Origin of the sequence: Leptolyngbya sp. PL-A3 (assembly GCF_039962325.1) — a bacterium.
Lineage (GTDB): Bacteria > Cyanobacteriota > Cyanobacteriia > Elainellales > Elainellaceae > Vacuolonema.
Window position 1 is genome coordinate 1 of the sequence record NZ_JAMPLB010000037.1, and the last position, 57,671, is coordinate 57,671.

The window sequence follows — 57,671 nt, forward strand, 5'->3', positions numbered from 1 at the left end:
AAACTCCTGACCTCGGAACTCGACAAGATTTCCCCTGAAAGGGTTGCGTCATTGACGTCCTACGATTTCATTCTCGAAGCCCTATTTGGCGCAGCTTCATATTAAAACGGTATTAACAGCCTAAACATCTATGGTGTGAACAGGTCATCTCCAGCAGACTAAAAGCATGGTCAAGGAGCGGAACACAACCGGCCAAAGCCAATTATCCTAAACATTTAACCAGGAGTTTTCCTATAAATCTGTCTTACAACGGTAAGTCTTGCGAAATTATCATCATGCTTCGCACCCCACCCACAACACAAATACACTACGGATAGTGGACTTGCGTAAGCCCTGCCTTTATGTAGCAATACCCAATTTCTAAAGTCTCGTGAAGAGGCGGCTACCCTGTTACATCCGATGAATAGATCGGAATACTAAGGCTATTCCTCACTGTGTGATCGATCATGTTGTCGCTTCTCTATACGATCGCGCCCCTACTGCTCATCCTTGCCCTGCCCTATCTCATCGCAACCTGGAAAATTCGCCATACCACCATGCGGTGTATGTGTGTAAAACCCGCCCAGGCTGAGGACATACCAGAAGCTGCCTGGGGGATTTTTAAGGAGGCGATCGCCGAATTGAATATCCAGGGGTTCAAAATGGTGAGCTGTCATCAAATTGAACAGGGGTCTGAGAGCGATGGCAACCAGTGGGGAATTTTGCTTCAGCATGGCTCGGGTCATACCTACGCAGGGCTCATGACCGCTCAGTTAGTCAGCAGTAACACCCCTCTCATTCGGAGCTGTATCGCCTTTTTTGACGATGGAACTCAGCTAACCACACTCAATACGGCTTACTTTGGCATCTATAGCTCCAATCCTCGAGAAATTGCGCTCCATGTTGGAACCGTTTCCGCGGAGGAACAATGGCAGAGCCACCAACAAAAACTGGCCGAACTGAGCCAAGAGAAGCAACCCCAAATCCTATCTCATGAAGCCTTCCTGCAAACGTTAGAAGCATCTAACCAATGGGGAGCTGAGCGCCTCGTCACCACAGGAGAAGTTCAATGGGTCACACCGGGGGAAAGCTACCGCATGACCTGGAAAACGGCTATCCGAGCGGTCTATCAGGTTGCCCGCAAGGGAAAGCAAAAACCTATTGGGCAAACCAATGCAGAGGCAGACCATACCGATTCCAATCCTGCTACGCCCATTGTTGAACTGGAAATTGCAGAGTTTCATCGATTGCAGCAGAAACAAAACAAAGGCCTTTCCCAACGGGGCAAAAACTGGCTGCTCTTGGGCACACTGGCCCTCTTCATTGCCTCCTACTCTTCTATATTTGACCCACAGAGGCTCATGATTTTTGTGGCCGTCCTGCTCTTCCATGAGGGGGGTCACATTCTGGCTATGAAAATTTTTGGGTATCGCAACACGGTGATGCTGTTCATCCCGTTTTTGGGCGCGCTAGCAACGGCCCGCAAAGACAACGCGTCCCTCACCGAGAAAGTATGGATTTCCCTGGCAGGGCCACTACCAGGATTAATTCTGGGCATTGGATTGGCGATCGCCTTTGGCCTGACACGTACCCCCGACGTCGCGGCTAGCACCTGGCTGGAAGACACCAACTGGTTTCGCGAAACCAGTTGGATGCTCATCATGCTTAACCTGTTTAACCTGTTGCCCATTTACCCACTCGACGGTGGGCAGGTGGCTGACCTGCTGCTATTTTCGCGAAATCCTTACTTGGGCGTCATCTTTAAAGGAATGGGGGCGGCATTGTTAGCGCTGGTCGGGTTAACCAGCCCCTTGATGTTTGTCTTTGCCCTGCTGATTGCGTTCAGTATCCCCAGCAGTTTCCGGTTAGCCAAACTCAATGCCCGCTTTCGCAGGGATCTACGGGAGTTGCCTCCGGGCGATCGCGATGAAGCTCTCCGATATCTCTTCACCCAGCTCCAGAAGCCTCCCTACCAAGCCTTACCCTTCGCCAAAAAATACAGTCTGGTGGTGGGTCTACTCGACACCCGGCAGGAAGATTCCGCTAGATGGTCTGTACGAGCGGGTTTAACTGGCGTTTATCTAGTCAGCTTATTGGGAGGCTTTGCCGGGGGCCTCTATGCCCTGATGCCTGGCTGGAACAGTTGGAATCTGATGCGGTCAAACTGGGCTGACCCGAAAGCCGCATACTCTGAGCGAGCTCAGCAGGAAGTAGACGCCGCAGAACAAGCCTTGCAGACCAATCCGCAGGACATGCAAGCCTACTTGAGGCGAGGTCGCGCCCGGTTAGCTCTGGATAACTATGACGGAGCGATCGCCGACGCTGAACGGGTTTTACAACTCGATCCTGACGCAGGCGAGGCCTATCAGTTGCGAGGCACAGCCCGCGAACGCAAAGGCGACAGCACAGGTGGAATAGCCGATCAAGAAAGAGGCATGAAGCTGCTCCTGCAACAGGAGATGCACGACATCAATCAAAAATTGAGCCAGAACTCACAGGATGTTAGAGCCTACCTGCATCGGGCGAACCTGTTTTATGGCCTGCAACGCTACCCCGAAGCGATCGCAGACTGCAATCGAGCCTTACTGATTGATTCGCAAAATATTGATGCTGTGTTATTACGGGGTGAGGCATACCTGGCATTGGGCCAGTACCCTGAAGCGACGGGAAATGCCAACCATGCCCTGAGGTTAGATCCTGATTCCGCCAACGCCTATACATTGCGAAGCCGAGCACGGCAGGAAATGGGAGATGAGAATGGGGCGATCGCCGATCAGCAAAAGGCCACCGAACTTTTAGAAGCCTATGATGACGAGCTGTAATAGAACGACATCGCACAGCTAAGCAGATGGTGGAGGGGGTTATGCGAAGCATACCCCCTCCACCATCTGCTTCTAACTGAAATGGCTGTAGCTATAGCGCTGTGCAAATGCGTTAAGTACAGTAGCGGTGGTGTGGGGCACTTCGTGCCCCGCACCACCTTACTTAATCAACGTGCACAGCGCTATATAGCTTTAATTTGATAGAAAAAAGGTCGCATTCCTGAGAAACGCGACCTAGTTGATTGGGATTCAGGCTGTCAAACCATTACGCCGTTACCAGAGTGCGGCTGGGGAAAAACATCGCATTTTGCTCAGCGCGTAATTTATCACACAGGCGACCTGCAGGTAATTCCACATCGTCGTAGGTGAGAACTTGATCCTTTGCCACATCGCGCTTCAGAACGCAACCTTCCGCTAAACCGATGGGTAGCAAGTTTTGCTCCAGGGTGATCTGAGCCGTTTCGCAGAGGCCATAGGTCATGTAACCGCCCAACTCATCAATGGTTTCGCCCGCCTTCAGGTCAGTCTTCGCAGCCGTGATGACATCCACACGGGGGCCATAGGTGGGAGCTAATACCACGTCGTTGAACAGTACCACACGAGCCACGGACATGGGCACCTCGAGATGGCACAGGTGGTAGGGGTGGTAGAAGCTGTAGAGCGGGCCTTCACCAAGCTTATAGAGGTTCAGGTAATGGCGTTGTTTGGGATCGTCGTGGGTGGCGAATACGTACACACCAGGACCCGGTTTAACGGCAACTACATAATCCACAATACCGCCCAGCTCTTTGAGTTGATCGATGTCATAGAGCTTGGTCAGGTCGTCAATATGGCCGTTGAAGTTAAGATTGTATTCCTTAATCAATTCCTCTTTGTGGCGCATAAAGTCGTGGCCCATCATGCCACGCTTGGCGATGGTCATGCCAGTACCGTTGGCAACGATCGCCTGCTCAAAGGAAATCTTTGTCCCATCAGCAAAGCTAGTTACCATGTGGACGTTTTGGCCCCACTGCTCCGCAAAGCCTTTTTGAGTGGTGGGGTTACGGTAGGCGTCGTGCAGACCCTTGATATTGCCGCACACCATTGGGGTCAAGCCCAGGCTCTTGACGTAGCGGTAGAGGTTCATTTCCACACCGGGTTGATCGCCTTCGCAGGCCGTAATAATAACCCCGGCTTTATCGGCGTAGGTTTTGAGAATGGGGCCGATAGTGCCGTCCAGCTCGGCGTTCATCAGGATGATGTGCTTTTTGTGGGCGATCGCCTCCATCACCACATGGGCACCAAACTCGATCGCACCCGTTACTTCAATCAGTGCATCGATGCCTTCGGCGCGGCAGAGGAGCATCGCGTCATCAGTGACCGCGTATTGGTTGTGGGCGATCGCGTCTTCTAATTCAGCAACGGTTTTGACTTCTCGAATATCTTCAACACCGGCCTGCTGGTAAGCGTATTTCGCTTTCTCCACCGTCCGGTTAAAAATTGCCACCAGTTCCATTCCGGGCACTGAGTTGACAATTTGATTGGCAATCCCTTTTCCCATAAAGCCAGAGCCAATCATCCCAACTCGCACGGGATTCCCAGCTTCTTGGCGAGCCTGCAATGCGGTATCAACGATGAAGTACATAAAAATCCTCTCCTACGGACACATGATTGGAACAAACTCAAAGCGCTGGAATACTCAAATGACTCAACTTTGATACCTATTAGTCAGACCTTACGTATGGCTACGATTAACAGCAGAACGGGAACCGGGAGAGACGATCCCGATTCCCTAACACCTGTTACACCGGTACGGGTTCGAAAAGCGGCCAGGCTGAATCCTTTTCAGAAATAACCGTTACTTCCATCGGCCACTCAATGCCAAAGGTTGGGTCATTGTACCGCAGACCTCGCTCATAGCCAGGGGTATAGAACTCACCGACCTGATAAATAACCTCTGCACCGTCCGTCAGAGCCTGATAGCCATGGGCAAACATTTCGGGAATGTAGAGAGTACGGCGGTTCTCTGCTGTCAACTCCACGCCGATGTGCTGCATGTACGTGGGGGAATCTGGACGCATATCAATAATGACGTCATAAATTGCACCCTTGGTACAACGCACGAGTTTGGTTTCCGCTGCCGGAGGAAGCTGATAGTGCATTCCTCGCAGAGTTCCGGCCTTGTGGTTGAAGGACATATTGCACTGGGCCACAGTGGCTTTCAGGCCATGTTCTTCAAACTCTTTGGCACAGAAGGTCCGGGCGAATCCACCTCGATGATCTTCCCGAATGTCTAGATCAAGGATGAATGCGCCTTTTAACTTCGTCTCCGTAAAGATCATTACACGCTCCAGAAGAAATCTTTGTCAATTTGCTGAGTATGCAGCAGATATTCGAGTTGCTTCAACCGAGTGAAGGCCCGGTACTCAAATACCTCCTTGGTCATGTCAATTTGAGTGAATACTTGCAGCAATTGCTGTGCACCGCGCAGAGCATCCCAGTCACACTTAAAACCGGGTACCTGGGTGTTGATTTTCTCAAACGACACTTTGTAGCTGCGGTTATCTGATCCTTGATCCCCAAAGCTCAACTGGCAACCCGGGAAGACACTCGCCACAATTTCAGCAATCTGCTTGACCTGATAGTTGTTAGCAGAGTCACCCACGTTAAAGACCTGGTTATGAACGATATCGCGGGGAGCTTCCAATACACACAGCAGAGCCTTAGCAATGTCCAGGGCATGCACCAGAGGCCGCCAAGGTGTACCATCACTGACCATCTTGATTTGCTTCGTGGTCCAGGCCAGACCGGATAGGTTATTTAACACAATGTCAAAACGCATCCGAGGAGAAGCACCAAACGCGGTCGCATTGCGCATAAAGGTGGGAGAAAAGTCGTCACTCGCCATCTTCGATACATCGCGCTCCACCAGTGCCTTGCATTCCGCATAGGCAGTTTGAGGATTAACGGGCGAGGTTTCATCCACAACTTCAGTGGCAGCAACGCCGTACACACTGCAGGATGACATGTAGACAAACCGCTTAATTCCCGCTTGCTTGGCTAGTTCTGCCAGACGCACAGACCCTTTATGGTTAATATCGTAGGTAATGTTGGGCGACAACTGGCCCGTTGGGTCGTTAGAAAGCTCGGCCATATGAACAATCGCATCAACCCCTCTTAGATCTTCCAGGGAAATATGACGAAGATCTTTAGTAAGGGTCTGGGCGGTCATCTCGGTGCCGTTGTAAAGCCAACCCGATTTATAAAAGCCTGTATCAACAGCAAGAACTTCGTGACCGTGCTTGAGGAGCAATGGCGCAAACAAGCACCCGAGGTAACCCTCTGTACCGGTTACTAAAACTTTCATGGATTTTCCTATCTGCTAAGTTGGACTTGCTTGGTGCGGGGAGCCGGAGCCTGCTCAGCTACAGCTTTTCCAATTTCGATGGAAGAGGTAGCAGCAGGAGACGGGGCATTACAAACGTGAATGGAATTTTCACCCCGAACAATCAGGAAATCATCAACGAGCTGGCCATTATCCATCAGGGCTTGGGCTCTTACCCCCGCGTGAGTAGGAACCACATCCTCCATTTGCACCTCGGGAATGAGGCGCTGGAGACTTTGTACGAAAACCGCCTTACTAAAGGAGCGCACCATTTCTTTGATGCCTTCGTCGGCATACTTGGAAGCCAGTTTCCAGAAAGCCGGATAGGTCATCACTTCGGCAAAATCGCGGAGGTCAAAATCGGTCTTCTTGTAACCCTCGCGCTTCAAGCTGAGAACTGCATTCGGCCCCGCATGAACGCTGCCATCGATCATCTTGGTGAAATGAACGCCCAAGAACGGAAACGCTGGATTCGGAACTGGATAAATCAACGTGTTGACTAGATAGCGCTTTTCGGGCACTAACTCGTAATATTCACCGCGAAATGGCACGATTTTGGACTGAGGGTCAACACCCCCTAATTTAGCGATGCGATCGCTATACAACCCCGCGCAGTTAATCACCGTCTGGGCCTCAAACGTGCCCTGGGTCGTCTCTAAAACCTTACCTTCAGGAACGTCAACAATTTTCAGAACTTTGGTGTTGAGCCGTAGTTCACCGCCTTGCTGCTGAATCAGTTCGGCGTACTTCAGGCAAACCTGCTTGTAGTCGGCAATTCCTGTAGAAAAGACCCGAATCCCAGCCAAACAGTTGACATGGGGTTCAATCTCCTTAACCTCCTCAGCGGTGATACGGGCAACTTTAATGCCGTTCTCTAAACCCCGCTGGTAGAGGTTTTCCAAGAGAGGCAGTTCCTTTTCTTCGGTCGCAACAATAACCTTGCCACACACCTCATAGGGCAGGCCATGCTCCTGGCAAAAGTTCACCATGGACTCAGCACCATCTCGGCAAAATTTTGCCTTAAAGCTACCCGGCTTATAGTAAACGCCTGAGTGAATGACGCCGCTATTATTACCCGTCTGATGGAAGGCCCACTGGCTCTCCTTTTCTAGAACCAGAATCGTGGCATCTGGATAGCGTTTGCCCAACGCCATTCCTGTTGAGAGGCCGACAATTCCTCCCCCGATAATTGCGTAATCGTACATGCCGTCTTCCCTATCAATTGGTTTGTATAAATGGATGGATGGCGTCGTCAGCTCAAGCGTTTACCAAACCTTCCATGGGGCCTTGCCAGATTCCCACAGACCCTCAAGGTAATTTTTATCTCGTAGCGTATCCATGGGTTGCCAAAAACCATTGTGCTTATATGCAGATAGCTGTTCCATATGGGCAAGTTTTTCCAGCGGGGCCTGTTCCCAAACCGTGCTGTCTCCATCGATGTAATCAATCACTTCCGGTTCAACGACAAAGTAGCCACCGTTGATCCAGGCCCCATCTCCCTCTGGCTTTTCGTGGAATGAGGTAATTTTGGTTTGCTCAGAGCCCAACATAATGGCTCCAAAACGCCCGGGGGGTTGCACGGCAGTGAGGGTTGCCAGCGTACCCTGAGCTTTATGAAAAGCAATGAGCTCACCAATATTGACGTTGCTCACACCATCGCCATAGGTGAAACAGAAGGTTTCTGAGCCAATGTGTTCTCGAACGCGCTTGAGACGTCCACCGGTCATCGTCTCAGCTCCGGTATCCACCAGAGTGACACGCCAGGGCTCTGCATAGCCCGTGTGAATATTTACCTGGTTGAAGCGCATATCAATGGTGACATCTGACATGCGAAGAAAGTAGTTGGCGAAGTACTCCTTGATGACATGCCCTTTGTAGCCACAGCAAACAATGAAGTCGTTTATCCCGTAAGCCGAGTAAATCTTCATGATGTGCCAGAGAATGGGTTGACCCCCAATTTCGACCATAGGCTTAGGTCGTATGCTGGTCTCTTCACTAATGCGTGTACCCAGCCCACCTGCAAGGATGACGGCTTTCATTGAACAACCTCCCTCGAAGTTCGGAATTGGCAAACGTAACTTCTTAAACTCGAATCAAAAGCAGAAGCTTTTGCTCTAGGGGTCTGGTAGGAGAATAGCAAGACCTCTATAAATTCCCGATGAAGAAGACGTAAGTATACGTAGACTTTCTGCAAAGAGAGCATCAAGACGCCCCTTAGATACGTTGTTTTCTCAACGTCACCCTCCTTACGAGAGAGAAATAGCTCACTCCTCCGTAAAATTGCTGAAAGGAGATGAATAGTTTTTATGAAAGGAAAGCCCAACAATTAGGCAAACTTTAACATACTCATTTCTGAAGCGCTGCCTCGCTCTAAATGCTCACGAATGGCGGTGTAGGGTATTTTTCACCCCATACCGCCGTTCTTACCAAACGATACGTTTTAAAGCTTGCGGGAAGGGTTATTTTTTCGTATGCTTCGCATACAAAAAACAACCCTTAAAACAGGTACTACGCCTTTAGAAACAGGACGACGACCGTTTGATAAGCCGTGCTCGGTTCATCAAACGGTCGTTGAGTTAGGGGCTAACAAACGCCATCAAGACTGCTACAGAGCGAGGTTGAACCGTGTAGCGATCGCCCGAAAATACCGGAGCCGTTTCCAGAGGACAAAAATCCTCAGGAGGCGACAGGTAAGTATCGACGATGCGGTGCCAGCATTCGCTGCCATCGAGGGGAGGCAATTCGAACGAAAGCGACTCCCAATAGGCATTGAGCATGATGTGAATATGCTCCTGCTTCTTAGGATGCTGAAGGGTAAGAGCAAGGGTATGGGAATTGGGATTCAAATCTGGTTGGCCCAGATGAACCCCGTGCCACACTACAAAGGGGTCATCCTGGAAGGAAAACCCAGTGAGCACCCGGTCCAACTGAAACAGTTGAACGGCTTGCACAAACCGGATAAATTCACGGGTGAAGCGGAGGAGCCCGCTCCGTTTTTCCACGTCATCCCAGTTAAACCAGCTCACCTCACTGTCCTGGCAGTAACCGTTATTGTTGCCCTGCTGAGTTCGACGGACTTCGTCCCCCATGAGCATCATTGGTGTGCCCTGAGAAAGAAACAGAAGGCTAATCAGGTTTTTGATTTGGCGATCGCGCAAGCGTTCAATTCTGGGGTCTTTACTAGGCCCCTCGACGCCACAGTTCCAACTGTGGTTGTCATTAGAGCCATCACGACTATCCTCCAGGTTGGCGGCATTGTGTTTCTCGTTGTAGGACACCACATCGTTGATGGTAAAACCATCGTGGCAGGTGACGAAGTTGATGCTGCGGGTGGTGTCGTAGTCCATTCGGGGGTAAATGTCAGGGCTACCCAACAGCCGATGGGCAACGCGTTTGGCAACCCCTTCATCCCCTTTCACAAAGCGGCGCATATCATCCCGGAAGGGGCCATTCCATTCAGCAAAGCGATCGCCCGTTCCCACAAACTTGCCCACCTGATACAAACCCGCCGCATCCCAGGCTTCCGCAATAATTTTGGTGCGAGCCAACACCGGGTCCATCTCAATGGTCCAGAGAATGGGCGATCGCTCAATGGGCAACCCCACATCATCGCGCCACAGTACCGAGGCCAGGTCAAAGCGAAAGCCATCCACATGCATTTCTGACACCCAGTAGCGCAGAGAGTCGAGAATGAGTTGGCTGACAATGGGGTGATTGGCGCGCAGCGCATTACCGCAGCCGCTGTAGTTGGAGTAGAACTGGCGATCCTTCTCCAAAATGTAGTAGGCGGAATTTTCTAATCCTCGAAATGACAGTGTAGGGCCGTTCTCATTCCCTTCAGCACTGTGATTAAATACCACATCCAGAATGACTTCGATACCGGCTCGGTGCAACGCTTTCACCATGTCCCGAAATTCATCCACCGGCCCCAGATAGCTGCGATCGGCACTATAAGCGCGGTGAGGAGCAAAAAAGCTAATGGTGCTATATCCCCAGTAGTTCTTCAGACCATCCTGGGCATCCTGAGCATCAAAGAAGTGCACAGGCAACAGCTCTACGGCTGTCACCCCAAGGGATTGCAGATAGGGGATTTTCTCAATTAACCCGGCATAGGTGCCCCGTTTATCATCCGGCAAGCCGGAGTTTGGATGGCGAGTAAATCCTCCCACATGCATTTCGTAGATGATGCTGCGGGTGTAGGGGGTACGGAGAAGGCGATCGCCCTCCCAATCATAGGTGCTGGTATCGACCACTACCCCTTTCAACGCCTGGGCGCAGTTGTCGTAACCGGGGCGAGATGCGGCGCGGCGATCGTAATACTCCTCGTTCACAATCGCTTTGGCATAGGGATCAAGCAAGACTTTGCTGGGGTCAAAGCGGTAGCCCTGGGCCGGGTCAAAGGGACCATGAACGCGATACCCATAAATTTGCCCCGCTTTCAGGCCGGGTACAAACCCATGCCAGTAGTGGAAGCTTTTATTGTGGCGAGAATCCAGTGAAATGATGTGCGAGGGTTTTGCTTGATCAGGGCGATCGAACAACAGCAGCTCAATAGCTTGAGCGCTTTTAGAAAAAATGCAGAAATTGACGCCATCTGGCATAACAGTTGCCCCTAAGGGGAAACTTTGGCCAGGTAATGCCTTGAGTGTCAAGCTTCAACCTCCCTGAACTGGAATGGAGATGCACCGGCAGAGAAGGCGCTGCTAACCAACAAAGGTCAAGGGGTGGGAAGAGCAGATCCTAATCGGCAGGTGATTTTGAAATGCGTTTAGAAACAGAATTAAAGTCTGGGTTTGAAGCGGATTTCAAATTAAAAACGTTAATGTAAGCCTACATTGAAGCGGAACACTGCTTACGATTTTATCCCAATTCAACAAACAATACTCTGAATAGTTCCCCTAAAACCGTTGATTTTACAGGCTCCTCACATTCAAAAAAGCAACATAAAATAAATTACTCTGTTTCAGTCCTGTAGATGGGATGTGGAGGAAGGAGCACTTCATGCTCCTTCCTCCACATCCCATCTACAGGACTGAAACATGAACCAGACGGGTTAGCCACAAAACCACTGTATTCCAACTACCATCTGACAGAAGCTAAATTGTGAGAGATAAGCCTCGCAGAAACTTCCAACCCTTATTCTGGAAAGAGCATTGAATCACTTGTAATTTTTTTGCACCACCTGCGATCGCCACTTCAGAAGCATTCCACCAACCCATACAGCAACTCCTTTACTTCCATTTCAAGAACGGTTTACCTCCAGATGATTCTACGTTTTTGAAAGAGCATATGAAATACTATGAGCGATCGCCACATCAGATAAACTGACAGCAGATTAGTTGAAAGCGGGAACGCTTCTACACCGAGATTTATTACAAATTTAGAGACAAGAAAAGATAGATATTAAAACAAAGCTGAAATAAATTAGAAAGATATAAATTACAGCACATTCAATTTATCTATCAATATTTCTTAACTCATCAATAACTACTATTTGAACAAAATTTTTATTAAAAGAAGAATGATAACTGACAAAAGTCAACCTATCAGTGATACATGAAAAATTAGATTCTAATAAACTTCTCGTTTTAAGGGATTGGTAATATAACCACTAATCTCTCAAAACACGCAGGTTGTTCTATGTGCACACCCCCTTAGGGGATAGTGTTCTAGACATGTGGATGGGGTGTGGTGAAAGGAGCACTTTGTTTCCCTTTCATTACAACCCTCCATCCACACGCTTGAAACAGGACTCCTAGCGATTCTCGCGGATGTATTGCAGGATGCCTCGGGCGATCGCCCGTGCCAGTAACTCACGATACTCATCCGTTGCCAGGCGAGGTGAATCCTCTGCGCCCGTCACAAAACCCATCTCGACCAGAGCTGAGGGCATGGATGTGTTGCGAATAACGTAGAACCGAGCTGTCTTCACACCCCGACTGGGAGAACCTGTCGCTTCCAAAAGACTGTTTAATAGGTCAGTCGCCAAAACGCCCCCCTGAGCAGATGTATGAAAGGTTTCAATCCCGTTCACGTCAGGACGACTCATACTGATGGAATTCGAGTGAATGCTGACGAACAAATTAGCCCGAGCCCGTTCTGCCGCCTGAACTCGCTGTTCCAGCTCCAGGGTACGGTTGTCAGTGCGGGTCATGACCACTCGCACCCCCGCCTGTTGCAAGAGATCCCGGACACGCGAAGCAACTACGTTGTTAATGTCTACCTCTCGCAGACCACGAATACCCACGGCACCGGGGTCTTGTCCCCCATGGCCAGGGTCGAGCACGACCGTGGTTTGGCGATCGCCGATACCTGGCATCGACACCGGAGGTAACTCTCGATTCGGTTGCCAGAAGGGGCGAACCAGGGGAACCGTGATCTGATTGCTACCACGTTGTCGGAATCCAGTGCGCTCTTCCACAGGTAGCCCGACCTGAATATCTGAGGCTACCGCCAGATCCAGTACAGCATCTTCACCATCCTGCTCCCACGCCACCTGCAGAAGACGGCTACTGGCGGCCAGGTCAACGGGAGGCAGACTTCCGATCCGCGTGTTGGGAAAGCGGATGCGGTAGCGATCGCCATCCTGCTCCACGTCATACGTAAGGGGCCCACCTGCCCGAATTTGTAGAGCCGAGCGTTCTGGGGCAAAGGTAATGGCCTGAATTTGATTTTCTGTAACCGGCGTTGATTCGGGCGACGGTTCTGGAGAAGGGCTGGAGGAGGGAGAAGGCGTGGGTTCTGGAGCTTGCGCCCTCGCTCGGCCCGGTTGTAGTATGCCGTCTCCTGCGGCCGTTTCATTAAACTGCCACTCTGCCGCCTCACTCAGATTTAACGTCAGTCGGACGAGCGGGGGATCACTCTCCTCCTCTAGCTCCAGTTCTTCAATACCAAACTGCTCCAGTTCTTCGGGAGGCTGCTCCAGGTTATCAGCCAACACCGTGTTGGGCAGTTCGAGAACATAGCGCCGGCCTCGTCGCTCTCGCCGCAACTCTGCGGGTACCGATCGCGACAGGCGAAGGTAGAAGCCGTAATTATTTACCTGTAAGGCTTCCAGCTCCGAAACAGCTGTTGAGCTTGCTTCTGAAGGAGCGGGTTGAGTTTCAATAGGCTGAGACTCCCTGCTTTCGCTCTGTACGAGTTCTGGCTCGGGAATCTGAACAACCCATTCTGTGGAGGATTGCCCCTCCACCCGAACTTGCTCAAGATTCAAGGTATACCCTGGCTCCAGTTCAACCACCAGGCGAGCCGTGTTGGGATCCAACTGGCCCCAGCGAATCTCACGAATCGAGCCAGAGCCTTCCTGTTGGAGACGCGCCCCATGCAACTGCACCCCAGGCAAATCAACGACCAGGCGTGTCGGGTTAAAAATCAGTTGAGCGCGGGGACGCACGGCGGCGTCCGTCACAAACGTAATGGCATTATCACGTGCGTTGAACCGCCAGGATTCCAGCTCCGTTGCCGTCGCCGGAGTCGCCAGCAACAGCGCACCAAAACAACCCGCTAAACGTATCAACCGAACCATTTGCTTCATTTTTATGGGAGGAGGGTGTTGAGAAGTGTGAGCCTAACAAACGCTCTAAGCTGGCCAGACCCATGTTCTCTGTCCCTGCCATGATTGAGAGGCCATTCCAGGGTCTGTAGAAGTTGTTTCGTGTGCGTGCATGCAAAAACAATTCGCCCAACGGACCTTAAAGCAGGCCCTGGACATATGACTGGTCGTTGAGGGCGTGCAAAGCCCTCCTTCCCCGACAAGCAGACACGTTGGAAACACAAGCTAAACTAGCGGCACAAAATCCAGCACAGAAAAGAGCGGAATGATTAGGATTGAGATGGCTCAGGTGTTTAATGACTGCTGATTGTTGAACCAGTTTTTACCTCGGGCGGAGGAATATACCACGGCAACGACGTTCAACAGAGACAGAATATCAGAGGTTGGGATCGCTTCTGCGATCCACCCATCATCCGGAATGATGTTTAAGATCCGCGGATTTTGTCGTTAGGTGTGATTGGATCAGGCTGAAGGCCAAGATTGGCAAGGAAGTTTCGCAGGGTTGGAGTCGTATCCCGGAGAACCATTCATTACAGACTTCTGCTGGATTTGTTCCAGAACACACCACAGGGTTGATCCCCTTTTCGCTTGCATGTATTCGTTTGGGAGAAAACTATGGCTCAAAGTTTGTTAGACCAATTGCGCGAGGTTACCGTAGTCGTGGCGGATACAGGAGACATCCTGGCCATCGAAAAATTTACTCCCCGTGACGCCACCACCAACCCCTCCTTGATCACGGCTGCCGCCCAAATGCCCGAATATCAGGCCATTGTGGATGACACGCTGAAACAGGCTAAGCAAGATCTAGGCCCTGGCGCAACAGAGTCCGATATTCTCGCGACCGCCTTCGATCGTCTGGCAGTTTCCTTCGGGAAAAAAATCCTGGCCATCATCCCCGGTCGCGTTTCGACCGAAGTGGATGCCCGTCTGTCTTATGACACTGAGGCAACCGTAGAAAAGGCCCACTACCTGATCTCAGAGTATGAAGCAGCAGGGATCACACGCGATCGCATTCTCATCAAAATCGCCGCGACTTGGGAAGGTATCCGTGCTGCCGAAATTCTCGAAAAAGAAGGGATTCACTGCAATCTGACGTTACTGTTTGGGCTGCACCAGGCGATCGCCTGTGCCGAAGCCGGGGTGACGCTGATCTCTCCCTTCGTCGGTCGCATTCTCGACTGGTACAAGGCCAATACGGGTATAGAACACTACGAGCCCCACGAAGATCCCGGTGTCCAGTCTGTCACCAAAATCTATTACTACTACAAAAAATTTGGCTACACCACCGAAGTGATGGGAGCCAGCTTCCGTAACGTAGACGAAATCATTGAACTAACCGGATGCGACCTGCTGACCATTTCCCCCAAACTATTGGAGCAACTCCAGGGCACCGAAGCTTCCTTACCCCGTAAGCTTGATCCCGCCAAAGCCGCTGATTATCCTATCGAAAAAATCTCGATGGACAAGGCGACCTTCGACCGCATGCACGCCGAAGATAGAATGGCGAACGAAAAGTTGGACGAAGGGATCACCGGATTCACGAAGGCGCTGGAAGCCCTGGAAAAACTTCTGGCCGATCGCCTCGCCCGATTGGAAGGGGAAGAGGTGATCAACCACGCCGCTGAGGATGTCTTCAAAGCCTACGACCTGGATGGCGATGGCTTCATCACTCGCGAAGAGTGGATGGGAGCCGATGCCGTGTTTGATGCGATCGACATTAACCACGACGGCAAAATCACCTCTGAGGAATTAATTGCGGGCCTGGGTGCAGCATTCTTAGCCCAAGCCTAACGAGCTTTTTTTGACATAGTCGAGGCAAAGACACCCGGTGTTTTAGAAACACCGGGTGTCTGATTTTGAGGCCAGTACCCAACAGGGGGTATTGACACTTCTCTAAAGACCCTGTTAGCGTTGGAACAGAAATGAAGAGCCAGACAGCGGCACCACAACTATGTTGTCTTACAGCAACTATTTTTATTTTTGGTATATGGGGGTTCACCTGGGGTGAATAGGATTCCGTTTGGAACCTCCAGGTGAACCGCAGAGCGACCTCTGCGGTTTTTGTTTTAAGGGGGTTCCCGTTTCTCTTCCATGTTCAACACCATTTAACTAACGCACGACAAACCATGGCTTCTCCAATTTCCTTTGACTATTACGTTTACTTTTTTTGGCCCAGACGATACTCCGGGTAACGTAGCCATGCGTTATTACAGCCCGGAGCCTACATGGGTTCCGGGCTTTTTTCATGCCGTTTGCCTTTCACGTTCACCTTACACATCCACAACCACCAGGAAACCGACTGATGAAGAAAGCTAAACTCGCCCTCAAAACCGATGCTGCTCACAAGACCACCATTCAAATTGGTTCGGCGACTGTAGGAGGCAAAGACCTGTTCGTCGTGGGTGGTCCCTGCGCGGTAGAAAGCCGGGAGCAAATGGAGGCTGTTGCCAGTCAGATTGTGACTGCACCGGTACAAGCTCTGCGCGGTGGCGTTTACAAGCCTCGTACTTCTCCCTACGATTTCCAGGGTTTGGGGTTAGAAGGGTTAGAAATTTTGGCAGCCGTGCGCGATCGCTACGGCCTGCCTGTCATCACGGAAGTTATGGCCATCTCCCAAATCGACGACATCGTGGCCCATGCCGATGTGCTTCAGGTGGGCAGCCGCAACATGCAAAACTTCGACCTACTCAAAGCTCTGGGTGAAATTGACAAACCCATCCTATTAAAGCGCGGCTTGGCGGCTACCCTGGAAGAATTCGTGATGGCCGCCGAATACATCCTCAGCCACGGTAACCCCAACGTGATGCTATGCGAACGTGGCATTCGCAGCTTCGACACCTACACGCGTAACGTGCTGGATCTGGGCGCTGTTGTTGCTCTGAAGCAGATCACCCATTTACCCGTACTGGTTGATCCAAGCCATGCGGCTGGTAAGAATGAATTGGTAGCCGGTCTTGCCCGTGCCGCCGTTGCCGCCGGGGCTGATGGGTTGCTGGTAGAGTGCCACCCTGAGCCCGAAAAGTCTGTATCTGATGCTCGTCAGGCTTTGTCTTTAAATGAAATGGTGGATCTGGTTCAAAGTATTCGTCCCATTGCCACTGCCGTTAATCGTTGTGTTCCAGCCGGGGTTGCCACTGTGCCCCGGCTGTCTCTCGTTTAAAGGGGATTTAAAGAGAGCATTGCATCTATAGCCTTCGTCAACCGGTTTAAGTCATGATGGCAGGGGGCTTTGGCCTCTGCCATCATGACTGGTGATATCGAAGACGGAGCGTTCATGGCAATTTCACGGCGACAATTTCTGGCATTGAGTGGGCTGAGTGCAATGGGGGCGATCGCTCATCCCCTCTACTCCTGCTCTGCTACGCCCTCCACTGGGTTTGGTGCGCTTCAGCGTGATCCAGAGACCTTACTCGAATTACCGTCTGGCTTTCGTTATCGGGTCATTTCAACGGAAGGGCAAACCATGAACGATGGCTATCGGGTGCCCGGAGCATTTGATGGCATGGCAGCCTTTCCTGGCCCCGATGGCAGCACAATTTTGGTACGAAACCATGAGTTAATGCCTGGGGCGCTGAATGGCGTGCAGGGAACCACCCCTCAGAAATATGATGAGCGGGGTGCAGGTGGGACAACAACGCTGGTTGTGTCAGGCGATCGCCAACTTCTCCGTCAATACACATCCCTGGCTGGTACCGTACGAAATTGCGCTGGCGGTCCCACTCCCTGGAATTCCTGGCTGAGCTGCGAGGAGACAGTGTATGTCCCCGAAGTGGTGCGGGATGGGGTGCGGGTGTCGAAGCGTCACGGGTATGTGTTTGAAGTTCCTGCGGCAGCTACTGGGCCTGTCAATCCAGAACCGATTGTGGCGTTAGGGCGATTTAACCATGAGGCGATCGCCGTCGATCCACGCACGGGCATTTTGTACCAGACCGAAGATCGAGGTGATGGATTGTTCTATCGCTTTATTCCGAATGAACGGGGGAATTTGCAGGCAGGTGGTGTGCTGGAAGCGTTGATGGTGAGCGATCGCCCCCAGCTCCGCACCCATCAAAAATTCCCAGTACAAGAACCTGTTGCAGTCAGCTGGGTTCCAATTGATGAGGTAGACCCAGCCGACGATACGGTTCGGGTCGAAGGATTTCGCAAAGGCGCAGCCCAATTCTCCCGAGGTGAGGGCATTTGCTATCACGACGGACATTTTTACATCACCTGTACCAGCGGCGGCGACATTCCCAACGGTCAGGTGTGGCGTTATACGCCGGGTGCATCACACCAGGATGGCGGCACGCTGGAACTATTCGTGCAACCCAACAATCCGCAAAAACTGGACTACCCCGATAACTTAACCATGTCTCCCTGGGGCGACCTGATTGTTTGCGAAGATGGCCGGGGCGAACAGCGGTTGATTGGCATTACACCCACTGGAGACCTCTACCCCTTGGCCCGCAACGTGCGGAATCAATCGGAGTTCGCCGGGATTTGTTTTGCACCTGATGGACAAACAATGTTTGTCAACATCTACGCACCGGGGATTACCTTCGCCATCTGGCGAGAGGGTGGAATGGGGTAGCGATCGCCTCCATCATCGCTTTCAAATCCGCCTACAATCCCATGCACATCAGGACTTGCGCAAACCCACCCTATTTAACCTCAGTTCGGGATGAGCTGAAGTGCTCATTTTGGCGTGCACTATGTGCACTCCAAAATGAGCCTTTTCGAGTGCCGCGCGTTGCGCGGCACTCGAAAAGGTCCTTAACCCGAACTCAGGTTATTTAGAGCATTCATGTTGTGTGCTGTGCTGCGCACAGCACACAACATGAATGCGTAAGTCCTGGCATAAATAAACGTGCGGTGTGAAGCACCGCACGTACTCTATCTAATTCATACCAAGCTAGGCAGGATTGGAATAAACCCCAGGATTAACGACCAGCAGGGGGTAGAACCTGAGCAAATGCTCGATCTGATGCACTTAACGAACTAGATGCATCCACCGTAACCGTACCCGTGTTGCGGTAGAGACGACAATAATCAAGATGCGTGATCGCCCCATCCCCTCGGAATGTCACTTCTACCGCAGCCACTAAATCATTGCAGATCTTCACTTCCTGGAAGCTATTGTTACCCAAGCGTGCCATGTTGTAACAACCCAGGCGTTTTCCATCCTCATCAAAAGTTGTAATTGTTCCACCCCGTCTGTCGATATCTAACAAACCGACACCGCTTAAACCGACTAATTCATCAAATTCAAATCGGATGGTTCCTCCGTTGCGGTCATCATTGGGTCTCCGGCAGTTGCCATCCTGCGAAACAATCAGCACATTGCCTCGATCGTAGCGATTCTCTCCGGGACGCCCACGGCGGCCACCGACGCCGACGCCCGGCCCACCAAAATCTCGATTGGAGGTACCCAGATCCCGGTCACATCGGCTTGGATTGCTGCTGTCAAAAATCATGGCATCACAATCCCCTGCGTTGGGAGTGGAAATCTGAATGCCTAAGTTGCTGTATTCAGTATCAATAATCGTCCCAGCTGCTAAAGAGCGGCCTCGGCCATCTGTGTCAAAGTTAATCCGGTTAACAGGGGTTTGTTGTAGTGCACCACTGGCTCGATAAACCCAAGTTTCATCGGGGCTGAGAATCCCATCTCTGCCGCGATCGCTACTCACATCCAAAGTGGGCACAAACCGCTGATCACTATCAGTAACCCGCACCTGTCTTTGCAGGAAGGAAACGTTACCAGTATTCTTTACAGCATACTCAAATACCGCTGGAGCCCCTTCTCGCACTCGGACAGCATCCTTATCGGTGTCCGCTTCATGGCCATTTAAGCTTTTCTCGATCGCAACACCGAGGGTCATATTGTTCGTATCACGTATGGCCACCAGGTCATTGTTGCACTCGGGCGACCAGGATAACGTGAAGGCTCCAGATGGTAAGCAAGAGCGAGGAATTGCAATGCCAAATGTATTGCTGCCAGCCCCCTGGGTCGTGATGCCTCGGCTTTGTAGGTTGGCGGCATTCCGAACCTGCACGTCAGATACATGGTTACCTGATTGAATTACGTTAGGAACATGGCTACCGGCACTGAAATAGGTGTCTCCTGCACTTAATTCACCGGCAGATGGAGTACCGCCATGGTTCGAAATGTATTGGTTATAAGCTCCATAATTCGACAAGAATTGTGTATTTTGAGACGCAACACTCACAGCGGAGACATTGGAATACAACCCCAGTTGAGATACACCGGAATCATTATTGCCCGCAAATCGCACGCCGTAGAGGCTACCATTAGCACCCTGCAAGTTGGAATTGCCGAAATTAAAGAGCAAGTCCCCGGCTGCAATTTCACCTACCCCACTCAAAGGGAAATTTGTATTGATGACAACGATGAGGTTATCCTCATCTTGCACAGTGGAAATAGAGTAAATCTCGTAAGCCGTTCCGCCTACATTATTCCCTTGCATGCTGTCATTCGAAGAGTCTAAAACAGTCTTTTGGATGGCCATACAAGTATCCTTGGAGTGGGAGATGAGTAAGACCAACCTCTGGTGGGAACAGAGCAATCTGTTGTTATATCAGAGGGTGGTAAATCAGTAATGTTTCTGATGTGTTTCAGAATAGAGAAGCTATTACCGTAATTCCACCCACAAAACAGTAACAGAGAAAATTTCATACAGAATAATTTTGTATGTAGTTTCGTAGGTTGCGCTTCAAAAAGCTAATCTAGACAAAGAGCAGAAATCGTCCGTGCAGCCCACTGCTGCCTCATTAAACGGACGACTTCCATATAGTTTTTCTAACAAGTACGTAAGGGTGCATCGGTTGATGGAAGTATCTCAAGAGCTATTTGCAGCTGCTTCAGAAACTTGGAATTTACAGCGTTTATGTGATGATCTGGCGATCGCCAAAGGTTCTCAGCTAACACCGAGAGAACGGGTATACCTGAAAGGTTTGTTATTGGGATATCGACCCAATGACATTGCAAATCTGCTGCACGTGCAATCAATAAGTGCCCGGAAGTATTGCAGTAATTTGTATGCCTACATTGAGGATTTGTTATTAACGAACCGGGCTCAGCAGGCAAGCGCTGCCGAAGTTCAAACGATGGGTGTACGAGCCAATCGAGTAGCCGCATTATTAGATCAGGCTGGTTATCGATTGCCAGGGGTGCGGGTAGAGGAACTTCTACCGCTTTCCGCACCCCCGGCAACGGATTATCAAGCTGTATCCAGAACGGTTGAACAACTGACCAGTTCTTCCATGTTGGATGAAGTACCTGTTTTATCTGTGTGCTACGGACGGCATACAGAATTGGCAACACTGACCCAGTTCAAGCAGCAGGGAAGCCGTTTAATCACGGTGTATGGGGACTATGGAATTGGTAAAACGACGTTGCTCAAGCAATGGGTTCACCAGGTCAAGACAGACTTCAACCGCGTCATTTGGCGATCGCTCCGGGGTCTACCCTCCTGCGCATCGCTGCTGGCAGATTTGCTAAATGTATTAGTCCCAGAACGCTACACACCCAGTGAGGAAGAGCGGCATCTATCCTTACTGGTTAACCAGCTTCAGCAGCAACGGATACTCCTGGTCTTGGAAGACGTCGATCGGGTTTTAGAAGAAGAATCTCGATTGCGGCGATATCGGGCTGGCTATGAATCCTACGAGCTGTTCTTTCACGGCATAGCTGCTCACAACCATCAAAGTTTAATCATGCTGGAAGCCTGGGAACCGCTAGCGGATCTGGAGTTACTGGAGAAGTCAACAGAAACGGTGCAAGGACTCAAGCTTAAAAAATTAGATCAAGAAACAGCAATTAAATTACTTCAAGATTATGAATTAAAGGACTTGGACTGCTGGAGTGATCTGATTGATACCTACCGAGGTAATCCCTATGCCTTACGCGTTGTCGCTGCCCATATTGCAGAAGTGTTTGACGGCCATGTGGGGGAATTTTGCCAGGATCACACCACCTATTTAGGAAACATCAGTAATCTGCTGCACTATCAATTCAAGCGCTTATCAGGCTTAGAAAAAGACATTTTATTCTACTTGACACAGCAAGACGGGAACCCTATCAGCCGTCCGGATCTACGCCAGCAATTTCAATCCAGCGAGTCGAAATCCAGTTTAAATGAAGCACTGGAAGCTTTGAGCTGGCGATCGCTCATCGAACGGAGCCGTCATCACGAAACGACAACTTACATGGCTTCGCCTGTTGTCATGAAATACATTAAAAGCTGCATTTCAGTAAGCCGATAGTTCTCGTTAGATTTCACCATGGCCTTTGTCTCACCATGATTTCGCCGGGCACCTTACTCCATCAGCGCTACTCTATCATCCGTCTATTGGGTTCAGGCGGTATGAGTGAAGTATTTGAAGTTTGTGATCAACAGGCTAAAGATCATCCTATTAAAGTTCTCAAACTATTAAAGGAAGATTCTCCTGATCTAATTAAACGCTTACAACAAGAAGCAGAAGTTTTGCAACGCCTCCCTCATCCCGGTATCCCCTGGGTTAGCCCGGAAGATGGGTATTTTTGTGAGCAGGTGCCGGGATTCCCAGAGCCGCTGCATTATTTGGTGATGGAGAAAGTGCCGGGCGAAACTTTGCAGGAATGGCTGAAAACAACTCATCCATTATCGGAAGCGGAAGCGATCGCCTATCTCAAACAGTTGGTTGAAATTCTCGATCACATTCATCATGCTAATTTTTTGCATCGCGATATCAAGCCATCCAATATCATACGAAAGCCAGATGGGAAGCTGGTGCTGATCGATTTTGGCATCAGTCGTGAAATGACTGAGACGTATCACAAAAAACTTCAGCAGAATGTGACGGGTACTTACCATCTATTTACAAGAGGCTACGCCCCTGCGGAGCAAATGGATGGACGGGCCGTACCCCAGTCCGACTTTTTTGCCCTCGGTCGTACCCTGGTTTATGCCCTCACCCAGACTCCCATCGCAGACCTGCCAACGGCCAAAGATGCGATTAGCCTGCAGTGGCAAAGTGCTGTTCCTGGCATTTCATCCAATTTCGCGCGGCTGCTGGACTCATTGATGGCTCCGATCCCGACTCAACGCCCCAAAAATACCCAGGAGATTTTGCGGGCGATCGCTCTCCTAGAACGAGAACTCACTCCCCGCCTCCGTTTGCGAGAAGTCCCGTGGGTTGTGCTATTGAGTATGACAATGGCAACCCTGTGCTTGGGGATACGGGGAAACGGGTGGATGCAACCGCTCGAACTCAAAGCTCTGGATGCGATGATGCAGTTACGCCCTGCTGAGGTACCCGATCTCCCCGGCTTTTGGTGATTACGGTAGATCAACAGGATGAGGATTGGCAACGGAACACCCGGATGAAAGGTTTGCTATCAGGTCAAACCATCTCTGATGAAGCCTTATCCCTGCTCCTGCAAAAACTACAAAGTGATCAGGCTCGGGTTATTGGCTTAGATATTTATCGAGATTTTCCGGTTCATGCAGAGGTTCCAGTTCTCGCTCAACAGCTCCAAATGGAACGTCTCGTCAGTATCTGCAAATCAGCCCCAGGGAAGGACACTCCCCCAATTTCTGCCCCATCTGAAGCCAAATGGGTCGGGTTTAGCGATTTTGTTGCAGATACCGATGGAACTCTCCGAAGACAGCTATTAGCGATGCCGCCCCATCCTAAGTCTCCCTGCCCCGATACTATCTTTTCCTTTAGTAGCCAGGTTGCGTTCCAATATTTTAGCCAGGATCAGCTCTATCCAACATTTGATGAAGAGAAGCAAACATTTATAGGATTGGGCGATCGCTATTTTGCTTATTTATTCTCCCCTTTTAATGGGTATATTTCTCTTCCCCATGAAGGGGATCAACTACTTCTCAATTACCGTTCTATTAAATCTGGTCATACCATTGCTGATACCATTCCATTACGGGAATTTTTAACGTCTCCAGTGGATTCTGAACGCGTTAAAAATCGTATTGTGTTGATTGGTGTCACTGACGTTCATTCTACAGACCGCCACATCACACCACTCGGGAAAATGCCCGGTGTTATGATTCATGCTCACATGATCAGCCAGCTTCTGAGTGCTGTGTACGATCATCGCCCTCTGATATGGGTATGGCAGACTTCTGTAGAAAAAGCCTGGATTGGGCTGTGGGCGATCGTAGGCGGATTGAGTGCCTGGCGTTTTCGCTCGAGTAAAGCTCTCGGGGTTGTTTTAACACTAGAGATTGCAGTGTTAACAGCCAGTTGTTTTGTTGTGTTCCTGTTAAGTGGTTGGATCCCATGGGTTCCAGCTGTTCTAGCGCTTTCCCTGTCAGGTCTGGGAGTTGCGCTATCTCGTCCTGCCTCGATAGACCTGAATCATCACCTGTGCAAGTTTTTGAGACATCTACCAAAACCATCATGATGAACTGGATTCGCGCAATCTGGATTCAACCCCTATTGACCGGGGTGCTCACGTTCGTTCCTCTCGTTTCCATCACCTGGGCAGCAGGACATCCAGCGATCTTCCTTCCCTCCTCAGAATCAACCATTTCTGAAGAAAGCCAGTCTCCCCGTTATCAACCTGGAGGCAATCCTGTCAACACCAGTAAAGGGGGCGGTAGCCGTGCTATTTCTCCTGCTGAGCAATACCAAACTCTTGCCTACACTCCGGGTGGTAACCCGCCAGACAAGACGGAGGGGGGCGGTAGCCACGGAACCTGTGCAGAAACCTCTATCCCCTCGACGGCTCCGGTTCCTCCCAACGGTGGCTTTACCACCTCTGAAAACCCAACAGTAGGGGTTATGTACCTTGTGGCCTGTCTACCACAACCCCAGCAGTTTTGACCGTAGAAGATAGCAACTATCGCCCCCTCTACACATCCCTTCTCAGCACAGAAGGGGCTGCATCCTCTGTCTATGGGTTTCCCACTCCTCAATCTCTTGCCGTGGATAAGCCCTACACCTAGCGATTAAGCATGATTGAAGGAAGCTTAAAATAGTGCTACTTTACCATCCGGATTCTGTATGAATTGTCGAGCGACAAAAGCGCTCAACGATTCGCACAGGAAATATACGAATGAAGCCCAGTGCATTGCACTGGGCTTCAAACTGACTGATCAGATTCTATCAGTCGAACGTTTCCCTATAGAGCTGATGCAACTTCAGGAGCAGCCGGTAGCGACCAGGCTTTCGCATAAACCTTTGGTTGGCTCTGGGCTACTTCAACATGAGCTGCACGGGCTTGAGCATTGATAGCAACGGTGGTTGCATCGTAGGTTTGTGTCGCCAGTTTGGGATAAATCCCGATCGCAATAATCAATGCGAGGAATGAGAAGGCGATGAACAGTTCACGAGGACGTACATCATCGAAGCGAGATTCATCGGGTAATTCGCAGTTGGTACCGAAGCACACCGCATCTACACCGCTTTGATTCTCGGGCGTAACTTGGGTGTTGCCCACTTCACAAACCGGAGCAGAACCCGAGTTGAAGAACACCTGACGCAGCATGGAAAGCATGTAGATGGGGGTGATGATAACCCCAACAGCGGCCAGGAAAACAGCAACAGTACGGAAGGGAGAGGTGTAGAGGTCGCTGGTGCTCATGCCCAGGAAGACACTCAGTTCTCCAGCGAAGCCGCTCATGCCAGGGAGGGCCAGGGAGGCCATGGAACCTGCGGTGAACAGAGCAAAGGTCTTGGGCATCGCCTGACCAATGCCACCCAGAGCATTCATGTTGAGGCTGTGGGTGCGATCGTAAGTAACCCCTACCAGGAAGAACAGAACCGAGGCAATCAACCCGTGGGAAATCATCTGTAGCATTGCGCCGTTCACCCCAATGTCGGTGAAGGATGCAATTCCCAGCAATACAAAGCCCATGTGGGAGACCGAGGAGTACGCCAGACGGCGCTTCATGTTGGACTGGCCGAAGGAGTTGAAGCCCCCGTAGATGATGTTAACCACACCCAGGACAACCAGAATCGGCGCAAAGTAAACGTGGGCGTGGGGCAGGAGTTCCATGTTGAGGCGAATCAAGCCGTAGCCACCCATCTTCAGCAACACACCCGCCAGAATCATCGAAACTGGGGCAGACGCTTCACCGTGAGCATCAGGCAACCAGGTATGGAGGGGAAAGATAGCCAGCTTAACGCCGAAGGAAATCAGAAGACCCGCATAGAGGAACAGTTCCAAAGCGAGGGGGAATTGGCGCATGGCCAGCTCAGCCATGTCAAAGGTAATGGGGCCATTACCGTAAAAGGCGAGACCCAGACCAGCGACGAGGATAAAGACAGAGGCCGCAGCAGTATAAATCAGGAACTTGGTTGCAGCGTAGTGGCGACGCTGACCACCCCAAATAGAAACTAACAAATAGACGGGAACCAGTTCCAGTTCCCACATCACGAAGAATAGGATGATATCTGTAGCGGCAAATACCCCAATCTGGGCCGCATACAGCACCAGCATTAAGAAGTAGAACAGCTTAGGTTTGCGATCTACCTGCCAGGCAGAGAGGATAGACAGGGTGGTAACGAAACCTGCCAACAGTACCAGGGGCATGGAGAGGCCGTCTACAGCCAGGGACCAACTCAGGCCTAACTGCGGAATCCAGTTGAACCGCTCGACCATCTGGAAGGAGGTTGCCTGGGGGTCGTAGTTTTCCCAGAAGGCGTAGCACATGAGGGCAAAGTCTACACTGGCTACGCTGAGTGCGAACCAGCGGGTCACCTTACCAGATTTGTCGGGCAGGATGGGGATGAGGAAAGCGGCCACCAGCGGGAGGAGTGTGATGGTGGTGAGCCAGGGAAAGTGAGCAAGAGTCATAACGATTAGGTTGGTTCCTGTGTCAGGTAAGGTCAGTGGATGTTGCGAGAAGCCCGTGTTTGCTGGGTGAGGCTGTGGCGATTGCTCCATCACCGATCCTCTAAGTCAACGAAACACCGCTCCTGGAATGGCGTGATTCGAACGTTTATCAGACTCGGCCGTAGAGGAGAGCTGAAGAAACGAGATGAACGTAAGTATCAAGCGGCCATTCACAAGTCCACGCTGGAGCGTGTCTATCTAACACAACAACCGCTTGAGTTTTGAGGCTCCTTGAAGTCGATAGGTATATTTTACTAGCCTACGACGCGATGTAAAGATTTTTTACCAGCAAATGATCCAATCCTTACCCTTAAAGAAATTGATGATCATCGGCCTTTTCATAGAGTATTAAAACAATTCTCTACAACCTAAGTTCGAGATAAGTTGAAGTGCCCATTTTGGCGTGTGCTTCACACACGCCAAAATGGGTGTTTTCGAGTGCAGCGTTACGCTGCACTCGAAAACACCCTTAACCCGAACTCAGATTCAATAGCTGCCCTCAGTTCTTTTTAGGTTTTCCTATGGGTAATCAAGCCAGTAGGGCACTCGCATGGTGCCGAATATGATCGGCCATAAACGTGGAAATAAAGTAATAACCGTGGTCATATCCCTCCTGCATCCGCAGTTGCAGAGGTTGACCTGCCTGTTTACAAGCCGCTGCAAGAACTTCGGGCAAGAGTTGATTTTGGCCCAGGAAGGGGTCGGTACTTCCCTGATCTACGAGGATGGGGCGATCGCCATTCGCATAGCTTTTCACCAATTCGGTCGCATCATAAAGTTTCCAGGCGTCGTGGTTCTCGCCCAGGTAGCGACTCAGCGCTTTTTGCCCCCAGGGACATTGAGAGGGGGCAGAGATGGGGGCGAAAGCGGAGATAGAACGGTAGCGATCGGGATTTCGTAGACCGCAGACCAGCGCACCATGGCCTCCCATAGAGTGGCCGAAAATGCCAGCGCGATCGCCCCTCACCGAAAAGTTAGCTTCAATCAGTTGAGGTAATTCTTCGGTGACATAGCTATACATGCGGTAGTTAGCATTCCAGGGGCTTTCTGTGGCATCCACATAGAACCCGGCTCCCTGGCCAAAATCCCAGGATTCCTCTTCGTCGGGGACATGGTCACCTCGGGGGCTGGTATCGGGTACCACCAGCATTAACCCCGCTTCTGCCGCATACTGCTGAGCCCCCGCTTTCACCATGAAATTTTCCTCTGTGCAGGTCAGCCCGGATAGGAAATACAGCACCGGAACGGGGGCTAATTTTGCATGGGGTGGAATATAAACCGAGAACCGCATATCGCAGCGACACTGCTCAGAGGCGTGAGAATAAAAACCAACGGTGCCGCCAAAGCAGGCATGTTGACTGTGCAAGGTGAGTGAATCCATAGCGTTTTCAACAGGGAACGAGTGATAAGAGCGAATAGAACCTTTTACGGTGGGCCATAGCAGTTTCCGTATAGGAAGGCTTGGCACCTACTCAAAGTTCAGTTTTCGGGCGCTAAGCGCCCGAAAAAGCGACCTTACCTAGTAAACCACCACACTCCGGATTGACTCCCCTGAATGCATTAAATCGAACGCATCGTTAATCCGCTCCAGGGGCAGGGTATGGGTGATCAGGTCATCAATGTTGATCTTGTTTTCCATGTACCAATCCACAATTTTAGGGACATCGGTGCGGCCTCTGGCTCCACCAAAGGCGCTACCTTTCCAGACGCGCCCGGTCACCAGTTGAAAGGGGCGGGTGCTAATTTCTTCTCCAGCTCCGGCCACACCGATGATGGTAGAAACGCCCCAGCCCTTATGGCAGCACTCCAAAGCCTGGCGCATGACGTGGACGTTGCCGATGCATTCAAAGGAATAGTCGGCACCACCATCAGTCAGCTCAACCAGATGAGCCACGAGGTCGCCTTCAATTTCCTTGGGGTTGACGAAGTGGGTCATGCCAAATTTTTCGGCGATCGCCCGCTTGCTCGGGTTCAGATCCACCCCCACAATCATGTCAGCCCCTACCATGCGGCAGCCCTGAATTACATTCAGTCCAATCCCGCCGAGGCCGAACACGACAACTTTAGCGCCTGCCTCCACCTTGGCGGTGAAGAGTACGGCACCAACTCCCGTAGTAACGCCACAGCCGATATAGCACACCTTATCAAAGGGAGCATCCTCGCGGATTTTGGCGAGAGCAATTTCAGGCAGCACCGTGTAATTAGCAAAGGTGGAGGTGCCCATGTAGTGATACAAAGGCTTGCCGTTGCAGGAGAAGCGGCTGGAGCCATCGGGCATCACGCCTTGGCCCTGGGTGGAGCGGATTGCCTGACACAGGTTAGTTTTTCGGCTGAGGCAGAATTTGCACTGGCGGCACTCGGGGGTGTAGAGGGGGATGACGTGATCGCCCACCTTCAGGCTCTTTACCCCTGGCCCCACTTCGACCACGACACCGGCCCCTTCATGGCCCAAAATCGTTGGGAACAGCCCTTCGGGGTCTTTGCCCGACAAGGTGAATGCATCGGTATGACATACTCCGGTTGCTTTAATTTCGACTAAAACTTCGCCGTCCTTTGGCCCTTCTAATTGAACGGTTTCAATACTGAGCGGTTTTCCCGCTTCATGGGCAACGGCAGCCTTTACGTCCATCGATCCAAATTCCTACTCTGCTTAGATAGGTTTCAATCGCTTCGATTATCGCGATTTCGAGGGAGCAGTGTGTGAAAAATTCCCGGATTATTAAGAAAAAAGCCAGTGATATTTAATGGCTGATTCATCAAAACCCTTATGTTAGGGAGGTTGCATGCAACCTCCCTAACATAAGGGTTTCAGCAAATAGAAGTTGAAGCTGATTCGCTGCAAAAACTACCGAAAAAATCTGCCCTAGACGGAATTATCCCAACTCAGCGAATGGTATAGAATCGGTGGACTCAATATTACAGCAACGATTTGATATGGCTGAGCCTGATAAAAACCTCATCAAAATCGAGCCTGGTACGCTACTGGTCATCATTGCAGCCCTACTGCTGGTGCCCCTTCTGCTAGCTGGATTTTTATCTCAATAACCCGATTACGGGATAAGCCTAGATGGGCGTTTTTGAGTGCAGCGTACGGCGCCCGAAAACGCCTTTAACCCGAACTCAGGTTCAATAAATCCTCTTCGTTCAATCCAGTTACTTGATACATCAGGATACACAGCACAATGTGCCATATGTTTTTACGTTGACAACAAATTTGATACTTCAATCAAATTGCCGTCGGGGTCACGGATGTAAATGGAGAGAATGGAGCCGGTGGCTCCGGTGCGTTGAACGGGACCCTCAATAATGGGAACATTGCAGGCAGTGATGTGAGCGATCGCCTCCTCTAAAGGCACAGTAGTCAAAAAACACAAATCCGCAGAACCGGGGGTTGGGACGGTCGCTTTTGGCAGAAATTCCTTCCCTTGTTGATGCAAATTGATCTTCTGGTTACCAAAGGCTAATGCCCGACGCCCCTCCCCAAAGGCGATAACCTGCATTCCCAATACCTGAGTATAAAAATCACAAGTTCTGTCAATATCTCGCACGGTCAATACAAGATGGTCAAGATGGCTAATGTTCATATCCAGTGACATGGCACCCAAGGTGAAAACGTGTGTTCAGTAATATGTAATTCTCTTTGTAAAGATGTTGCTGTACCGATGCCCTCACAAAGAGAATTACATATTAAATAAATAAAACCGAGAGAGTGGGCTTCGCCCACTCTCTCGGTTTTATTTTCAAGCAAGTTCGTAATCACTAGGAACGCTATGAACGAGAAACCCATCGTCGATGTTAGGAGATTTCCAGAAAAGAACTTCCCCATTTTTTGGAAAAAAGGCGCGGCAAAGCCGCGCCTTTTTTCCAAAAAATGGGGATATTGTTTCCCAGAAATCTCCTTAGTTTGTGAATTTGATGAAAATACCTCACGCGCAGGCGTCCGTCGGCTGGAAATTCGGTATCAGGTCGATGACGAAACCTGGAAGGAACTAACCCAGCAGGCAAGGATGGTATTTCAGGGAGAACCTTACTTCAACCTCGCCCCGTAAAAGGCTCGAAGTGAGCCTCACAAGGTAAGACATGTCACACCCCAATTCTGCCTCTCAATCACTTGACGCAGCTTATAACTCGCTAGTCGGATTAGCGGTTGGTGATGCTTTTGGTGATCAGTTTTTTCGGCTTTTGGCGCAGTACGAATCACCCGCTGAAAATCGTATTCTTCCGCCCAGGCCCTGGTCCTGGACCGATGATACCAACATGGCTCTTTCGATTTATTCAGTGCTTCGACAGGATGGCCATATTGAGCCCAATCGTCTGGCTCAAGATTTTCTTGAGCGTTATAACCCAAGCCGTGATTACGGCCCGGCGCTGAATCGCTTGTTGCGTGAAACAGCCTGTGGAGCAGACTTGGTACAGGCAGCCAAGACTCAATTTGGTGGGCAAGGCTCTTACGGTAATGGTGCGGCAATGCGAGTCGCTCCGCTTGGTGCTTTTTTTTCGGCTGATTTGTCGGCTGTTGTGGAGCAAGCTCGGGCATCAGCGCTCACCACACACACCCATCCAGAAGCCGTAGCGGGAGCGATCGCCGTTGCAGTGGCTGCAGCTTATGCAACTCAGTTGTGTGGAAGTCCACCCCCAATACCCCGCGAGTTTCTCACCCTGGTATTGCCCCTTATCCCACCGAGCGAGGTAGCCTCAAAGGTTGCGCGGGCATGCGAGTTTGAACCGGGGATGTCGGTTTACCGCGTTGCGGCAAAATTGGGCAGTGGCTCTAAGATTTCGGCGCAGGATACGGTTCCATACACACTATGGTGTGCAAGCCAGCAGCTAGGGAATTATGAAGAAGCCCTATGGCTGACGGTAAAAGGGTTAGGTGATGTAGATACAACTTGTGCGATAGTCGGGGGCATCGTGGCGTGCTATACCGGGCAAGCTGAAATTCCCATGGAGTGGAAAAATGCCTGTGAACCGCTACCCTCTTGGATTGATTGAATAAAGAGAGGGGGGTGCTTAGCACCCCCCTCTCTTTATTCAATCGCGATAGTAAAGCGAAACGTTACTGGGGAATTGTGATATCGACCGGAGTCACTCTGCCATTGGGGGCAATGGTAGAAAGGGAGGGTTGAATTCCTGCCGCGTTACCGACAACGAGGGTAACCAACTGCTCAGGCTTCAGTTGACTTTGGGCCGCTTCCAAAACGTCTTGAGGAGTAATCGCTTCCACTTCTTTCTGGTAGCGGAAGATGAAATCATCGGGGTAGCCGTAGTACTCGTAGCGGATCAGGCGGGAGAGCGTTTGATAAGGTTCCTGAAAGTTGAAAACAAAAGCATTCAGTACCGCTTCCTTGGCGCTAGCAACCTCCGCCTCACTCACAGGTTCCTCCCGTACTTTCTCAACCTCAGACATAAACGCCTGGATGAACGGAACCGTAGCATCGGTACGAGTCTGCCCGCCACCGACAAATAGGCCAGGGTAATCAAATCGCGGGCTCCAATAGGCATATACCACATAGGCTAAGCCCTGGCGCGATCGCACCTCATTCACCAACCGTCCCCCAAAGCCATTCAGCACTTCGTTCAGCACCGACATGGCTGCGTGGCTTGGGTTATCTAACTGTCCACCCAGATGGCCGATCTGGATGTAGCTTTGGGTCAGCTGCGGTTGATCAACCAGGAAGACACCACCCGTTTGGGCCTGGGCAACCGGGGGTAGCTCCGTGCGGGCACGGTTAGCCTGGGCCGAAGCGGGCCAGTTATTGAAGGTGGTCTCAATGAGCGATCGCATCTTCGCCGAGTCAAAATCTCCCAGAATGCCCAGAATCATGTTGTCGGGGTGGAAGTATTGCTGGTGAAAACGCACCAGATCATCGCGGCTAATCGCGTTGAGCGTGGCGTACTCCACCGTTCGAGCGTAGGGGCTCTCTTGACCGTAGATCAGCTTATTAAACTCACGGCTGGCGATGCCATCAGGCTCATCGTTACGGCGGGCAATGGAGCCTTGCCACTGGGTTTTGGCCAGGTCGATTTTGTCCTGGGGAAAGGCAGGTTGGCGTAGCACTTCGGCAAACAGGGTGAACACGGTATCCAGATCCTCAGTCAGGCTGCTAAAGCTGACCGATCCACTGGTGGTATCAATGCCCGTTTCAATGTACGCAGCCCGCTGTTCTAACAGTTGATTCAGCACATCACCGGGATGGGCCGTACTGCCGCCAATCCGCATCACCTGGCCAATGATAGCGGCTAAACCAGTTTGGTTCGCTGGTTCCAGGCGAGCACCCGTACGGATGGTAGAAAACCCGCTCACCAGGGGCAATTCGTGGTCTTCCACCAGATACACCACCATGCCGTTGCTCAGCTCGAACCGGGTGTAGTCGGGCAGCGTCACCTCAGGCAAGGGGGGAAACTGAATCTGGTCGTAGTGCAGAGCTTCATTGGCTCGAACTGGAGATGGTAACCCCATCAGTGCAACCATCAAGCCTGCCAGAAAAAACATCAGGGAGCGTTTGTAGAATCGTCGCCCTGGGACGAGCCCACGCTGACGGGAAAAAATTGTCTGTATCGGTACCCACAACATAGGGGTCAAAGTCTCCTTTCAAGTCGCTGGATAAGATCGATGGGTGTCACAACCCCTCAATCGAAATCGTGTTTAAGGATTTTTCTGTGCATCTTGCCCACAGAAGAACCTTCAATCTAGGGCTGCGTTAGAGCAGTTGTTTTTCGTACGCTTGGCACAAAAAACCCGTTGACCTAGGGCTGTGTTGTGGTGGACAGGAGCCGACCCACAGTTAATTTTTCCGGTACAAAGGTCTGTTGAGCCACCTGCTGTACCTGTGCAGCATCAACAGCTTCCAGCGCTTTCAGATCTTCGAATAAATTGCGCCAACTCCCGGTTTTGGCTTCGTATTCAGGCAACAGGCTCGCCATGCCCTGATTGGAGGACAGCGTTTGCAGGGTACCAACGCGCACCTGGGTCTTCACGCGATCCAGCTCCTCCACGGAGACGGGTTCGGTCTTCAGCCGTTCCAGTTCCCGATCCAAAACAGTGGCAACTTCTTCAATCGTATGACCGGGACCCGTGAGGGCATAGAGCAGCATGGCGTTGGGGTAGCGATCGCCCGGAAAGCTATTCGCCACATCCACACTTAGAGCCAGGCCAGTTTCCACCAGCGTTTGATAGAGGCGGGAAGTGCGACCTCCAACCAACAGAGACGTTATCACCGAATAGACCTCATCCGTGGGGTCTGTAAGGCTGGGACGCTGATAGCCTTCCAGATACCAGGGTTCACTCTGGAGGTTAAGCACAACTTCTCTGGGCGCAGTTTGCTGGGGAGCCTCGGCCACAACATCCGGGGCTCGCGATTCTCGATTGAGCCGCCCGAAGTAGGTTTCAGCCATGCGTTTCACGGCCTGGGTATCTACATCACCGACCACAGCCATCACCATGCGATTGGGGGTGTAGTAGGTGTTGTAGAAGTCTGCAATATCCTTTCGAGTCAGCGTCGCAAGGTCTTCTGCATAGCCGATCACAGGCCGACCGTAAGGGTGGCCCGGAAATGCGGCTTCCAGAAACGCTTCGATCATTTTGCCGATGGGAGAATTATCCGTCCGCATCCGGCGTTCTTCTAGAATCACGTCTTTCTCTTCGTAAAATTCACGAAAGACGGGTTCCAAAAAGCGTTCAGATTCCAGCGACATCCATAGCTCTAGTTTGTTGGAGGGGAAGCTATAGAAGTAACGGGTGGCATCAGCGGAGGTGGTAGCGTTCAACCCAACTCCCCCGGAGCGCTCAACCAATTGCCCGAACTCATTTTGCTTCACATAGGTGGCCGCCTGCTGGCGCAAGGTATCAAATTCGGTCTGTAGCTGAGCCACTTCAGACTCTTGCTGCTTAGCTCGGGCATCCAGGAGTTTGCCAAACACCTGATCCATCTGCTCGAATAGCCGCTTTTCTGCATCGTAGTTGGTGGTTCCGATACGATGTGTTCCTTTAAATGCCAGGTGTTCCAGGAAGTGCGCCGCCCCGGTTTTGCCTTCCGTCTCGTAGGCAGCACCCACGTTTACGTAGGTCATGAACGACACCACAGGGGCTTGATGGCGTTCCATGACGATAAATTTCATGCCATTGTCGAGGGTAAACTCGCTGATGCGATCCAACACTCGGTCGATGTAGGGCTGAAGGTCGAGCGTCGGTGAGGCGGTTTCGGTGCGGGCGATCGCCGTCAAGGGCAAACTGCACCACATCCATACCCCCACCAGCACCATCAGAACCAGGCGCTTAAGGGAATTGACCATAAAATTTCTAAGTGCGATGAACGAAACGTGGGGGACTCTAAACCTTGAAGGTTGGCTTGCTATAGCCACCCCTCGGCATGGTAACCCAGGAAACTAAAGACAGGGATTGAGCTTGAAGGTTTCTGAGATGTCGATCTCAGGGTCCACTTAATCCACCGTCCACTATAGCCTTCCAACGAGCTAGGCGGCTCTCCGCTCATTCCGGCAAAATCTCTTTATATAGCACTACGCGCTTAGAAGCAGCAGGATTGTTTTTGGAAAGCCTTGCTGCACACAGCTTTCCAAAAACAATCGATTCTAACCAAACGATATAAAGCGATATATAGCAATGTGCAAGTGCGTTAAGTACAGCAACGGTGGTGTGGGGCACTTAGTGCCCCACACCACCGTACTTAATCGACCCGCACAGCGATATAGGCTGTTGAACCCAAAATTTTGGATGGATTGGCGTGTTACCGCGGTTCCTAGGCAAAATTTTGGGTTTAACAGCCCAGATACGCAAAATCCCTGGCTTGTCGACAAGCCAGGGAAGAGGTGTAGTCAGCATAGCCAGCGGGTGTAATGCCCTATTGCATCGGATGATTGTGAACAGCACGGTGATATTGGTGATAAAACACCAGGTAAGCATCGAAGAGGAACCCAACGAGACTACAGGCCACCGCAATCGTTAGTACGCCTGTAATCCAGTGGCCAGAGCCAAAAATTTGAAAAAATTGTAGGACTAACTGATTCAGCTCTTGCCCAATGGGGGCAATACCTGGAATGTGGCTCGCCAGGGCCGTGGTTCCTACAAGCCCGGTTAGCAGCAGCAGCGGTACCAGGAATGCAAAAAAGCTGGCGATAAAGAGCGATCGCATCAAACTCATCATGTCAATCATCAGGGTGACAGGGATCAATGTAGCGAACTCAGACAGCACAAAAGCGCAAGCTTTTCGTGCAGAGAGGCGATAATTCTACGATAAGGGGTGGAAGGGCGATCGCCTGTAGAATGCCAGAAATCTTAAATCGCTCTCAGAAAAGCCAGAAAATTTTGCGTAGGCTTCTCATATAGTGAGCAAGGCAGGTTAACAGGGGTTCATGAAGCCGTTTGTTACGACGACAGCAAGTAGGTGGCAGCATGGCACAGGATGTGGGAACAGGTAGCTTGAGACGGTGGGCAGAGCGTCTTACCGCCGCCGTTTTCTTGGGAGGGCAGGTGCTGGTGCATCTGTTAGGCGGGAAAATCCACCGCCGCAACATTATGGAACAGATGGCTATGGTGGGGCCGGGGTCATTGCTGATTGCCCTGCTCACCGCTGCCACTGTGGGGATGGTGTTTACCATTCAGGTATCCCGCGAGTTCATTAATTTGGGGGCAGGGACTGCGGTTGGGGGGGTATTGGCCCTGGCCCTTTCCCGCGAGTTGGCTCCGGTACTGACCGCTGTGATCGTGGCGGGTCGGGTTGGCTCGGCCTTTGCTGCCGAGATTGGCACTATGCAGGTGACTGAACAGATCGACGCATTGTATATGCTGCGTACCGACCCCATCGACTATCTGGTAATTCCCCGGGTAATTGCCTGCGGATTGATGTTACCGCTGCTGTCTCTGCTGTCGTTCGTCACTGGGATGTCTGGAGGGGTACTGATTGCCAACACGATGTTTGGTATTGACCCCAAAGTATTCCTTGATTCTGCTCAAAATTTCTTGATGGTTTCCGACTTAACCAGCGCCATCATCAAATCTGTGGTGTTTGGGGTTTTGATTGCCATTATTGGCTCCAGTTGGGGGCTGACCACCACGGGCGGTGCAAAAGGGGTCGGGCAATCGACCACGACTGCTGTGGTGACATCCTTGTTAGCGATCTTTGTGACTAATTTTTTCCTGTCCTGGCTGTTATTTCAGGGCTTAAGCTAGTCCTGCACGGTGAAATCAACCTGTGTTGGATGGTGTGGCATACGAGACCCCTCACCACCCAACATAGACAAAATTAGGAGATTTCCAGTAATGGAATTACCCCCAGAATGTTGGTACTTTGCCCGCGAAGCGGGCAAAGTACCAACATTCTAGGTAAATTCTTATGCAGAAACCTCCTTAAGCCGCTGAATAGGCTTTTTAGGAGAATTCCTCTAGCAAGTTGAACCGAAAACACGTCAGTTCGGGAAAGCCGAACCGCCCATTATTGCGTGCGCGACGCGCACGCAATAATGGGCTTTTTCGAGTGCCGCGCTTCGCGCGGCACTCGAAAAAGCCCTTAACCCGACTGACGTTAAAACCACTCATTGCCAACAGCGCATAAAGCTGATCCTCTCCCACCGATGCGAAGCGCCACATTCACCTCCCATCAATAACCCTTTAGCGCAAGGGGGTCTGGGGGAAGGTGCCCCGTCCTCCAGCCGAGGGGTTTGGGGAGCAGCGCGTCCCCAAGCAGAGTCTCTAATACTCCCCCCTGATTGCACTGTTCAAGTTAATTCAGTGCAAAAGGTAGTGTGTGGCGTGTAGTGCCACACACTACCTTTTGTACTGAATCAACCTACTAACACCGTAGGACTTGCTGTGAAGGATCACCTTCTTTCAGGTAAGTACTGACCACCATCAACCACACCAACAATTTCCAGATCATCATTAAAAATGGCGAGGTTAGCGATTGCCCCCTCCCCAATCCAGCCCAGTTCACCATCGACGCCGATCGCCCGCGCCGGATATAAAGTCGCCATCCGAAGCGCTTCCTCCAGGGGAATATCAACATGGTGAACGCAGTTGGCAACGGCTTCTATCATAGTCAGTGCCGAGCCACCCAAGGTGCCATCTGCCGACACACACATTCCATCCCGATAGAAAACCTCTTGCCCACCAATCATGAACGATGCCATGTCAGTCCCGACAGGCGGCGTTGCGTCCGTAACCAGAATCAGCTTCTCGCCCTTCAGTTGTTTGGATAGGCGAATGCTGTCGAAATGAACATGATGCCCATCTGCAATAATGCCAGCGTAAACATCAGGCCTACAGAAAACAGCCCCGACCATACCGGGATTGCGTCCTTGCCAGGGGGTCATGGCATTAAACAGGTGCGTTGCCATCCTCACCCCAGCATCAAACCCAGCGATCGCCTCCCCATAGGTGGCATCCGTATGCCCGGCCGACACCAAAATGCCCTGCTCTGTCAGCACTTGAATTTGTTCAGCACTGGCCTGTTCTGGAGCCAGGGTCACCAGCTTCACCGTCTCTCGGCCCGCAGCAGCGATCGCCTCCAACATTTCCCAGTCAGGCTTTCGAACAAAATCGCCGTTGTGAATGCCCTTGCGTGTTGGGTTTAGGTATGGCCCCTCCAGATGCAGGCCCAAGACCCGGTAGGGGTGGGCCTGACGATAATGGGATACGAGGGCGATCGCTTCCCGCATATCTTTATCCCCAGCCGTAATTAATGTGGGCAGATAGCTGGTAGTTCCACTTTGTAAGTTCGTCTGGTGCATGATGTCCAACGTTTCCGCAGTGATAGCGTCATTGAACATCACCCCACCACAGCCATTCAGTTGCAGATCAATGAAGCTGGGGGAAACGTTGGCCCCAGCTAAATCGATCGTGGGGCAATTGGCGGGTAATGCATCCAGGGAACTGAAGGAGTGGATGCGATCGCCAGCGATGACGAGGGCGCGATCGCGTACTATCGCCATCCCCGTGTAAAATGTCCCATTCACCAACGCGTACTGATTCATACCCCTCACTCCCACACTGAGCTACTACAGGCCTTACTTCCTGCAACACCTAATAATTTAACGGCACAGTTCATCCTATCGCGACACTTTATTTCTTCAATTTCTACAGTGCTGGATGGATCGATTCAGCAGTTAATGTGTGGAGGTAATCTCCACACATTAACTGCTTGTGATTCTATACAAGTGAAATGCCTTATTTAATTTAATCAACATCATATGCTATACAGCGACTATAAATCCATATATCTACAATCACCTATAGCGGCACTGAATCAACCTACATAGCACCTTTATCCTTCATTAAGTGGATGTAGTAATAGATATTGCATAACGTTTGAGACACCACGAGCTTATCTCCCAGAAGCATTTTATAGATCATCTAAGAATGCTTCTTTAACATCCTTGAATGATCTTCCATTTCTCGGAAATAGCGTACCGTCTTGACTTTTAGTTCCAGGGTTGCATCGTCATCACACGCTATGAGTGCACGCGGATGCCATTGCAACGCCGACACAGTCCACATATGATTAACGCCTCCTTCGATCGCCTGTTGAACGGCCTGGGCTTTCTTAAATCCCTGCGCTAGAATCATCACCTCACGGGCATCCAAGATCGTGCCAACTCCCACGGTTAAGGCTAATTTTGGCACCTTACTCAGATCATCCTGAAAGAAGCGGGAGTTAGACAGGCGGGTGCTGTAGGTCAACGTCTTCAATCGCGTGCGAGACTTTAAAGACGAACCAGGTTCGTTAAAGGCAATATGACCATCTTCCCCTACACCGCCAATAAATAACTCAATCCCGCCATACTGTTCAATTTTGGCTTCATAAGCTGCACACTCGCGATCGGGATTATCGGTATTGCCATCCAAAATGTGAATTTGGTCAGCCGGGATGTCAACATGATCAAAGAAATTCTGGCGCATGTAGGTGTGGTAACTTTCGGGATGATCCTTCGGCAGTCCCACATACTCGTCCATGTTGAAAGTAACGACGTGACGAAAGCTGAGGTCACCCGCACGGTGAAACTCGACTAAACGGCGATACATCCCGCGAGGCGTGCTACCTGTGGGCAGACCAAGAACGAAGGGGCGATCGCTCGTTGGCCCAAACTCCACAATCCGCTGCCGCACATATCGCGCCGCCCACTCTCCAACCTGACCGTTGTCACATACAATCAACCGCATTGCTGTTCCCTAATATCCTGCGCGTCTGGTTTTTATTGTGATGGCCCCTCGACCCTATCAGCTATAGGTGTTTACCGCTGATGCCCCTTAAAAAAGGGAGTCCCCTGCTACCAGAAAACTCCCCCTATCTTTATTTCACACCGTGCAGGTTTTAAGTACCGGCCCCCTGAGTCAGATGATTCTGAATCTCATTGGCATATTGATCAGCTCCAAGACCTAAAAGGATGTGTAAAACCCCCTCTGGTAACCGCAGAATTCCTTCTGCCCCTGCATTCCGTAAACCTGCCTCATCGACGGCGTTACTGTCGGCCACTTCCACCCGTAAGCGGGTGAGCGCCACAGGCTCAGCTCGACGAATATTCTGTATCCCACCCAAAGCACGGATAATAGTGCTTGCCTTTTGAGCCGCTTGGGGGTCGCGTTGTTGAGCGGGAGGGCTCGCCACTCCATTCGTCGGCTCTGCTGCTACCAGATTCGCAGGAGGAGCCTCAACCACATCAGCTTCTGGCCCAGCCGTTTTGAGATACTCACTCATATCCGTCTTCAAGTTCTCAGAGCGAGGGCCAAAAATAGCCTGAACACTGTTGCCCACCTCCAAAACCCCCGTGGCTCCCAGAGCTTTTAGCTTGCCCTTGTTCACCTTGGCTTTATCCTCAACAGTAACCCGCAGACGGGTAATACAGGCGTCTAACACTGCAATATTGTTGCGACCGCCAAAGGCCCGTACCAGTTCTCCAGCCATACCGCCCGTGGCTGCCGCAGCAGCCACCTCCCCAATGCCCTCGGGGGTGACCTCCTCATCTTCTCGACCTGGGGTTTTGAAATCCAGAACGCGAATGGCAAAGCGGAAGACGAAATAATACACCGCCGCCACCACAATGCCGCCACCAATGATGAGTTTCCAAACCTCGCCCTTGTCGCCGTTCCAGTTACCCAACTGATTAAACAGCGCAAAGTCAATAAACCCCTGGGAGAAGGTAAAGCCCATCCGTCCCCCCAGCGCCACAAACAGAAAATCACAGATTCCAGCCATGACGGCATGGATCACATAGAGGAGCGGGGCAACGAATAGGAAGGAGAATTCCAGCGGTTCGGTAATCCCTGTCAGGAACGAGGTGAGTGCGGCTGACACCATCAAACTACCCGTGATTGCACGGTTTTTGGGCTTAGCGGAATGCCAGATGGCCATCGCCGCAGCTGGAAGGCCAAACATTTTGAACCAGTAGCCCCCGCCTAAAATACCTGCGGTGGGATCCCCGGCAAAAAAGCGGTTAATGTCACCCCGTACCAATTGATTCGTTACCGGATCGGTGTAGGAACCAATTTGGAAGAAGAAGGGTACGTTCCAAACGTGGTGCAGGCCGAAGGGGATGAGCGATCGCTCCACCAACGCATAGGTCCCCGCCGACACTGGTATGTTGCTGCCACTCGCCGCTGCGTTCGCAAAGTTATTGATCGCACCACCCACAGGAGGCCAGATTATGCTCATCAGCACCCCAACGACGATCGCCGTCAACCCGGTAATAATCGGGACGAAGCGCTTTCCGGCAAAGAATCCTAAATACTGGGGTAACTGAATTCGGAAGAAGCGGTTGAATAAATAGGCAGCAATACAACCGATGATCAAACCGCCGAAGACCCCCGTATCCAGCGTTTCAATCCCCAGAACGGGCTTCATCCATACCGCAGGGGTTGGGTCCCCTGCCTGAATCAGTTCCTGCACCTGGGATTCAGTGACAAATTCTCGAAATGCTCCGACCGCTCCCAGAGATGCGATGAACACCATGAAACCAACCGTGGCCGCCAGAGCCGAAACCCCGTCGTTACCGGTATAGGCGATCGCCACGGCAATGGCAAAAATCAGCGGCAAGGCCCCAAAAATGGCATCCCCTGACGCCTTCATAATGGTCGCTAGAGATTCGGGCAACCACCAGAAGGTAGCCTTGTCAATCACACCACTTTCCAGGTTTTGCAGTTCAATCAAACGAGCGCTTCCCAACCCCAGCAGCAAGCCAGCAACCGGAAGCACCGATACAGGCAGCATCAGGGCCTTTCCCATCTGCTGCAATAGCGCAAAAGCTCTTTTCCACATAATGACGAACGTCGTGAAGGGATTTATTTAGATGGAAAGGTTTAAGACACCCAGCGTTTTCCAAACCATGGGTGTCTACCCGGACAAACTACTCTTCGATGAAGGGGCTGAGGTCGCGCACAGCAGCGGCAGTCTCTGCAGCCAAAGCCCTTGATGCTAATTCTCGGCACTCTACCAGGCTCAGGTTACGGATCTGGGCTTTAATGCTGGGAATGGTGGGTATGCTCACGCTCAACTCTTTCACACCCAGCCCAATGAGGATCGGTATAGCTTGAGGATCGCTGCCAATTCCACCACAGACCCCGACCCACTTGCCGTAGCGGCTGGCTCCGCGCACCGTCAGGTCAATCAACCGCAGTACCCCTGGATCCAGACCGTCAATGAGGGGGGCCAATTTGGGATGGCCACGGTCCATCGCCAGGGTGTACTGAGTCAAGTCATTTGTTCCAATGGAGAAGAAGTCGACTTCCTGGGCAAACTGGTCAGCCATCACCGCAGCCGAAGGCACCTCAATCATGATGCCAACTTCGATGGGAGCCACCCCCAGCCGTTGCCGTTCCTCCTCTAACATGGCTTTGGCCATGCGGATTTCGTCCAGCCGCGCAATCATGGGAAACATGATCCGCACAGTGCCTTGCTGAGAAGCTCGGAGAATCGCTCGCATTTGGGTACGCAAAATTTCGGGGCGATCGAAGCCAATGCGAATCCCCCGTTCTCCCAAAAACGGATTTTCTTCGTGGGGCATGGGCATATAGGGCAAAGGTTTATCCCCCCCCACATCGAGGGTCCGAATGATAACCGGACGGCCCTTCATTACAGCAGCGATGTTACCGTAAATTTGGCTTTGCACCTCTTCAGATGGGGCACTGGCGCTTTCCATGAAGACAAACTCGGTGCGCAGCAAGCCTACCCCTTCACCACCGAGGCCAATAGATTTTTCGGCCTCCTCCTGGTTGCCAATGTTGGCAACCACTTCAATTGGGTGGCCATCACGAGTGGTAGCAGCTTGTTCACGGGCAGCAAAGTCTACTTTTCGCTTCTCAGCCACGCGCTGAATTCGCTGGCGGGTGCTCTCCATTTCCTCAGAGCTGGGATTTAGCCGCAGACGTCCCTTGCTACCGTCAAGGATGACCGGCATGCCATCGGCTAGCCCCATTACCCGTTCTTCAGAACCCGCGATCGCCGGAATATCCATTGATCGGGCCAAAATTGCTACGTGTGACGTTGACCCACCAGCCACGGTGCAGAACCCAATGACGCGGGTGCGATCGAGGGTAGCCATATCCGATGGCGTCAAGTCTTCAGCCACCAGAACGGTCTGTTCGGGATAGGTTGCCGTTTCTGTCGTCACGCCGGTCAGAATCCGGAGTACTCGCCCGCCAACGTCTCGCAAATCGTTGGCTCGCTCAGCCAGGAGGGTATTCTGCAACTTTGCCAACTGATTGGCCTGGCTGGTATACACGTGCTTCCAGGCATAAGCAGCACTTTTCCCTTCGGTAATCAGGCTTGCCGTTCTGTCATAAATCTCTGGATCCTCCAAAATTTCCTGGTGAGCCGCAAAAATTGCAGCCTTCTTGGGATCCCCCTGGCCATGGACCTTGGCCCGCAGAGCTTCCACCTCTAATCGAGCCTGTTCAATCGCCTGTTCCAGCTTGCGCTGTTCCTGATTCGGCGTGCCCCCGACCTCTTCTACGGCAATTTCCTGATTTTTGACCTGGTGCAGGTAACCGACAGCCATCCCCGGAGATGCGGCCACGCCTAGAATCACATTGGGGTCCTCCGAACGAGGGCGCGGGGCGGGTTTAGCCTCTTCCATCTGGGCAATGCTAGAAGGAGCGGGCATTGGCTTTGCTCCCTCTTCACCCAGACCGGAACGAATCGCTTCAGAGAGCTCAGCGATCGCCCCCTCCGCATCATCCCCCCGGCCCTCCAGAATAACCACATCTCCCCGGTTGATTTGCATCCCCATCAGGGCAACGACACTGCGGGCATTGGCCTGGTCATTACCACGCCGTAGCCGCAACTCAGCCTTATACTTCTTGGCCAAATTAACCAGCACCGCTGATGGCCGCGCGTGCAACCCTTCAGGGTTCGGAATCACAATTTCCTCGGAACGCACCACATTTCCCTCCGTGGAGAGGGCTCCGGTGGCAGCAGCTGAGAGGGCGAGTTCCAGCACCATATCGCGGCCTGCAACCACGTTGCCCGTTTGTGGAACGAATTGCGCCACGCGATCGCTATTGGTAATCACGACCTGGGTCAGCAAGCTGACAGCATGAAGCGCGACATAATCAGCATCAAAGGCGATGAGGGGATCTCCAACTTTGACGCGATCGCCCACTGCCACCTTCGGGCTAAATCCCTGACCCCGTAACGTTACGGTATCCAGACCAATATGCATCAATACTTCCAAGCCCTCTGCCGTACGAAGAGTAATGGCATGGTTGGACGGATGCAATTGGATGACTTCCCCATCACAGGGAGCTTGCAAAATTTGACTGGTTGGATCAATGGAAATGCCATCACCCACCATTTTCTGGGCAAAAACTGGATCCGGAACACGGTCAATCGGTAAAAGCATACCCGAAAGCGGAGCTACCAATAACACACGGGTCGCAGACGACTTCGCGGTTGTTGTATAGGCCATTTAGTCTCTCCCAAGCTTCTATTTTTAAAAGTGACTTCAAAGCCTTAAAAATCAGATGTGTTTTGAAAGACTGACGTCAGCTACTGATCACTTAAAGTCATTGGATAATATTCCGATTGAGAATCCATGTGCCTTAAGCAACGTTTTCATTTAAGAAGCTTGAAGACTTATTACAACTGCTCCAAACAAATAACACTTCTCAAACCATATTCGCGAACGATAGCCCTTCTAAATAGGACTCAAACGCACGCGTATTCGGCTTGCGCACATATATAACCCTTACGGCTCCGGTAAAGGACGAGGGATGGATACGAGAGTTCGGTCCACATCCATCTCTCATCCCTTCTAAAGCAAAAAATGCTGTAAGTGCGAACAAACGCTTTGCTTTTTTTCAAAAGTTCCCCATAGATACCTGCTATCTATTTACCTCGTTTGTAATGCCGCTTTCCATTTTTAATTTGCTTGTTGTTCTGAGTTTTAATACTTAATAACAGACGGTTTCTCTCTATCTTACTGAGTAGCCTGGCTGTTCTTTTTATCACTACAAAGAAGGAGTCTAGAATAGGATTTAAGCCCTTAAAAAGCTGTATCAATCTAATACAGCACTGTGTGAGTTGATTAAGTACAGAAGGTAGTGTGTGGCACGCCACGCCACACACTACCTTCTGTACTTAATTAGCCTGGATACCGCTATATTTAATGACTGAAGTTTGCGTATGTTTAGAAATGGACTACTATTCCGACTGAGCAACGCCATTTACTAGCCGTAATAGTAGAGAAGGGTGAACGCTTAGCGCCCACCCTTCTCTACTACTACGGGTCGTTCAATAGTTATTCAGCAGAGACTTCTTCTACGGTTTCTGTGCGCGTCTCTAAAGCAGTCACAGCGTGTTGCCGGGTCTCTTCCAGCCCATCTACAGTCGGCAGAGCCTCCGTTACAGGAGTGGATTCTAATGGCTGATTGCGCTTAGAAAAACCCCATATGAAGAGGAGGGCGATCGCCCCAATCATCACAAACTCGGGCGGAACCAATTCTGGATGGATCACGCGAACCAGCAACCGCAGTCCCACCAGGGATACCGTCAAGTAACCGGCATCTTCCAAGTGCGTGTATTCGTCCAACCAGCGAATAAACAATCCCGCCATTAGTCGTAACGACAGCACTCCAATCAGCCCACCCGTTAGCACCAGCCAGATCTCATCGGAGATAGCAATCGCGGTCGTCACACTATCCAGAGAAAACGCCAGATCCGTAATGGCGATCACCGGAATCGCTTGCCAGAGGGAGCGAAACCGCGGCCCACGATGATGAGCTTCGCCACCCACCTCTTCTTCGTCAGAGGTGAAGTATTGAAACACCAACCACAGCAAATACAGGGCACCCGCCAGCTCAAACTGCCAGAAACGAATGACCCAGGTGGCCGATAGAATCAGTACCACCCGTAACAGAAAGGCTGCCAGCAAACCCAAATTTAGCGCTTGTTTCTGGAGTTTGGCTGTACCCAACCCCTGGGCGATCGCCGCCAACGCAATAGCATTGTCTGCTGACAAGACAGCTTCTAGCGCAATTAGGACGGGCAGTAACAGCAGAGTATCTGCCCCAAAATTTGGCTCAAGTAAAGAATCCAGCATGAACCCCACATCAGACGACTGGTGAATTGCAACCGGGGAAGCGATCGCCTCTACCCGGGTAGTCTTGGCTTACCGGGACAAAAGTGCTACAGCTTGCAAATTCCCTTTAATCAGCTTAACGTGGAAAACTCATAGAAGCTTGATTTTAGATTTGAGTTACCGGGGAATCGCCTCACGGGAGAGCATGGCGTTGTTGGATAGTTTACTTATACAGTTGCGGGCAACCTGGCCTATGGCAGTGGTTGTAGCCGAGTTTGTGACCGTACAGGATGGGCAGTTCATCGTCCGGGCATTAGTCCAGGTTAATGGTATGGCTCTGGCATCAGGTCTGGCCGCCGCTCATACGATTGAAGCCGCCGAGGATCGGGCTAAAGAACGGGCTATTCAAGCACTCAAGCTCCCAGCAAGCCCCTCATCTAGTTCCTCCATTCCCAGTCCTGAACTACCATTAAGTGGCAGTTTTTCAGCAGCAGCGACAGTTACGCCTCCCTTGCCAGCCATAACCACACCAATTGGGCGATCGCCCCTTCCAGAACCGCTGCCACCTGCAATATCAGCCCCCATCCCTGCACCTTCCTTTGACGAAGATTTTTCAGCAGGGCCAGTGGTTGCCGACCTCTATAGCCATACATATCAAAATCCTCTCGACGAACCTGACGATGGCCCCGACCCACGTCAGGTGTTGGAACAGATGATCCCAGCCAGCGAGCTGCTCAAGAAAAATCCTGAGGATAGTGCCTCCAGTGGCACTAAAAAGCCTCGTCGTAAGGAAACCAGGGCTGAGCCCTCCCGAGTCCCTGAATCAGTAGATTTATCAGATGTCATCGCGCAGACGGATGTAGAGTTGCAACGCCTGGGCTGGAGCCGAATCCGCGGACGAGACTATCTGTCTCAAACTTATAACAAGCAAACCCGCTCAGAGCTCACCGAGCTAGAACTCTACGAGTTTTTGAGCTACCTCAAAGCTCAACCGTCTCCCCCAGCTCTGTAAAGTAACTCTAGTTCGGCTTAAGGGCGTTTTTGAGCGCGCAGCGCACACGCAAAAATGGGCAATGTATATATAGCGCTGTGCGAGTTGATTAAGTACGGTGGTGTGGGGCACGAAGTGCCCCACACCACCGTTGCTGTACTTAACGCACTTACCATTGCTATATATTCTGGCTTTTGGCGCAGGATAAAAAACAGGTGCGCCTATGACGCACCTGTTTAAGACTTCTGTCAAGTTAAAGCTAGCTAGCCGCTGTAACCGGAGGACGGCTACCAACTGCTGCCTTGTCAATAACCTGATCAATCAGGCCATACTCTACAGCTTCCTGAGCAGACATAAAGAAGTCGCGCTCTGTATCCCGCTCGATCTTTTCAAGGGGTTGGCCAGTATTGTTTGCCAGCCAACGGTTCAGATTTTGCTTGTGATACAGAATCTCCCGAGCTTGAATCTCGATATCTGTGGCTTGCCCTTGAGCACCCCCCAGAGGCTGGTGGATCATAATACGGGAGTGAGGCAGGCTGCTGCGCTTGCCCTTGGCCCCTCCTGCCAGGAGAAATGCGCCCATGCTGGCAGCCAGACCAACACAGATGGTGCATACGTCAGGGCGGATGTGGTTCATGGTGTCAAAAATACCCATCCCAGCGGTAACGGAGCCACCCGGCGAATTGATGTAGAGATAAATGTCTTTTTCGGGGTCATCCGCTTCTAAGAAAAGCAACTGGGCCACTATCAGGTTGGCAACTTCCGAGTCAACTTGCTGCCCTAGAAAAATGATCCGCTCCCGCAGCAGGCGAGAGTAGATATCAAAGGCGCGTTCGCCGCGTCCGGACTGTTCAATTACGGTTGGAATCATGCCGCGTTGCTTCACAATCGAGGAATTTCTCTCATTCTACTGATTTCCCCGGCGAAGCGGAGTGCGGATTCACGATCGCCCACCTACAAATACGCTCAAAACTATTACTCCCAAAACTGTGCCGTTCGGAGTGCAAGCGGCACAGTTTTAGGAATCCATTTCACGGCTCCGAAGAGTGCTGCGGTTCATCCGGCTCTAATAGGTTAGTCAGGAGAGCCTGTAACCGCATTCGTCCAATGTAAGGCCACCCCCCACTCGCCTCAATATCCCGTAGCAAGGCGTAAAGTTCATGGCGCGTTTTAGGAAGGGTTTCCTGAAACAGTTCGTCCCGAATCTCTCGATGGAGCTTTTCGAGAATCCTGAGCAGACCCAACAACGCCTCCCCATCGCCTCGATAAGAGTCAGCAGTCTTCTGAACCAGTTGGGCGATCGCCTCCTGATCCTTCTCCTGCTGTTGCCTCTTTACAATACTTTCTTCAATAGGATAGTTCTCCATAGGATGCTAACGCTCCAAACAAAGTAGCAAACCAGTATGCCGCAACCATAGCGTATATAAAATAGTCTCCCTGATAGCCGCCCTAACCCAAAACCAAGGAGCAAATTTATCCATACCTTCATGCAACGGCAGTCTTTTCCAGATTCTCCCGCCCCTGCACCAACAACCGTTCACCATGAACGACTGGTCCGACTGCATGCACTTTTTCGCGCGAAAACTTGGATTGAATAAGTACAGAGGGTAGTGTAGCGCCACGTGCCACAACACTACCCTCTATACTTAATTAACTTGATACCGCTATAGAGATGATGAATTCTCATGCAATCGGAGGCGTCAGGTACTTCATGTCCCCTGCCCTTAACACAGAACGGCCCAAACTAGAACAAAACCTTCGGCCAGAAATGTTGTGAGAAGCCAGAGAACAGAGGCGCAACCTCCTGTAGAATGCTGATTAGCTGATCTGTATATGGCTTCGGCCCACCCATCCAAAAACAATCAGATTAAGAAAAGAGATATTCGAGGTTCATCATGAGGTATCGCGCTCTCGTTGTCGCATTCCTTGCATTATGCATGGGCTTGCTGACGGCCTGCGGTCAGGCTCCCTCTGACAAAGGCCCCCTGACCTACGAACAAATCCGAGGCACAGGTCTCGCCAACGCCTGCCCTGAGGTCACCGAAATTCGTCGGGGCTCCATTCCCCTTAACGCTAGCCAATCTTACTCTCTCGTTGATCTTTGCCTGGAACCTACCAGCTACGCGGTCAAAGAGGAGCCCGTTAACAAGCGTCAAGAGGCTCAATTTGTCGAGGGCAAAACCCTAACCCGCTACACCACCACAATTGACCAGGTACGCGGCTCTCTTAAGCTTGGCGAGAATAACAGCCTAAAATTCGTTGAAGAAGACGGGTTTGACTTCCAGGCAACTACTGTTCTTCTCCCCGGTGGCGAAGAGGTTCCCTTCCTGTTTACCATCAAAGGCTTGGTTGCTTCCGCCGCCGGCTCTGGCAGCATTAACGCATCCACCGACTTTGAAGGAGAGTTCAAGGTTCCCTCTTACCGGACGGCTAACTTCCTGGATCCTAAAGGCCGTGGTTTGGCTACGGGCTATGACAGTGCTGTAGCCCTACCTGCTCAAGCAGATAGCGAAGAGCTACAACGGGAGAATAAGAAGAAGTTCGATGTGGGCCGTGGCCGGATCTCCATGCAAGTCACCAAAGTTGATGAAGCAACGGGCGAAATCTCTGGCACCTTTGAGAGCATTCAACCTTCCGATACTGACATGGGTGGTAAGGAGGCAGTGGATGTCCGAATCCGTGGTCGCTTCTATGCTCGGGTTGAGGCAGCCTAGAATCTGCTTTAGAAACCTACCAGTCTGAGAGTTCTTAAATCTAGCTCTCAGAATTCTATTGGAACTTTTAGGAAGGAGCCTTTTGGCTCCTTTTTTTTAAAGACCTGTTTAGTTTTATTTCAAACCTGTGGATGGGATGTGGAAGAAAGAGCACGGTTATGTCTTTTCCTCCACACCCCATCCACACTTCCAGAACATAACTCAAGGCCTTATGCGTAAGGCGATCGCAGCCAGACCATTCTCCTAGTACTCGACAGCCTAAGTTTGTCAAAAGTGAGGGGTATAGAGCCCCCTTCCCCTTTCACCACATCCATCCACCTGCTTGAAACATGACTGATGAGGCGAGAGAGAAATTTTACATTTCCTTCACAAAGAAATGGATCTCATGTCATTTCTATAAAGTTCAAGCGAGAAATATCCCATCAAAAACCAGAAGGTTTTAAGTAGAAATGGGAGGAATTTGAGATATAAAAGGGAAATTCATGAAATAATGTCGGGAGCTCAGTACAACCACCGCCACTAGCGCAACAAATGATAAAATCCTTTGTTTGAAAACCGACCAATGTTTTATGAGCAATACACTTCCGTTGAGTTCACAAAATAAAGGCTGTTTTCTGTGCCCCTGGGCCGTACCCCCTAGCCTTTTCTCATGAAATAGAGCCGAATCTCGTCAATCTAAAACCGGAAAAAAATTAATATCTTTAGAAACTTCCAATAAATAATGATTAAATATTCAATTTGTCCAAAAGTTTGCTGTTTTTTTTAAGAATGTAACGGATTTGTCCGTAAGATTGGTGAGCATAAGGGGTTCCCGCTGAGCGATTGTGTTCAGATTCTGCCGACGCTGTTTCCATTTCTTTCGAATACCTCTGTTTTGCAATGATTTCACGGTCTCTATTAGCAAATGGGTGGTTCCGTAAAAATGCCGTTGATGAACAGTGGAGTCCCAGAATAGGTTTAATTAGCGTCTTCTATTTACCAAATGAGAGCCTGTTTTCCTCACGGATCTCGAGCCTCTAGCACTGAACTCCTTGTCCTAAATTCCCCCGAATATTCGTACAAGAATTCAGTGGTCTTTGTGTTGTCACCTGAACCTACCTGAAACTCGTCATGTCTATTCCAGTCACCAACGAACTTAAAAGCGAGACTCTAGAACTGTTGCGGGAGTACCAGAACAATCCCACTCCCCTCATTCGCAATCAACTGGTGAAACTAAATTTTGGCCTGGTTCGCAAGGAGGCCCACCATTGGGTTAACCAGTGCACAGAAAGTTACGAGGATCTAATCCAGGTTGGTAGTATGGGGCTAATTCGAGCCATCGAGCGGTTCGATATGGGCAAGGGCCACGCCTTTAGTTCCTTTGCAATTCCCTACATTCGCGGTGAAATTCAGCACTACTTGCGCGACAAGGGGTCTGCTGTTCGCATTCCTCGTCGTTGGCAAGCTCTACAGCATCAGGCTGCTGCTGTAACCCGCGAAATGCAGACTCAACTGCGCCGCCAACCCACCGATACAGAATTGGCAACAGCTCTGGAAATCTCTATTGAAGAGTGGCAGCAAATCAAGCTGGCCTACCGAAATCGCGCTCCGCTGAGTCTTGATGCTCCCATGCGTGATGAAGAGGATAGCTCTACCAGCCTGGGTGAGCTTCTGCCTGACCCCCAATACCGCAGCTTCCAATTGGCTCAGGAAGACCAAATTCGCTTACAGCAAGCGCTGGTTCAACTAGAGAAGCGCACTCGCGACGTACTAGAGTTCGTCTTTCTGCACGACTTGACCCAAAAGGAAACGGCAGAGCGCCTTGGGATTAGCGCGGTAACCGTATCTCGGCGCGTTAAGAAAGGACTGAAGCTGCTGAAGAAGTCAATGCACGCAGTTTAAGGCTCGATCGCTCTCAGGTAACCTATGAGGACGAGGGTTCACGGGACATTGTAAATTCGTGTAGTGGTACTACCTATCTATTTATTAATAAAAGAGAGTGGGAGCCTTGCTCTCACTCTCTTTTTGTCTAAAGCCCGTGGTTGATAGGGTTTTCCCCTTTAAAGTAGAGCCTGCCCACCACTCACGGCTTAGGCTAAAAGGTACTGGTCTGAGACAGCCAGAAAGGCTCAGAATGACAGGACAACCCAGGAATCCTTAGAAGTGTCTCTAGCATGGCAGGGAGATTTGATGAGGATGAAACTTTATTCTTTCTCCTCTGACAATCTTAAATTTGTTGTGGTAGATGCATTCAATTTCGTTTTTTACCAGTAGCTTAGAACTAATCCAAGCCCGACTGGTATATCTCTCCCTCATAGGGGGGATAAGCAAAAACTTAATAAATGTTACAATCTTTAATATTCACGAGGCCGGTGTCTCATTTTTGGAATCCATAAAAGATCCTGTTTATCCGCACCCATATTGTGTGTTGCTGGAGAGCAGTATTGAAATTTAGGGATCCAGTTCGATTTTGCGGAGAAAGGGCATAGGCATCTTCTAATCACGTCCGTAATTTTCTAGAGGATTGTATCGCTCAGTCTCTCAGTGCAAGGACTCTTGCATGGACATCACTCTAGCCTTTTAATTATTAGTACAATTGTTCTAACCTCACACGGAAGCGAGGTTTTCGCCATGAAAACATCCCAAGGTTCTACAGATCCAGTACGGGCTTACCTCCGAGAGATTGGGCGGGTGCCACTTTTAACCCATGAACAAGAGATTATTTATGGAAAACAGGTGCGCCGCCTGGGGCTGCTGCATGAACTCCGGGAAGATATGACTTCCGAGTTGGGCTATGAGCCTGATTTACCGGAGTGGGCTCAACGGGCTCAAATCTCCCTGGAGGATTTGGAGCAGGTGATCGCTGAAGGGGAACGTGCCAAACGGAAGATGGTAGAAGCCAATCTACGGCTTGTCGTTTCCGTTGCGAAAAAATACATTAAACGTAATGTGGATCTTCTTGACTTAATTCAGGAAGGTACTATCGGAATGCAGCGTGGTGTTGAAAAGTTTGACCCCTCCAAGGGTTATCGCTTCTCAACCTATGCCTACTGGTGGATTCGGCAGGCTATTACTCGGGCGATCGCCGAAAAGAGCCGTACCATTCGGCTCCCCATCCACATTACTGAGAAACTTAACAAAATCAAAAAGGCTCAACGGCAACTCGCTCAGAAACTGGGTCGCGCTGCTACCATGTCTGAACTAGCAGACGAACTAGAGTTATCGGTGAAGCAGGTGCGGGAGTACCTGGAGAAATCTCGTCTGCCCCTCTCCCTCGATCTGCGCGTAGGCGACAACCAGGATACAGAACTGGGTGAGCTTCTGGAGGACACCGGCCCATCCCCTGAAGATTTTGCCTCCCAAATCTCTCTTCGGGGCGAATTGGAAATCTTGATGGAAGACCTGACGCCTCAGCAGCGGGAAGTGCTATCCCTCCGGTTTGGTCTGGAAGATGGCCGTTCTTTAACGCTGGCAAAGATTGGCGATCGCCTCAATATTAGCCGGGAACGAGTTCGCCAGATTGAACGGGAAGCCCTTAACAAGCTGCGTAAGCGTCGGGCCGATATTCGTGAGTATCTAGCTAGCTAGGTCATCTCAAATTCGGCTGAACAAACTGTATTAAAGAATGGAGCGGCGCCTAACACCGCTCCATTCTTTATTCAAATGCTATCTATGGCACTACATACTTAGAGCCAACTAATTGGCCCAATTCTTAGTTCACCCCACCGATTCTGACGGTCCCCAATCTGCCTAGTAGGCTGCGGCCTAAGTTTGCAACCTATGTTTTTGTGTAGGGTGCTTCGCACCCTACACAAAAACATAGGTGATGGATTTCCGCCTCAGCGTACTAGTGGGATGTAGCGGGCAAAGCCCGCTACATCCCACTAGGCAGATTGGGTGTGGGGAAGTACTAGATTGCACCCGGTAGGGAGCAATGCGTCCTACTTTTTATCTTCAACAGCGAATGGGAGTTTCTACGATATCTGGCTGTTGAGTCGGAATGCGAACAATGAACTCGGTGCCTTGGCCTGGTTCGGATCGGCATTCTAAGCTGCCATTATGCTTCTGGACAACGATTTGGTAGCTGATGGAAAGGCCAAGACCCGTACCTTTGCCCACAGGTTTAGTCGTGAAGAAGGGATCAAACAGGCGATCGCGCGTCTCAGCATTCATACCTGGCCCGTTATCGCGAATGTAAACGGTAACCGTGCCGGGCTGAATCTCCTTAGCTCCGTTCCAGGAGGAGGGTTTGGTGGAGTCCTCCTGCGGGGTGAACTCAGTGCGAACGCTGATGATGCGGGGTTCGCCGTAGTTTTCCAGGGCATCGATGGCGTTGGCAAAGATATTCATGAATACCTGGTTGAGCTGCCCGGCATAGCACTCCACCAGAGGTAGGTGACCATATTCTTTAATGAGCTGAATGACACCCCCATCAGGGCAGGTCTTCATGCGGTTTTGCAGAATCAGTAGAGTGCTGTTAATCCCTTCGTGGACGTCCACCGGCTTCTTCTCGGCTTCGTCTAGCCGGGAGAAGTTGCGGAGGGATAGGACAATTTGGCGAATGCGATCGGCTCCGATCTTCATGGAAGACATCAGCTTAGGCAGGTCATCACTGACAAAATCGATATCGATGGCCTGGAGTGCTGACTGAATTTCTGAGGTAGGGGAGGGGTTGTGCTCCTGGTAGAGGCGCAGCAGGTGTAGCAAATCTTTGGTGTAGTTGTTGGCATGCACGAGGTTGCCATTGATGAAATTGACGGGGTTATTGATCTCATGGGCAATGCCAGCCACCATCTGGCCCAAACTGGACATTTTCTCTGTTTGGATCAGCTGGGCCTGGGTTTGTTGCAAGTTTTGTAAGGCTTCACTGAGCTGTTGAGCCTGTGTCTCTGCCGCACTGGCAGCGGCACGGCTCTTAGAGTAAAGCTCAGCCTGGTCGATGGCGATCGCCACCTGATCCGCTACTGCCTTCAATAACTCAATTTCACTGTCACTCCACAACCGAACATAGCCATGGCTACAGACAATTGCACCTAAACGTCCCGAGCGTGTCTCCAGGGGAATCATGATTTGGGCCAGCGCATCCATATGCTCCAACACCTCCTGTAGTTCAGGATCACGGTGTTCGGCCTCCTGGGTCAGATTGTCGACCCGCACCATCTCGAGATTGAGAATACGGCGGGCAAGAATGGCGGCCTGAGGCTCAGGGTAATCCCCCCGAAAACTGGGCAGTTTAGGATCCCGCGCCTCATGGGTAATCACCAGGGTAGGTGCATCCTGGCTGGGCCAGCACCAGAGGAAATGACAGCGATCGATCTGCAACAACGACCAGATCTCATTGACAGTCGTTTCCAGAATTTCATCCAGGTTCAGAGAATCCCGAATCTGGCTGGCTAGCCGGAACAATAGCGCTTCTCGACGGCTCATCAGCTCGGCGCGAGCCAGGGTGCGATCAATGGCAACTGCAATATTGTTTGCTACCAGGCCGAGAGTTTTGCGGACTGCCTGGGACATGGGTTTGCAATCGAACAGAGCCATGACGCCAAGTAGGCGATCTTCCACAATGAGCGGATAACCCGTGAAGCTTTGAAGCTGCTCCCGTTCCAACCAATCCTTTGCGCCAATGCAGACATCATTCGTTACAGTGTCAGTAAAGTAGGGCTGGTGGCTCTGCGCAATGAAACCAACGATGGAAATCCCCAGGGGAATGCGAGAGCTAAACTCCTTCGGCTGGCTATGATGCCCGGCAACGGCTTGAAGCTCGAGCAAGCGGGTGTCAGGGTTCAGCGTCCACAACCGTACGAAGGGAACATGCAGATAGCGCACCATCAGATTCGCGCAAGAGGTTAGCAGTTCATTCACAACTCCACCATGGGAGAGGACGCCACCCATTTCCGCTCCCAGCTCAGCCAGGTGCGATCGCTCTTTCAGCTCGTCTTCGGTATGCTTGCGCTCGGTAATATCCGTGGCAATGGCAATGTAATACTCAGGAACACCCTGGTCATTGGGAACCGGAACAATCGTGGTCTCCATCCAAAACAACAAATTGGTTTTGGTACGGTTACAGATTTCACCGTGCCAACTGTGCCCTGAGGTGATGGTTTTCCAGAGATCTTGAAAAAATTCGGGGGGATGATAGCCCGAGTTGATGCGGCGATGGGTCTGGCCGATCAGCTCGTCGCGCGTATACCAGGAGACTTCGCAGAAGCGATCGTTCACATAAGTAATCGTGCCGTCCCGGTCTGTCATCGACACGACACAGTGCTGGTTTTGGGCAGCAATCAGAGCGGCGGTGGTAGTGGCATCGGTTTCGGATTGGGGGCCGGGGAGATGCCCCAGATGGGTATGGGGGGTGGCAGAGAGGTAGATCAGCGATCGCCCCGATAGCGCTGTCAGGTTCCAATCTACCCGGCTATAAGTCCCATCCGTATGGCGGCAGCGACTCTCTACAGTGACTTGATGATTGCCACCGATCACCTTCTGGATCTGCTTCAGCACCTTCTCGCGATCATGAGGGTGAATGAAGTCTAGAAATGGCTTCGCCATTAACTCGGCGTTGCTAAACCCTAAAGATCTGCGCCAGCTTGGATTCAGGTTCTTCAGATAACCGTCAAAACCCAGTAGGCCAACCAGATCTGACGTGAGATTGTGAAAAAGTTTCTGATCGGCTTCGATTTGATGGTGACGGGCAATGGTTTCTGTGAGAACGACAGTCCGTCGCCGCAGTTCTAACTGAGATATCACCTGCCGGGCCAGAGCTTGCAAGCTCATCACCTGACTGGCCGTGAACATGCGGGGTAGCCAATCCATCACGGCCAACACCCCCAGGGATACCCCGCCCGGACTGACCAGTGGCACCCCACTGTAGGCCCGAATGGGCGAATTGGCGGCGGTCACAATGCCGTCGTCAGAGAAGCGCACATCGGTGCGGGTGTCGGGCACCACCAGCCCTTCTGCTTGTCGCAGGGTAGTGGTAAATAGCGAGAGGTCTTGCAGGGATGTGGTGGGTTCGTTCCACCCGACAACCGCTTTAAACCAGTAGCGTTGATTGGGTTGGGAGCCTGATTCCCCCCGGCAAAAGGCAATAAGCGCCACCGGCGATTGGCAAATTTGGGCCGCCATGGCGGCCAGATCATCAAAAGCGGTTTCCGATTCGGTGTCAAGGATGTGGTATTGACGCAAAATATCGGCCCTGACCGCATCGTCCTCAGGAAACTGAACTGGCATGATATGAGGGTTCGAGTGGGAGTAGAGATGCACCGGGAGATTTTGCACAATCTGTAGAAACAGCCCTGGTAGACCTTTGGATCACTTTATCCAAAGGACAAAAAATTCAACGAATCACTCTGTAGAATGCCCAATTTTATGCTCACAATAGAAACGATTGGGGGCAGTTTTAGTGGCTGAAACCTTGAATAATAGGAATTTTCATCAGTTTTCTCCTCTAGTAAGACACGCCCATAGGATTTAGCGTAACAAGGGTGCAGCACCTCCCGACTGAATAGCCAATTCGGCCTGGAGGAAGTCGACGAACTGTCGGGCTGTACGCCCCGATCGCCCGTTATGGCGTGTAGCCCACTGCAATGCCCGAAACTCCAGCTCTTTTGCCTCAAGAGTAACTCCTGAACGTTGAGCGAGATGACGCACAATAGCCAGATAAGTGTCCTGGTTGGCGGGTTCAAAGGTAAGAGTGAGGCCAAATCGATCGCTGAACGATAATTTTTCTTGCACCGTATCCCAGGCATGCACCTCGTCGGCATCGCTAGGCCGGGGGCGATCGCCCATAAACTCCCGAATCAAGTGCCGACGATTGGACGTAGCATACACCACGATGTTTTGAGGCCGAGCAGTGGCGTTACCCTCCAACACGACTTTGAGAGCCTTAAATGCATCGTCATCCTCTTCAAA

The 57,671-nt window shown here is 51.2% G+C and carries 41 protein-coding genes (1 of these 41 running past the window's edge); 16 read left to right on the forward strand and 25 right to left on the reverse strand.

What is annotated here, in order from left to right:
• Positions 1-446 precede the first annotated feature (446 nt).
• Complete coding sequence (locus NDI52_RS22930) at positions 447-2,801, forward strand: site-2 protease family protein (RefSeq protein WP_190789509.1); 2,355 nt, start codon at positions 447-449, stop codon at positions 2,799-2,801.
• Positions 2,802-3,066: 265 nt separating this feature from the next.
• Here NDI52_RS22930 and NDI52_RS22935 read toward each other — a convergent pair whose 3' ends face one another.
• The 8 genes from NDI52_RS22935 to NDI52_RS22970 all read right to left on the reverse strand — a co-directional run bounded on the left by NDI52_RS22935 (position 3,067) and on the right by NDI52_RS22970 (position 13,699).
• Positions 3,067-4,425, reverse strand: a complete 1,359-nt coding sequence (locus tag NDI52_RS22935) for a Gfo/Idh/MocA family oxidoreductase (protein ID WP_190773690.1) — start codon at positions 4,423-4,425, stop codon at positions 3,067-3,069.
• Between the two features lie 157 nt (positions 4,426-4,582).
• Positions 4,583-5,122, reverse strand: coding sequence for a dTDP-4-dehydrorhamnose 3,5-epimerase (gene rfbC, locus NDI52_RS22940; protein ID WP_190773689.1), 540 nt, complete (start codon positions 5,120-5,122; stop codon positions 4,583-4,585).
• Entirely contained in the window at positions 5,122-6,147 is a 1,026-nt protein-coding gene (locus tag NDI52_RS22945) for an SDR family oxidoreductase (RefSeq protein ID WP_190773688.1), read from the reverse strand. Before NDI52_RS22945 ends, rfbC begins: the two co-directional genes overlap by 1 nt.
• An 8-nt stretch (positions 6,148-6,155) precedes the next feature.
• Complete coding sequence (gene lhgO / locus NDI52_RS22950) at positions 6,156-7,370, reverse strand: L-2-hydroxyglutarate oxidase (RefSeq protein WP_190789508.1); 1,215 nt, start codon at positions 7,368-7,370, stop codon at positions 6,156-6,158.
• Between the two features lie 60 nt (positions 7,371-7,430).
• Positions 7,431-8,204 (reverse strand): glucose-1-phosphate cytidylyltransferase, encoded by a 774-nt coding sequence (gene rfbF, locus NDI52_RS22955; RefSeq protein ID WP_190773686.1) that lies wholly within the window; start codon positions 8,202-8,204, stop codon positions 7,431-7,433.
• Positions 8,205-8,741: 537 nt separating this feature from the next.
• Entirely contained in the window at positions 8,742-10,817 is a 2,076-nt protein-coding gene (glgX, locus tag NDI52_RS22960; protein ID WP_190773685.1) for a glycogen debranching protein GlgX, read from the reverse strand.
• A gap of 444 nt (positions 10,818-11,261) precedes the next feature.
• Positions 11,262-11,384 (reverse strand): hypothetical protein, encoded by a 123-nt coding sequence (locus NDI52_RS22965; RefSeq protein WP_277874860.1) that lies wholly within the window; start codon positions 11,382-11,384, stop codon positions 11,262-11,264.
• Between the two features lie 536 nt (positions 11,385-11,920).
• Positions 11,921-13,699, reverse strand: a complete 1,779-nt coding sequence (locus tag NDI52_RS22970; protein WP_190773684.1) for an N-acetylmuramoyl-L-alanine amidase — start codon at positions 13,697-13,699, stop codon at positions 11,921-11,923.
• 633 nt (positions 13,700-14,332) lie between these two features.
• On the opposite strand from NDI52_RS22970, the gene NDI52_RS22975 reads away from it, so the two are divergent.
• From NDI52_RS22975 to NDI52_RS22985, 3 genes are all read left to right on the forward strand, one after another.
• Positions 14,333-15,508, forward strand: coding sequence for a transaldolase (locus NDI52_RS22975; RefSeq protein WP_190775511.1), 1,176 nt, complete (start codon positions 14,333-14,335; stop codon positions 15,506-15,508).
• Between the two features lie 511 nt (positions 15,509-16,019).
• Entirely contained in the window at positions 16,020-16,877 is an 858-nt protein-coding gene (aroF, locus tag NDI52_RS22980; RefSeq protein WP_190775512.1) for a 3-deoxy-7-phosphoheptulonate synthase, read from the forward strand.
• A 114-nt stretch (positions 16,878-16,991) separates the two neighbouring features.
• Positions 16,992-18,287 carry an alkaline phosphatase PhoX gene (locus NDI52_RS22985; protein ID WP_190775549.1) on the forward strand — a complete coding sequence of 432 codons (1,296 nt, stop codon included), beginning with the start codon at positions 16,992-16,994 and terminating at the stop codon, positions 18,285-18,287.
• A gap of 349 nt (positions 18,288-18,636) precedes the next feature.
• Here NDI52_RS22985 and NDI52_RS22990 read toward each other — a convergent pair whose 3' ends face one another.
• Complete coding sequence (locus tag NDI52_RS22990) at positions 18,637-20,223, reverse strand: XDD3 family exosortase-dependent surface protein (protein ID WP_190775513.1); 1,587 nt, start codon at positions 20,221-20,223, stop codon at positions 18,637-18,639.
• 319 nt (positions 20,224-20,542) lie between these two features.
• Between NDI52_RS22990 and NDI52_RS22995 the strand changes: the two genes are divergently transcribed.
• From NDI52_RS22995 to NDI52_RS23015, 5 genes are read left to right on the forward strand one after another with little or no spacing between them, the layout of a single operon-like run.
• The gene (locus NDI52_RS22995; RefSeq protein WP_190775514.1) at positions 20,543-21,979 is read left to right on the forward strand and encodes an NB-ARC domain-containing protein; all 1,437 of its coding nucleotides are present in this window, start codon (positions 20,543-20,545) and stop codon (positions 21,977-21,979) included.
• 35 nt (positions 21,980-22,014) lie between these two features.
• Complete coding sequence (locus tag NDI52_RS23000) at positions 22,015-23,034, forward strand: serine/threonine-protein kinase (protein WP_190775515.1); 1,020 nt, start codon at positions 22,015-22,017, stop codon at positions 23,032-23,034.
• The gene (locus tag NDI52_RS23005; RefSeq protein WP_190775516.1) at positions 23,031-24,122 is read left to right on the forward strand and encodes a CHASE2 domain-containing protein; all 1,092 of its coding nucleotides are present in this window, start codon (positions 23,031-23,033) and stop codon (positions 24,120-24,122) included. The genes NDI52_RS23000 and NDI52_RS23005 overlap by 4 nt, the downstream gene beginning before the upstream one ends.
• On the forward strand, positions 24,119-24,544 hold the full coding sequence (locus tag NDI52_RS23010) for a hypothetical protein (protein WP_190775517.1): 426 nt from the start codon (positions 24,119-24,121) through the stop codon (positions 24,542-24,544). Before NDI52_RS23005 ends, NDI52_RS23010 begins: the two co-directional genes overlap by 4 nt.
• Positions 24,541-24,666, forward strand: a complete 126-nt coding sequence (locus tag NDI52_RS23015; protein WP_277874449.1) for a hypothetical protein — start codon at positions 24,541-24,543, stop codon at positions 24,664-24,666. The genes NDI52_RS23010 and NDI52_RS23015 overlap by 4 nt, the downstream gene beginning before the upstream one ends.
• Positions 24,667-24,842: 176 nt before the next feature.
• On the opposite strand, the gene NDI52_RS23020 is transcribed toward NDI52_RS23015, so the two are convergent.
• The 4 genes from NDI52_RS23020 to NDI52_RS23035 all read right to left on the reverse strand — a co-directional run bounded on the left by NDI52_RS23020 (position 24,843) and on the right by NDI52_RS23035 (position 30,142).
• A complete protein-coding gene (locus NDI52_RS23020) occupies positions 24,843-26,519 on the reverse strand; it encodes an NAD(P)H-quinone oxidoreductase subunit 4 (protein ID WP_190775550.1) in 1,677 nt (558 codons plus the stop codon).
• Between the two features lie 568 nt (positions 26,520-27,087).
• On the reverse strand, positions 27,088-27,939 hold the full coding sequence (gene fghA / locus NDI52_RS23025) for an S-formylglutathione hydrolase (protein ID WP_190775518.1): 852 nt from the start codon (positions 27,937-27,939) through the stop codon (positions 27,088-27,090).
• A gap of 138 nt (positions 27,940-28,077) precedes the next feature.
• Positions 28,078-29,187: an S-(hydroxymethyl)glutathione dehydrogenase/class III alcohol dehydrogenase gene (locus NDI52_RS23030; RefSeq protein WP_190775519.1), complete on the reverse strand. Its 1,110-nt coding sequence runs from the start codon at positions 29,185-29,187 to the stop codon at positions 28,078-28,080.
• 568 nt (positions 29,188-29,755) lie between these two features.
• Positions 29,756-30,142, reverse strand: coding sequence for a VOC family protein (locus NDI52_RS23035; RefSeq protein WP_190775551.1), 387 nt, complete (start codon positions 30,140-30,142; stop codon positions 29,756-29,758).
• A gap of 186 nt (positions 30,143-30,328) precedes the next feature.
• Here NDI52_RS23035 and NDI52_RS23040 point away from each other — a divergent pair, with 186 nt between their 5' ends.
• A complete protein-coding gene (locus tag NDI52_RS23040) occupies positions 30,329-30,607 on the forward strand; it encodes a hypothetical protein (protein WP_190775520.1) in 279 nt (92 codons plus the stop codon).
• A 31-nt stretch (positions 30,608-30,638) separates the two neighbouring features.
• Positions 30,639-31,550, forward strand: coding sequence for an ADP-ribosylglycohydrolase family protein (locus NDI52_RS23045; protein WP_190775521.1), 912 nt, complete (start codon positions 30,639-30,641; stop codon positions 31,548-31,550).
• 64 nt (positions 31,551-31,614) lie between these two features.
• Here NDI52_RS23045 and NDI52_RS23050 read toward each other — a convergent pair whose 3' ends face one another.
• From NDI52_RS23050 to NDI52_RS23060, 3 genes are all read right to left on the reverse strand, one after another.
• Entirely contained in the window at positions 31,615-33,030 is a 1,416-nt protein-coding gene (locus NDI52_RS23050; RefSeq protein WP_347280073.1) for a pitrilysin family protein, read from the reverse strand.
• Positions 33,031-33,305: 275 nt separating this feature from the next.
• Positions 33,306-34,850 carry a pitrilysin family protein gene (locus NDI52_RS23055; protein ID WP_190775522.1) on the reverse strand — a complete coding sequence of 515 codons (1,545 nt, stop codon included), beginning with the start codon at positions 34,848-34,850 and terminating at the stop codon, positions 33,306-33,308.
• Between the two features lie 566 nt (positions 34,851-35,416).
• Complete coding sequence (locus NDI52_RS23060) at positions 35,417-35,728, reverse strand: hypothetical protein (RefSeq protein WP_190775523.1); 312 nt, start codon at positions 35,726-35,728, stop codon at positions 35,417-35,419.
• 239 nt (positions 35,729-35,967) lie between these two features.
• On the opposite strand from NDI52_RS23060, the gene NDI52_RS23065 reads away from it, so the two are divergent.
• Positions 35,968-36,744 (forward strand): MlaE family lipid ABC transporter permease subunit, encoded by a 777-nt coding sequence (locus tag NDI52_RS23065; protein WP_190789504.1) that lies wholly within the window; start codon positions 35,968-35,970, stop codon positions 36,742-36,744.
• 647 nt (positions 36,745-37,391) lie between these two features.
• On the opposite strand, the gene nagA is transcribed toward NDI52_RS23065, so the two are convergent.
• The 5 genes from nagA to NDI52_RS23090 form a co-directional block, all read right to left on the reverse strand.
• The gene (gene nagA / locus NDI52_RS23070; protein ID WP_190775524.1) at positions 37,392-38,543 is read right to left on the reverse strand and encodes an N-acetylglucosamine-6-phosphate deacetylase; all 1,152 of its coding nucleotides are present in this window, start codon (positions 38,541-38,543) and stop codon (positions 37,392-37,394) included.
• Between the two features lie 379 nt (positions 38,544-38,922).
• The gene (gene nagB, locus NDI52_RS23075) at positions 38,923-39,729 is read right to left on the reverse strand and encodes a glucosamine-6-phosphate deaminase (protein WP_190775525.1); all 807 of its coding nucleotides are present in this window, start codon (positions 39,727-39,729) and stop codon (positions 38,923-38,925) included.
• 151 nt (positions 39,730-39,880) lie between these two features.
• The gene (gene ptsG / locus NDI52_RS23080; protein WP_190775526.1) at positions 39,881-41,821 is read right to left on the reverse strand and encodes a glucose-specific PTS transporter subunit IIBC; all 1,941 of its coding nucleotides are present in this window, start codon (positions 41,819-41,821) and stop codon (positions 39,881-39,883) included.
• 88 nt (positions 41,822-41,909) lie between these two features.
• On the reverse strand, positions 41,910-44,468 hold the full coding sequence (gene ptsP, locus NDI52_RS23085; RefSeq protein ID WP_190775527.1) for a phosphoenolpyruvate--protein phosphotransferase: 2,559 nt from the start codon (positions 44,466-44,468) through the stop codon (positions 41,910-41,912).
• A gap of 831 nt (positions 44,469-45,299) precedes the next feature.
• Positions 45,300-46,100 (reverse strand): hypothetical protein, encoded by an 801-nt coding sequence (locus NDI52_RS23090; RefSeq protein WP_190775528.1) that lies wholly within the window; start codon positions 46,098-46,100, stop codon positions 45,300-45,302.
• A gap of 139 nt (positions 46,101-46,239) precedes the next feature.
• Between NDI52_RS23090 and NDI52_RS23095 the strand changes: the two genes are divergently transcribed.
• Complete coding sequence (locus NDI52_RS23095) at positions 46,240-47,091, forward strand: hypothetical protein (RefSeq protein WP_190775529.1); 852 nt, start codon at positions 46,240-46,242, stop codon at positions 47,089-47,091.
• Positions 47,092-47,329: 238 nt separating this feature from the next.
• On the opposite strand, the gene clpP is transcribed toward NDI52_RS23095, so the two are convergent.
• Both clpP and NDI52_RS23105 read right to left on the reverse strand, forming a co-directional pair.
• Positions 47,330-47,956 (reverse strand): ATP-dependent Clp endopeptidase proteolytic subunit ClpP, encoded by a 627-nt coding sequence (gene clpP / locus NDI52_RS23100; protein ID WP_347280072.1) that lies wholly within the window; start codon positions 47,954-47,956, stop codon positions 47,330-47,332.
• 145 nt (positions 47,957-48,101) lie between these two features.
• Entirely contained in the window at positions 48,102-48,437 is a 336-nt protein-coding gene (locus NDI52_RS23105) for a hypothetical protein (protein WP_199308005.1), read from the reverse strand.
• A gap of 528 nt (positions 48,438-48,965) precedes the next feature.
• On the opposite strand from NDI52_RS23105, the gene NDI52_RS23110 reads away from it, so the two are divergent.
• The 3 genes from NDI52_RS23110 (at position 48,966) to NDI52_RS23120 (ending at position 53,351) form a co-directional block, all read left to right on the forward strand.
• Positions 48,966-49,784 carry a photosystem II manganese-stabilizing polypeptide gene (locus tag NDI52_RS23110; protein ID WP_190775531.1) on the forward strand — a complete coding sequence of 273 codons (819 nt, stop codon included), beginning with the start codon at positions 48,966-48,968 and terminating at the stop codon, positions 49,782-49,784.
• A gap of 1,110 nt (positions 49,785-50,894) precedes the next feature.
• Positions 50,895-51,665, forward strand: a complete 771-nt coding sequence (locus NDI52_RS23115; RefSeq protein WP_190775532.1) for an RNA polymerase sigma factor SigF — start codon at positions 50,895-50,897, stop codon at positions 51,663-51,665.
• 729 nt (positions 51,666-52,394) lie between these two features.
• Positions 52,395-53,351, forward strand: a complete 957-nt coding sequence (locus tag NDI52_RS23120; RefSeq protein WP_190775533.1) for an RNA polymerase sigma factor, RpoD/SigA family — start codon at positions 52,395-52,397, stop codon at positions 53,349-53,351.
• A 366-nt stretch (positions 53,352-53,717) separates the two neighbouring features.
• Here NDI52_RS23120 and NDI52_RS23125 read toward each other — a convergent pair whose 3' ends face one another.
• Both NDI52_RS23125 and NDI52_RS23130 read right to left on the reverse strand, forming a co-directional pair.
• The gene (locus tag NDI52_RS23125) at positions 53,718-56,990 is read right to left on the reverse strand and encodes a GAF domain-containing protein (RefSeq protein WP_199308004.1); all 3,273 of its coding nucleotides are present in this window, start codon (positions 56,988-56,990) and stop codon (positions 53,718-53,720) included.
• Positions 56,991-57,230: 240 nt separating this feature from the next.
• Positions 57,231-57,671, reverse strand: the end of a protein-coding gene (locus NDI52_RS23130) for an ATP-binding protein (RefSeq protein ID WP_190775534.1). It continues 897 nt past the right edge of the window; the window shows 441 of its 1,338 coding nt (coding positions 898-1,338); its start codon lies off the right edge, out of view; its stop codon occupies positions 57,231-57,233.

Bases quoted from the DNA above. Each gene is read 5' to 3' on its own strand.
- aroF (WP_190775512.1), top strand. From the start codon at position 16,020: ATGAAGAAAGCTAAACTCGCCCTCAAAACCGATGCTGCTCACAAGACC.
- NDI52_RS23040 (WP_190775520.1), top strand. From the start codon at position 30,329: ATGAACGAGAAACCCATCGTCGATGTTAGGAGATTTCCAGAAAAGAAC.
- NDI52_RS23000 (WP_190775515.1), top strand. From the start codon at position 22,015: ATGATTTCGCCGGGCACCTTACTCCATCAGCGCTACTCTATCATCCGT.
- NDI52_RS23065 (WP_190789504.1), top strand. From the start codon at position 35,968: ATGGCACAGGATGTGGGAACAGGTAGCTTGAGACGGTGGGCAGAGCGT.
- NDI52_RS23060 (WP_190775523.1), bottom strand. From the start codon at position 35,728: ATGATTGACATGATGAGTTTGATGCGATCGCTCTTTATCGCCAGCTTT.
- NDI52_RS22945 (WP_190773688.1), bottom strand. From the start codon at position 6,147: ATGAAAGTTTTAGTAACCGGTACAGAGGGTTACCTCGGGTGCTTGTTT.
- NDI52_RS22935 (WP_190773690.1), bottom strand. From the start codon at position 4,425: ATGTACTTCATCGTTGATACCGCATTGCAGGCTCGCCAAGAAGCTGGG.
- NDI52_RS22965 (WP_277874860.1), bottom strand. From the start codon at position 11,384: ATGGGTTGGTGGAATGCTTCTGAAGTGGCGATCGCAGGTGGTGCAAAA.
- NDI52_RS22990 (WP_190775513.1), bottom strand. From the start codon at position 20,223: ATGGCCATCCAAAAGACTGTTTTAGACTCTTCGAATGACAGCATGCAA.
- NDI52_RS23055 (WP_190775522.1), bottom strand. From the start codon at position 34,850: ATGGTCAATTCCCTTAAGCGCCTGGTTCTGATGGTGCTGGTGGGGGTA.
- NDI52_RS23020 (WP_190775550.1), bottom strand. From the start codon at position 26,519: ATGACTCTTGCTCACTTTCCCTGGCTCACCACCATCACACTCCTCCCG.
- NDI52_RS23090 (WP_190775528.1), bottom strand. From the start codon at position 46,100: ATGCTGGATTCTTTACTTGAGCCAAATTTTGGGGCAGATACTCTGCTG.
- NDI52_RS23030 (WP_190775519.1), bottom strand. From the start codon at position 29,187: ATGGACGTAAAGGCTGCCGTTGCCCATGAAGCGGGAAAACCGCTCAGT.
- NDI52_RS23125 (WP_199308004.1), bottom strand. From the start codon at position 56,990: ATGCCAGTTCAGTTTCCTGAGGACGATGCGGTCAGGGCCGATATTTTG.
- NDI52_RS22970 (WP_190773684.1), bottom strand. From the start codon at position 13,699: ATGAAGCAAATGGTTCGGTTGATACGTTTAGCGGGTTGTTTTGGTGCG.
- NDI52_RS22975 (WP_190775511.1), top strand. From the start codon at position 14,333: ATGGCTCAAAGTTTGTTAGACCAATTGCGCGAGGTTACCGTAGTCGTG.
- lhgO (WP_190789508.1), bottom strand. From the start codon at position 7,370: ATGTACGATTACGCAATTATCGGGGGAGGAATTGTCGGCCTCTCAACA.
- NDI52_RS23050 (WP_347280073.1), bottom strand. From the start codon at position 33,030: ATGGTTGCACTGATGGGGTTACCATCTCCAGTTCGAGCCAATGAAGCT.
- NDI52_RS22930 (WP_190789509.1), top strand. From the start codon at position 447: ATGTTGTCGCTTCTCTATACGATCGCGCCCCTACTGCTCATCCTTGCC.
- ptsG (WP_190775526.1), bottom strand. From the start codon at position 41,821: ATGTGGAAAAGAGCTTTTGCGCTATTGCAGCAGATGGGAAAGGCCCTG.
- fghA (WP_190775518.1), bottom strand. From the start codon at position 27,939: ATGGATTCACTCACCTTGCACAGTCAACATGCCTGCTTTGGCGGCACC.
- NDI52_RS23110 (WP_190775531.1), top strand. From the start codon at position 48,966: ATGAGGTATCGCGCTCTCGTTGTCGCATTCCTTGCATTATGCATGGGC.
- nagB (WP_190775525.1), bottom strand. From the start codon at position 39,729: ATGCGGTTGATTGTATGTGACAACGGTCAGGTTGGAGAGTGGGCGGCG.
- NDI52_RS22995 (WP_190775514.1), top strand. From the start codon at position 20,543: ATGGAAGTATCTCAAGAGCTATTTGCAGCTGCTTCAGAAACTTGGAAT.
- rfbC (WP_190773689.1), bottom strand. From the start codon at position 5,122: ATGATCTTTACGGAGACGAAGTTAAAAGGCGCATTCATCCTTGATCTA.
- rfbF (WP_190773686.1), bottom strand. From the start codon at position 8,204: ATGAAAGCCGTCATCCTTGCAGGTGGGCTGGGTACACGCATTAGTGAA.
- NDI52_RS23035 (WP_190775551.1), bottom strand. From the start codon at position 30,142: ATGAACATTAGCCATCTTGACCATCTTGTATTGACCGTGCGAGATATT.
- NDI52_RS23045 (WP_190775521.1), top strand. From the start codon at position 30,639: ATGTCACACCCCAATTCTGCCTCTCAATCACTTGACGCAGCTTATAAC.
- NDI52_RS23115 (WP_190775532.1), top strand. From the start codon at position 50,895: ATGTCTATTCCAGTCACCAACGAACTTAAAAGCGAGACTCTAGAACTG.
- NDI52_RS23105 (WP_199308005.1), bottom strand. From the start codon at position 48,437: ATGGAGAACTATCCTATTGAAGAAAGTATTGTAAAGAGGCAACAGCAG.
- nagA (WP_190775524.1), bottom strand. From the start codon at position 38,543: ATGAATCAGTACGCGTTGGTGAATGGGACATTTTACACGGGGATGGCG.
- NDI52_RS22985 (WP_190775549.1), top strand. From the start codon at position 16,992: ATGGCAATTTCACGGCGACAATTTCTGGCATTGAGTGGGCTGAGTGCA.
- NDI52_RS23010 (WP_190775517.1), top strand. From the start codon at position 24,119: ATGATGAACTGGATTCGCGCAATCTGGATTCAACCCCTATTGACCGGG.
- ptsP (WP_190775527.1), bottom strand. From the start codon at position 44,468: ATGGCCTATACAACAACCGCGAAGTCGTCTGCGACCCGTGTGTTATTG.
- NDI52_RS23120 (WP_190775533.1), top strand. From the start codon at position 52,395: ATGAAAACATCCCAAGGTTCTACAGATCCAGTACGGGCTTACCTCCGA.